Here is a 52,922-nt window from a genome sequence, read left to right on the forward strand (position 1 = left end):
GGTGAGGATCTGGGCCTCGTCGTTGATCACTTTCGTCGAGAACAGCGGCTCACCGTTGGCATCAACAGCCACCGCCCAGTGATGCCCTTTGCCCGCATCGATGCCGACCCATATACGCGGGTGAGACGTGTTCAAGCCCGTCACTCCGTTCCTCCGTGATCACCGTTTCACGGCCCGAGGAGCACTCCGCCGACAGGTCCCTAACCAGCGATGACCGCAGTTCTCAATCAGTGGTCGGAGCGTCCCGGAGGACCGGGCGGCCATTCTCCTGGAGCCATCAGCGGCAACAACCCATCAGCCACACCCGGTCCTCCCGGACCGGCCGACATTCTTAGGGAAGACCCATGTGCCTGGCAGTACCCGGCAAGGTGCTGGAGATCAAGGAGCGGGACGGCACCCGCATGGCCACGGTCGATTTCGGCGGTGTGGCGAAGGAAGTGTGCTGCGAATACCTGCCGGACCTGCAAGCCGGCGAGTACGCCATCGTCCACGTCGGCTTCGCGCTGCAGCGGCTGGACGAGGAGTCGGCGCGGCAGACGCTCGCACTGTTCGAGGAACTCGGGTTGCTGGAGGAGGAGTTCGGCGACCCCTGGGAGCTGGCTGCTCAGGAGGCGGCGAAGTGAAGTACATCGACGAATTCCAGAACCCGGAACTCGCCCGCAGACTGGTGGAGGACATCCACGCCACCGTCACCCGGCCCTGGGCGCTCATGGAGGTCTGCGGCGGCCAGACGCACTCCATCATCCGGCACGGCATCGACCAGCTGCTGCCCGACGAGGTGGAGTTGATCCACGGACCGGGCTGCCCGGTGTGCGTCACGCCGCTCGAAGTCATCGACAAGGCCCTGGCGATCGCCTCCAGGCCCGAGGTGATCTTCTGCAGCTACGGCGACATGCTGCGCGTGCCCGGAACAGGGCGTGACCTCTTCCGGGTACGCAGCGAGGGCGGAGACGTCCGTGTCGTCTACTCGCCGCTCGACGCCCTGCGCATCGCGCAGGAGAACCCCGAGCGGGAAGTCGTCTTCTTCGGAATCGGCTTCGAGACGACGGCGCCGCCCAACGCCATGACGATCCACCAGGCGCGCAAGCTGGGCATCCGCAACTTCAGCATGCTCGTCTCGCACGTCCGCGTGCCGCCGGCGATCGAGGCGATCATGCAGTCGGAGTCGTGCCGGGTGCAGGGGTTCCTCGCCGCCGGGCACGTGTGCAGCGTGATGGGCACCGGTGAATACCCGCAGCTTGCCGAGCGGTTCGGGGTGCCGATCGTCGTGACGGGCTTCGAACCGCTCGACGTGCTCGAGGGCGTGCGCCGGGCGGTGCGGCAGCTTGAGCGGGGCGAGCACACCGTCGACAACGCCTACGCGCGCGTGGTGCCGCCCGCGGGCAACCCGGCCGCGAAGGCGATGCTCGACGACATCTTCGAGGTCACCGACCGGTCCTGGCGGGGCATCGGCGTCATCCCCGGCAGCGGATGGCGACTGGCCGCCCGCCACCGGGAGTTCGACGCCGAGTACCGCTTCGCGGTGACGGACATCGACACCCGCGAACCAGAGGAGTGCCGCAGCGGCGAGGTGCTGCAGGGGCTGCTCAAGCCGCACGAGTGCGAGGCGTTCGGGACGACCTGCACGCCGCGCACCCCGCTCGGGGCGACGATGGTCTCCAGCGAGGGCGCCTGCGCTGCGTACTACCTCTACCGCCGGCTGGAGAGTTCGGGCAGCGGCGCGGAACAGCCCGCGTTGACGGCCGCCCCGGCTGCCGTCAACGCCCCCCGCACCCCGGACGGCACGAGCACCGCACCCGCGTCCGCACCGCTGGAGGGAAACCCCGTTGTCTGAGACCACCGGCCTCGCCGAGCCGAACACATCGACCGCCGCACCGGACTTCTCCGGCTGGACGTGCCCCGCTCCGCTGCGGGACCAGCCCCGCGTGGTCATGGGCCACGGCGGCGGCGGAACCCTCTCCTCCGAACTCGTCCAGCACATCTTCGCGCCCGCCTTCGGCGGTGAACTGCTCGCCGGGCTCGCCGACTCGGCGGCCGTGACGCTGGGAGGAACGCGGCTGGCCTTCTCCACCGACTCCTTCGTCGTACGGCCGCTGTTCTTCCCGGGCGGCAGCATCGGTGACCTCGCCGTCAACGGAACCGTCAACGACCTGGCGATGAGCGGCGCACGGGCGGCCTATCTCTCCTGCGGTTTCATCCTGGAGGAGGGGGTCGAGGTGCCGCTCGTCTCGCGGGTCGCCGAGGCCCTGGGGGCCGCGGCCCGCGCCGCAGGCGTCGAGGTCGCCACCGGCGACACGAAGGTCGTCGAGGCCGGGCGCGGCGACGGCGTCTACCTCAACACCGCGGGCATCGGGCTCATCCCCGAAGGCGTGGACATCCGCCCGCAGCGCGCCGTGCCGGGTGACGTCGTCATCGTCAGCGGCGCGATCGGCGTGCACGGAGTCGCCGTGATGAGCGTGCGCGACGGCCTGGAGTTCGGTGTCGAGGTCGAGAGTGACTGCGCCGCGCTCGGCGGCCTCGTCGAAGCGATGCTCGCCGTCACGCCCGATCTGCACGTGCTGCGCGACCCGACGCGCGGCGGCCTTGCCGCGGCGCTCAACGAGATCGCCGTGGCGGCGACGGTCGGCGTGGTCCTGCGGGAGAAGGCGGTGCCGGTGCCCCCGCCGGTGGCCAACGCGTGCGCCGTGCTGGGCCTGGACCCGATGTACGTGGCGAACGAGGGCAAGCTCGTCGCCTTCGTCCCCCGCGAGCACGCGGAGGCGGTGCTGGCGGCCATGCGGGAGCACCCGCTGGGCGCGGAAGCGGCGGTCATCGGCGAGTGCGTCGAGACGCATCCCGGGATGGTCGTCGCCCGCACCGGGCTTGGCGGCACACGCGTCGTGGACCTGCCGGTGGGCGAGCAGCTGCCGCGCATCTGCTGACACGGCGCCCGCAGGCGCGGCGCTCGGACCGGCGGATGGCCGGGGGAGCGGACGTCATGTGGTCCGCAGGTCGTGTTCGGCCAGCGGACCCACCGTCAGCCCCTCGGCCCGGCACCGCATCACCAGGTGCGGCAGCGCGTCCAGCGCCGAGTGCCAGGCCCCCGGGGCGCACGCGTGGTCGGAGTCGTGCAGCAGTACCGTCGCCCCGCCGCTCATCCGCTTCGCCAGCTCCGCGAGGACGCTGTCCGCGTCCGACATCGCCGTCCAGTCGCGGCCCCACGCCGTCCACAGCACCGGGCGCAGCCCGGCCCGCCGCGCCGCGGCCAGCCGCGTCGCGGTGAGGACGCCGTAGGGCGGGCGGTACCACAGCGGCCGCGAACCGGACGCGCGGTGCACCGAGTCCGCGGCGCGCGCCAGGTCGCGTGCGTCGCCGCGAGGCCTTGGATGCCAGAACCTCTCGTGACGCCAGCCGTGCACGGCCAGCTCGTGGCCCTCCGCCACGATGCGCCGTCCCAGCTGCGGATACCGCTCGAGTCGGCTGCCGAGGACGAAGAAGGTGGCCCGGGCCGAGAGCCGCCGCAGCTCCTCCAGGAAGTACGGGGTGCTGAGCGGGTCCGGACCGTCGTCGAAGGTGAGCGCCACGTGGCCGGGGTCGCCGCGGCCGTCCAGGCCCGGGCTGACCGCTCTGCGGACCCCGGGCAGCCAGCTCGCGGCGGGCCCCAGGTGCCAGCCCGCCAGGGCCAGGGCGGCCGCGCCCGTCCACAGGGCCGCTTCGCGGGCGGCTCGGGCGGTCGGGTGGCCGCGGCCCGGCGCTGCCGCGCTCACCAGATCTGTCCCTCGTGATCGCCCGAGACCTCAGGGGTTCTCGCCAGCTGGAAGCTGCCCAGGCCGACCAGCGCCAGAGCCCCCAGCTCCGGGAAGACGAGCACCCCGAGCCGCAGCTTCTCCTCGAAGAGCACCGCGCCCAGCACGAGGCTCATCATTGAGTCGCCCAGAGTGAGCGCGGGCTGCGAGGCCACCAGCGTCCCCGCGCGCAGGGTCATCTGAAGGAGCAGGAAGCTCGCCAGCCCGATCACGGCGACGCCGTAGGTCTGCCACGCCGTCAGCAGGGCCACGAGCCCGTCCGAGAGCCGGGCGACCGCGTCCTTCATCAGTGCCGCCGTGCTGGAGAAACCGAAAGCCGTCGCCGTACCGAGAACCGTCGCCCGGGGCGAGGACGGCAGCCGCGCGGCCAGCAGGATCAGCAGCAGTACGAGGGCCAGCAGCACCGCTCCGACCACCACCCATCGCCCGACGGGCACCCGCGTCGTCCCCGCCGAGGGGTCGATGAGTACGAGGAAGACCCCGAGCCCCGTCACCATCGACAGGAAAGCCCACCATGCGCGGGTGTCCGGGCGACGGTGGAAGAAGACGCTGCCCACGACCAGCGTGAAGAGCAGTTCGGTGGCCATGACCGGCTGCACCACCGCCAGCGGGCCCGCGGCCAGGGCTCCCGCCTGGAAGATCCCGGAGAAGACGAGCATCGCCGTGCCCCACATCCACACCGGCCGGTGAAGGAGATGGGTGAGCCAGGAGAAGCGCCTGCCGCTGGAGGCGATCCGTTCCGTCGCCGCCGCCCGCCGCTGCAGCACGGACGCCGCGGCGTTGGCCAGGGCGGCCAGCAGCGCGAGGACGACACTTACCACCGTCAGCCACACGTTGTTCCGACTCCTAGCCGAAGCGCTGTGCGAGGGACCGGAAGACGCCGGGCGCGGCGCCGTGCAGCCGGGCGGGCATGCCGAGCCACCCGGGCACGTACGCGTCGGGCCTTCCGTGGACCAGGGCTCTGCGCACGGCGTACGCCACCTGCGCGGGCGGCACCGGACGCGGCCGCGTCCGGTGGTACGGGGCGCCGCGGCGCCCGAAGAAGGGAGTGTCCACCGCCCCCGGCAGCACCATCGAGACGCGTACACCGGTGGCGGCCAGCTCGTAGCGCAGGCTGTCGGCGAACGCGATCAGGCCGCCTTTCGTCGCCGCGTACACGGCCTCGTTCCGCACGCCCACGGTGCCCGCCATGGAACCGATGAGCACGATGCGGCCCCTGCGCCGGGCGACCATGCCCGGCAGCAGCAGCCGTACCAGGTGCATGACGGCGGACAGGTTGACCGACAGCAGCCGGTCGATCGATTCCTCGGGCTGAGCGGTGAACGGCCCTGCCCAGCCGATGCCCGCCGCAGCGACCAGCGCGTCGACCCGCCCGCCGTGTGCCACCGCCTCGCGGGCCAGGGCGGCGCGCGACTGCGGATCGGTGACGTCGGCGGGCAGAGCGGTGCCCCGGGTCCGTACCGCCACGTCGCTCAGCCGCTCCTCGTCACGCCCGTTCAGCAGCAGGCGCCAGCTCCCTTCCGCAGCGAGCGTCTCGGCGACCGCCGTGCCGATGCCCGACGAGGCACCGGTGATGAGCGCCACCGGCCGTTGAGTGCCGCGCACCACGAGCCTCCCGGAACCCTCGAACATGACACCCTCCCGTGATCAGGAGCAGGACTCCCAGAATGCTGGCTGTACGCCGCAGCCGCCTGCGGGGATTCGATCGCACAGCAGCGCGAATCACCCGATCGGGCCCGGTTCGGCGCGGCCGTACCGCGGCACCCAAGCAGTCCGTACGGGCGACGGGCCGGGCGTCCGTCACCGATCACCGGATGTGGGGGAGCACTGTGCGGCAACGGTTTCTGCTGCTGAGCGCCAGCATGGGCGCGGGCCACGACGCGGTCGCGGGCGAACTCGCCGACCGGCTGAGCGCCCGTGGTCACTCGGCCCGGATCATGGATGTGCTGACACTGCTCCCGTCGGGGGTAGGGACGGCGCTCCGCTCGGGCTACCGGGGATCGGTCCGGCACGTTCCGCAGCTCTACGCGTGGATCTACGCAGCGTTCCTCGCGCCCCGTCCGGCCGGGCGGGGCGCCGCCGCAGTGCCGAGGCCGGGCAGCGCACCGCTGGCGGCGCTCGCCGAGCGGCCGCTGATGAATGCCGTCGAGAGCTGGCAGCCCGACGCGGTGGTCTCCACCTTCCATCTGTCGGCCCAGGTGACGGGACGTCTGCGCCGGCGCGGAACGCTGCGCATACCGAGCGTGGTGACGGTCGTCGACTTCGCCGTGCACCGCGGATGGCTCCATCCGGGCAACGACGTGTATCTGTGCGTCACCGGAGCCGCCGCACGCACCGCCGCCGCCGTCACGGGAAGCCGGGCGGAGGCGACGGGGCCTGTCGTGCCGGCCCGCTTCGCGGCAGGGGGCACCGGCGGGGAGAGGGGGGAGACGGGGGAGAGCGGGGAGACGGGCGCGGGTTCCGCGTACTGGCGGGGGGAGTTCGAACGGTTCGCTCCGGGCAGGCCGGTCGTCCTGCTCTCCGCGGGAGCGTGGGGTGTCGGGTCCGCGCTGACGGACACCGCAGGGGAACTGGAGGCCGCCGGTTTCTGCCCCGTACTGCTGTGCGGCGCCGACGAGAAGCTGCACCGGCGTGCCGCGTGGCTGCCCGGGACGCTCGCACTGGGCTGGGTCGAGGACATGGCCGGACTGATGGCCTCCGCGCACGCGCTCGTCGACAACGCGGCGGGGCAGACCGCCGCCCAGGCCCTTGCCGCCGGGCTTCCGCTGATCGGATACCGGCCGCTGCCGGGCCACGGCGCAGAAGGCATACGGGAGATGGCGGACGCGGGACTGACCGAACTCGCCGCCGGCCGGGAGGAGTTGGCCGCCGCGCTGGAGCGGGTCGTGCGGCCGGGCCCGGTGCGCGAGCAGCGCATACGCCGTGGCCGCGACCTCTTCCGTGCGGACGCAGCGCAGCGGATCACCGATCTCACCGTGGCGGGAGTGCGGGCGGCCTGACGGGCCGAAGGCCTTGACGGACCGACGGACCGACGGCCTGACGGGCCGACGGCTTGGGGCCCGGGGGCCCGGCCCCGCCCGGCCCGCCCTGGTCAGGACTTCGGCCGGAGGGGCGCCGTTGCAGGACGGGCCCCGGTCGGACCCATGGCGCCGCACCGGCGGCGGGCCGGAACAGCCCCGGCCCCGCCCGACGGCGGGGCAGCGCGCCCCCGCTGACCGCGAGCCTGACTGCCGCTCTCGACGAGGCCCGGGACCGGCCGTCAGACCGGCCGAGCAGCTGCGGGTGCCGGCCGTCGGACCATCGCACCGGGACGGGTGCGGAACGGTGCGGAACGGCGCGGCACGCGTGGCCCGCTCGGCCGTGTCGCCGGCGGCGAGTCCCACGGGGAGCTCGGCCGTCGGCCGGGCAGTCAGCCCGTCCCGGCGCCGTCCTGGTCGGCGATCAACGCGACCCACCCGTACGGCAGTTCCTCGCCGTCGAGGGTGATCGCTTCGACGGTACGGGTCCGGGGGTCGACGTCCGCCTCGACGCCTTCACCCGCGTAACGCGGATAGCCGCTCTCACCCTGCGCGCCCGTCGCCCGTACCGTGATCACCCGGAGCACGGGGCCGTGCTCCGGGTGGCCTTCGATGTCGGCCGTCTGCGGCTGCAGAAGGATGTCGTAACTGGCTTCACCAGGACGCATGTCACCGACGATAAGTCCGCGTGCCGCCGGGCGCCTCCCGCGAGGGCGAGCCGGGGGCCGGCCGGGGCGAGGCCGTGGCCGCTCCCGGCCGGGGCGGGCACGTCTACGGGCGGGCAGGGCGGTACTGCCCCGTCCGCGTCAGACGACGCCGTCGGCCCGCAGCGCCTCGACGGAGTCCGCGGAGTGGCCGAGCTCGCCGAGGATGTCCGCCGTGTGCTCACCGGGCGCCGGGACGGGGTCCATGCGGGCGCTCGTTCCGGCGAGGTCGACCGGCGGCAGCAGGGCACGCACCGATGCCCCGGGGACGCCCACTTCGCGCCAGCGGTCGCGGCCGGTGAGGACCGGGTGTGCCAGGAACTCGGCGACGGAGTTGACGCCCGCGCATGCGACGCCGATCCGGTCGAGAGCGGCGATGATCTCCTCGGCCCCGGAGCGGGCGAAACGGGCGGCGACGAGGGCGTTGAGCTCCTCCCTGTGCTCCACACGGTCGGAGGAGGTGGCGAAGCGCGGGTCCTCGGTCAGCGCCGGGTCCTCGAGGAACTCCGTGCACAGAGCGGCCCATTCGCGTTCGTTCTGGATGGAGAAGAGCACCTCCTTGCCGTCGGCCGCCGTGTAGGCGCCGTACGGGGCGATGGTGGGGTGCTGCGTGCCCAGACGCGGCGGCTGTGTTCCCGTGTGCGCGGTGTAGTAGGCGGGCTGGCCGAGCCACTCGGCCAGCGCCTCGAAGAGGGACACCTCGACGGGCCGGACGACGCCGGTGGTCGCGCGGGTGAACAGGGCCGTCAGGACCCCGCTGTAGGCGTACATGCCGGCAGCGATGTCCGCGACGGACACCCCCGCCCTCGCGGGCTCACCGCTGGTGCCCGTCAGGGAGACGAGGCCGGTTTGGCACTGCACGAGAAGGTCGTAGGCCTTGCGGTCCGCCCATGGGCCGCTCGTTCCGTATCCGGAGACGGTGCAGGGGATCAGTCGCGGGTGTGCGGCAGTGAGCTCCTCGGGAGAGAGGCCCAGTCTCGCGGCGGCCCCGGGAGCGAGATTGCTGACGAACACATCGGCGTCTGCGAGGAGTTGGTCCAGCACGGCGCGTCCGCGCTCGTCCTTCACGTCCAGGCTCAGGGACTCCTTGGAGCGGTTGAGCCAGACGAAATAGCTGGAGTGCCCGTGCACCGCCGTGTCGTAGCGGCGGGCGAAGTCACCGCCGCCGGGACGCTCGATCTTGATGACGCGGGCGCCGAGATCAGCGAGCTGACGGGTCGCGAACGGTGCCGCCACGGCCTGTTCGAGGCTGACGACGGTGATGCCGTCCAGCGGCCGTACGCTGCTCATGGGCTCTCCGTTCGTCTCCGTTCGCTCCGTCGGGCTGCCGCAAGCTCCGTCGGTGCCGCTCGATTTGTACGGCCAGTTCATTTGCGCTGTCAATGCGGTCGTGAAGTGCAGGAACTTCAGGTTTTCCTGACCCCGGGCCTGCTTGACCCCGGGCCTGCGCGCTCCACACAATTCCCCTGCTTCGTGCGTACCGGAGCCGCCGCACGCGGCCCCCGTGCGGAAGCGGGAGAGCGAGGAGATGCCGTGTCCGAGTCCCGGCCCGTGCCCGAGCACCAGCCCGGATCCGAGTCAGAGCCCCAGCCCGGGGCCGGGGCCGCGTCCGGGGCCGTGTCCGGCGGTTCCGGTGGCCGCGGCGGCGCGGACGTCCTCCGGGACATCGCACAAAGGTGGCGGCCCGGCCCCGAACACAGCACCGACGCCCTCGACCCGGGACCTTCGGCGGCACTGTCGGCGGTGCTCGGGCTGCCGGAGGCTGCCCCCGTGGCCGGGCAGCCGCTTCCCCCGCTGTGGCAGTGGCTGCACTTCCTGCACTGGCCGCGCCGGGACGAACTCGGCATGGACGGACACCCTCGCGACGGGCGCTTCCTGCCGCCGCTGACGAAGCGGCGGAGGATGTTCGCCGGCGGACGGCTCGAGGTGCACGCACCGCTGACGCTGGGAAGCCCGGCCGAAGTGACCAGCTCCGTCAGCGGAGTCGAGGTCAAGGAGGGCCGCAGCGGGGCGCTGTTGTTCGTGACGGTGCGCGGCGAGTACCGGCAGCAGGGCGCGCTGTGCCTGACGGAGGAGCAGGACTTCGTGTACCGCAGCGGCGGCGGAGCGCCCGTCCCGGAGGGCCTCGTCCCTGACACGGTGACGGCTCCGGGGGCCGGGGCGTCCTGGCAGGTGCCGTGGAACACCGACCCCGCGCTGCTGTTCCGTTTCAGCGCCCTCACGGCCAACGCCCACCGCATCCACTACGACGCCCCGTACACCACGGACACCGAGGGGTACCCGGGGCTCGTCGTGCACGGGCCGCTGCTGGCGCTGTCGATGCTGGAGCTCGTGCGGCGCGAGGCCCCGGACCGTGCGGTGCGTGCACTGTCGTACAGGCTGCGCAAGCCGGTCTTCTGCGGTGAACGGCTGTTGACGTGCGGGGAGCCCGGGACGGAAGGGGCGGCCCGGGAGGACCGGGCCGACGCCGACGCCGGTGGCAGTGGCAGTGGCAAAGTGCGTCTGTGGGTGGCCAGTTGCCGCGAGGCCGCACACGCCACCGCTGAGGTGACCCTCGCGTGACGGGGGCGGCACCCGCGGGCACGAGGGCCGGTGCCTGCCTTCAGGGTGTGGGCACGCCGGCCGGTCGCGCGGGGCGTGAGAACCGCACGGGCACGCCCGGCGAGTACAGCACGCTCAACGGGTCCCCGGCAGGCTGGGGCAGGCCCGCCGTCGTGATCAAGTCCTCGTCGCATTCGGTCAGTTCGGCACGGTGCAGCGGCCAGCGCGGATGGATGTTGGGCAGGTACACCGCCCGGTTGAAGAACGTGTTGTGCATGCCCCAGCGGGCCGTCAGAAAGTGTTCGAGTTCGGTGGGCTCCTCGACCGGCTCGCCGGTCCGTACGGTCATCCGGCAGTGCGCGCCCCGGGGGCCGGGCCAGCGGCGCCTGCTGGCGTAGGTGATGTTCCTGCCATCCCGCCGTACCGACATGCGCGCCCACCTGTAGGGCATGCGGAACGCGGTGAGGGCTACCGCCACGGGGATCAGACGCGAGGCGTCGAGGGAGCGGAAGACCACGCCGCGCCGCCCGTGCCCGTCCACCGAGTACAGGCGCACGTTCGTCTCGGGGAAGCTGCCCAGGTAGGGGACGCCCGGCAGCCGGAGCCAGCCCACCCGGTGCATGCGGAAGGCGACGAGACCGACGTAGGTCCTGCCGTGCAGCACGTCGGGGAAGGTGCCGGGCGGGAGCAGCGGCGCCACGTCCGCGGGGTCCGCCGCCCAGTGCACGAACGCCAGGTCGAGCCAGGACTGAGTGAGCAGCGGCCGCGAAGTGGAGCCCGGCGGCTCGGGCGTGACGGGCTGTGGGTCCCCGGCTGTGTGCGGCACGACTTCAGCATCGCAGACCACCGTCACCGGCGGCGCGCCGGCGCTGGAGCCCGCTGCCGGTCGAGAGAGGGGGGAAGAGGGCGGCGGAAGAGGGCGGAGGAAGCAGCACGGGAGAGAGAGGGAGCAGCCTGGGGGAGTGGAAGCGGCGAGGGGGACACGGCCGGGGAGCGCGACCCGGCGGCGTCCCCCGCGTCAGGTGCTGCCGCGTCAGGACAGCAGCCGCTTCCAGTCGGACTGTGTGAGCTTCCCGCCGGACGAAAGCTTGGCGCGGCGCCTGCGGCTGCGCTGGAGCGTGGCGATCGCGTCCTCGGTCTCCTCACCGCCTGTGGTGCGGGACGAGGAAGTGAGCAGCGGCCAGATGTCGGACCCCAGGTAGCCGGTCTCGTCGGTCCTGCAGTGGTACGCGGCCGAGCATGTGTGGCGCTCGACTCCGTTCCGGGCGGCCAGTTCGGCCACGGCACGCCGGGTTTCCGTACCGAAGACGCCGTCCGTGGGCACCTTGAACCCCACGCCGCGCAGCAGATGCTGGGCCGCCCGGACGTCCGCGCCGACGGCTCCGGGCTTCAGGAGCGGCCAGGCAAGCACGTCGTCGGAGGAGGGGCTGGAGACGCCGAGGACGCCGCCGACCGCGTCGCGCAGCTCCTGGAGGCGGCCGTAGAGGACGTCACCGGGGCACTCGGTGGAGTTGAAGTCCCGGTGGCCCTTGATGTTGGCCAGGTCGGTGCCGTACTGGGACGCGATCCACGCCACGAGCTGCACCAGGGAGCTCCACAGGGCGGCGGGGACGTCCACGTCCGTGTAGAGACCTTCGTTCTCGATCCCGATGACCTCGCTGTTGTGGCCCCCGACGTTGGCGCCCTGCACGTGCTGGGTGCCGCCGCGCACGACGGACAGGCTCTTGTGGCGGCCCTCGAGGCGGAACCCGCCGCGGGAGTTGGTGAACTGCTGGCCGCTGTCGGACCAGCCGTTGCCGTCCATGTGGTGGTTCTGGATGTCCCGGCAGATCTTCATCGCGTGCTCCAGCGAGTAGTCCTCGCTGTTGCCGGGCTCCGCGGTGTGGTGGACGACGATGAAGGTCGGCTTGTGGTCCTCCACGACGATCTCACCGGAGGCGGGCCGTGCGCCCCACTCCTCGGTGCTGTAGATGCGCGGCTCGGCGATCCGGGCGTGCGAGGTTCTCGTGCGGCCGGGCGATGCGGCGGCGTGGGCGGTCCCGGTGGTGGTCAGGCCGATCGCGCCGGCGGCCGTGGCCGCTGCTCCGCCGCGCAGCAGGGCACGTCGGTCGAAGCCTGGCAGTGCTGCCATCTCGGTCTCCTTCGGGAGTGGGAAGGAACGGGGACTCCCGCGCTCGGAGTTCGGGTCACCGATGCGTGGGGGAGACCCGTGGGGAAGCGGGCAGAGCGCTCCTTCCCCCACGGGCCGAAATCGGATTCCGCGCTTCGCCAGTAAAGGCAGTCCGACATGAACGCGACAACCCTGTGGGGGCAATGCGTTGCGGCTTTATCGGAGTTCTGAAAGAAACGCGGGCCACGAATCACCTGTAACAGAGCGAACCGGGCTCCGCCTCCTCTGGTCGGCCCGCTGGAGACGGCCGGCTGGCGTGCCGTCAGCTGACGCTCCTGCAGACGTCGTACACGGCCCGGGTGATGAGGCGAGGTGGTCCGGGCTCGCTCCCTCCTCAAATGGAAGGCCCTGACGCCCCCTTCATGAGACGGGCCGTGGCCGTGCGGTCCGCCGCCGTGAGCGGACGGTGTGTCAGCCGAAGTGGGGGTGCTCCGGCTGCGCCGTCCGTGTCCCCTGCCGTCGTCCGCCGGGAAGTCGGGACGCGCCGATTCCCACTGGTGGTCGGTTCTGGAGCGGCCCTGGACCCTCATCACCGATGCGGCGCGAGCCGGGAGCGACTGGCGCCTTTCCGGGACGACCCGCTGTGCACGGTCCAGGTGGCACCGGCGAGGGGCTGATCAGGCGCTGGGACGGGCCCGGCTGCGGCCAGGGCGGCGTCCGGCCCGGGCGCCGCAGCCAGGGAGCCGCAACGCGGCCGGGGTCGTCGCCCGCCGCTCAGGCCCCGCCGCTCACGCCCCGGCGTTCTCCGCGAAGGCGTCGACGCCTGTCAGCTCTGCCGACAGCGCCCACAGTCGGGACGCCTCCTTCCGGTCCGTCGCGTACTCCCGGACGCCCGACGCCGAGCCGGGCACCACGACACCGGCGCCCGCCGCCGTCAGAGCTCGCGTCGTCTCCAGACCGAGGTCCGAGCAGCCGCCGGTGACGACCGCGAGCTTCCCGGACGGGGTGATGCCGCGCAGGACTTCGGACGCGGTGGTGCCGGCCCCGAAGCCCGAGCCGATCCTCTGCTGAGGTGTGTGTGCTCATGGAGCGCACGGTCCGAATCGGAGTGCGCTCCAGGACAAGCCGCCGGGCCGGGAGGGCGCTCCGCCCGCCGACCGGCGCCACCTGACCACAGCGTCGGGAGTCTCCTGTCCGCGTCCTGCAGCGCCGTCACCCTCGTCGGCTCTGCCCGCTCAGCCGGTGAGGAAGTCGGCCTCACCGGCCTTGGCGCCCTCGATGAATGCCGTGATCTCCTCCGGGGTGTAGAGGAGGACGGGCCCCTCGGGGTCGGTGGACTGGCGAAGTGCCACGCGGCCGTCCGGGAGCTTCTTCGCCTCGACGCAGGCTCCGCCGTTCTGCCCGCTCCAGGGCTTGTGCCAGCCCTCGGTGCCCAGTTCACGTGCGGGCATCCCGTTGCGGACGCGGTCGGCGGGGCCGGTTGCAGCAGCAGGGTTCATCGTCCGAACTCCTTACGCGGGTCGATCGGGCACGTGCGCGGTCGGAGCACGTACCAGTGGTGCGGCCGGCAACGAGACACATGTGAGCGCTTCCAGAGGAACAGACACACCGGCCCGTCGATCCGGCGGACCGCGTGAAGTAGCTGTGTGAGCGTCAACACAAGCGTTTTCCTTGCGACTTCGTTGAAATTATCAGAACGATGCTTGCGGCTTGAAGCCCACAAGGACATAGTGTCAACGTGATGCTGAACACCGGGTGCCCGGAGTTCAGCCCCTCAACCTGCCGGGGCAGGGCCGGGCTTGGGGGGTGCGATGTCGTAATGCAGGGGAGCGCGATGTCGCCCAAGCGCCAACCGGCCCGCGAAGGGCGCTGCCCCCGGATCCGTTTCGCTGCGGCCTGCGAAGCAATCCGGGGGCGGCAGCCCGTCGTCATCGCGCGAACCGCGTCCGTACGACTGCGATGCGCCTCGTCTCGCCTCCTGGACAGGCCAGTTGGGCCTGCATCCGTCGGATGGCCGGCGGAGCCGGCGGCAGTCACTCCGAGCCGCTCCCGGCGGCCGGCCGCAACCGTCTTTCGCCGCCACGCCTCAGGGGCGGTGCGGGGCCTACGAGTTCACCGCGCGGACTGCCCGGCTGCCGCTGGGGCCCGTCCGCGCGGGCGAGTTCACCCCCGCTTCCGGATGTCCGCATCCGCCCACGGGCCCGGCCCCGTCCTCGGGGCCGACGGTGCAGGACGCTCCGGCGTCGCGTGGCCGAGCCGTCGCCGCGGCCACGCAGCAGGGGAAGCAGCAGATCAAGGGGCGCCCGCGCGGAGGCGGCGCCCGGACGCGGCAGCGGTCGGGGACGAAGTGCAGCTGCCGCCCCGTAGCTGGAGCGGGCGGATGCGGGCCCGGGGGATGCGCGTCCGGACGCCCGTCCGGTGGCGTGGCGCCCGGCCGGGGGTTCGGCCGGTGAACTCCCGTGCCCGGCGGCTCACTTCTGGGCTGCGAGCGCCTTTGCCTCCTTGTCCGAGAGGGCCTTCGGGAACGCCCGTACGTTCTTGATGGTCCCCTCGAAGCCGCGTATGAGCTGGTCGCCCAGCCTGGCCCGGCCGACGGCGAAAACCCCCTCCGAGCTGCGGTCCCCCTCCCTGCGGACGGTCTCCTGCAGCTTCCCGTCCACGTACAGACGGATGAGGCCCTCCGGCGCGTCGTAGACGCCGGCGAGGGAGGTCCAGCGGCCGGCCCGCGGTGCGGCGTCGGACTCCGCCTCATCCGCTCGGGAGGTCTGTGTGTCCTCCCGGTGCATCCGCATCTCCCACCGGTCTTCCACCGGGTCGAACTGGAGCTGGAAGGAGCTGACTTCGGTTCCGTCCTGGCTGGCGACGGTCTGGTATTCGTCCTTGTTCCGGAGTTTCACGCGGGCCGAGACCGAGAAGCTGCTGTCGGTGTCGAACACGGGGTCCTGCGTGGCCACCGACTGCTTCCCGAAGAACGCCACGCCGCCGTCCTTGCGGGGTTTCGGCTGCGGATCGCCGATGAGCGTCCCGTCCCGGTCGTTGCCGGTGCTGTCCGGGGCCACGTCGCCCTTGACGTCGTCGAAGAGCCACTCCAGGCTCGCGCCCCGCACCCGCGGTCCGGGCGTACGTCCGTCCTGCCCGCCGGGAGCCTGCGAAGAAGATCCGGGCGACGACGGCGAGCCGGTGGGCGAACCCGACGGGCCGGACCCGCCCGACTTCGACGGTTCCGGATCGGTGGGGGTCTCCTTCGCCGGAGGTGCACCGCTGCTCACAGGCAGCCGGGAGCCGAGCTCCGGAGCGTAGGCGAACGCTGCCACGAGTGAACACACGCTCAGGGCGCCGACGGCCAGCGTGAGCCGTCCGGACCGGACCCTGAACCCGCCGGTGTTCCGCTCGGCGAGTCCCGTTCTCCCCAGCATGTCCCATGTGGCCCTGCCGAGCGCACCCCGGTGGTCGCCGGGAGGCGGAACAGTCCCCTCAGCAGCGGCTCCCGGGGCGGGAGCCGCCCCTTCCCCTCCGGGGACGGCGACCGTCGCGGAGGTCGCTTCCGCCTGCCGGGCAGCGGCGTAGGCACTGCCTCCCCAGGGCAGCAGGGCTTCCACCAGGAGTTCGCCGAAGTCCGTGTACATGCGCCGGAGATCGGCGACCGCGCGGGAGCAGTAGTGACACTGCTGAAGGTGCGGCACCACGTCCGCCGTATTGCCGCCCCTCTGGTCCGCATAGGCCATGACCATCCGGTGGAAACGACGGCAGTCGTCCGTCATCCCGTCGAGGTGAATCTGCTCGTAGGCGTGGTAGAAGTCCCTGTACGCGCGCCTGAGCAGTGCCGAAATCTCCTGGGAATCGGGGGAGTCGGAGCCAAGGAGGCGCCCGATGAAGCCGTCGTCGGCGTGTTCCACCAGGTGATGCCACATCGCCGCCTGGAGGTTGGCCGGCAGCGCGTCGAACGCCTCGGTGACCGTCGATCCGCCGAGGGGCAGCGTGACTCCGCCCCCGTCCGCGAAGGCCGGATCCGGAACGGTCAGCGGCATGCCCAGCCACCCGGCCAAGTCCGCGTCGAGCACGTCGTTTCGACTCGTGCCGGCCGTTTCGGCAGCCGCCCGGAGCACCGAGGCCAATGCACGGGGGCGCAGCGCCCCGGTCCCGCCTGTGCCGTGCGGCCACATGGCGAGCTGCCAGGCACGCTCGGCCAGTTGGTCCCCTGCGGCTTCGTCGCTCACGCACAGGGCGGCGAGCTTGCGGACAGCACCGAAGTGGCGGCGCCTCAGTTCGGTCAGTGCCGCGGCGGCCGGCTCCCCGCCGCCGTGTACGAGTTCGGCCAGTTCGATGTCGGACAGCCACTCGGGTTCCATCCGTAACCCCCCATCGGTCAAGGCGTGGCGTCAGGAGCGGGAAGCCGACGGGCGGGCCGGCGAGTGGGGCAGCAGCGACGTCCACGCTCGTCGGCCCCCACGACCCACCCCGAGGTCGCGGGAACGGGCGGGTTGCCCGTTCCGCCGGGCGCGCCGGCCGTCCTCCGCGATTCAACCAGTCGTCCCTCATGGGGTGGTGTCAGGCCCGGACCGCGATACGCATGCCCTCACGCTCCCTGCCTACGGTATCGACCGCCGCGGACGGTACGGCTCCAGGCGCTGAATTTGGCACAGATCGACAAGGGTTCCGCAGGTTACCTCTCGGTTGCGCGGGTGGTCAGGCCCCTTGGCCGGCCCGGTGGCCCCCGCCGGGACTGTTTCCATTCCCGTCCGCGGGGCTACCCAGTACGCCGACATCGCTGAGAAGGGAGACGAGGATGGCCGGCATCTCCTCGCAGGAGCTGGAGGACCTGTGGAACGAGTTCCATGCGGTGGTGAACATGACGTCCTGCGAACTGGACGAGTGGCTCATGACGCGCTCCGCCGGTGAGGACAGCGAAGCGCTGCCGGATCAGGCGGGCACCCGGAACGGCCGCCACGTGCTGAGCATTCTCGGCAAGCGCCGGGCCGACCTCACCGATGACGACCTGCGCGTCATGCGCAAGGTCGTCGACACCGTCAGCTCCGAGCGTGGCGTCGACATGGAACCCACCGCAGGTCAGCCGAACTGGCGCCACCGTCTGATGACGCTCGGGCACGACCCGTTGAAGCCGCTCACCTCGGACGAGGGCGCCTCCCGTTCGCAGCGGTGATCGGCCTGTGCGTTGCGGGCGGGCCGCAGCAGCGCGGAACCCGCGGGCGGCCCGTATCTCCGGCGGCGGCCCCCGGTGCGGGATCCCGGTGCCGGCCCCCGGCGCGCACAGGACCGCGGGCCGGCGCGCGGCGCGCCCAACTGCTCGACTTCGCCGGGGCGTTGGGCGGTGCGGCCCCGTCGGCCGGTTCTCCGCCCGTCGCCCCGTCCCTGACGGAAAAGCTCAACACCACACCGTTCAGGACCCGTTGACCGGATCGCGGGACGACGGTCCGACGTGACCGCCCGTCCGGTGTGCGGCCGCCGTGCCCTTCCGAGCGCGAGGGTGGATTCCCCGCCGGGAGCGGGGGTACCCCGGCCAACGTTCTCTCTCCAACCCGACTGTTCGAAGGGATACCCCGGGACGATGGCCACACCTGACGGCGCCGCTTCCACGGCGAGTGCGGACGCAGCGGACGAGGCCCCCGGAAGCCGGGACGGGGAGACCCGCGGCACGGTCTTCGTGGCGATGGGCGCCAACCTCGTCATAGCCGGGGCGAAGGTCGCCGGCGGGATCGTGAGCGGCTCCTCGGCGCTGCTGTCGGAAGCCGCTCACTCGGTGGCCGACAGCCTCAACGAGGTCTTTCTGCTGGCCGCCCTCCGGCGCAGCAAGAAGCGGCCCGACAGCAGGCACCCCTTCGGCTACGGCAAGGAACGCTACTTCTGGTCCCTGCTCGCCGCTGTGGGCATCTTCGTCATGGGTGGCTGCTTCTCCTTCTACCAGGGCATTCACGCGCTCGGCAGCTCCGGCGGAGGTCCGTCGGGCGGCTACCTCGTCGCCGTCCTCATCCTTGTCGTCGCGGGCCTGATGGAGGGCACATCCCTCGCGAGGGCGCTCTGGCAGGTCCGCTGCGAGGCCAGGGGGAAGGGCAGAGGCTTCCTGAAGCAGCTGCGCAACGGTGACGACCCGGCCCTGCGTACGGTCATCGGCGAGGACGCCGGCGCCGTCACAGGCGTCCTGCTCGCCCTGGGCGGGATCTTTCTGCACCTGGCCACCGGCGACGGCAGGTGGGAAGGCGTCGCCTCCCTGGCCATCGCGCTGCTGCTGGTCTACATCGCCTACGGCCTCGGCAGGGACGCCCGCGGACAGCTCGTGGGGGAGGCGGTCAGCCACCGGGTCCGGCGGGAGGTCCATGCCTTCCTCGACCGTCAGCCGGAGATCGACGCGGTGACGGCTCTGCTCACCATGCGCCTCAGCCCGGACTCGGCGCTGCTGGCGGCACGGGTCGACCTCGTGCCCGGCGCGGACAGCGAGGAGGTCGAGGAGGTCGCCGTCCGCATCAAGAGCGAGATCGCCGAGCGCTGGAGCGAAGTCGACCACGTCTTCCTCGACATCACCGACGCAGGAGCCTCCGGCCGCCTGCACGCCCAGCAGCTGCGCCGCGATCTGAGCCCGCAGGCGGATTCGTGACGGCCGCACCAGGGGCTCGTCACCGTCCGGGGTGTCCGGGGTCTTCCGGAAAGTGGTGGACGTGCGCGTCCGGGCCCGGGAAGACGAGAGACACGCGTCCGGTGTCCGACCAGCGCACGTCGTAGGGCGGCTCGCCGTCCTCGCGGTGGAGACCGACGATCTCGCCGTCGCGGCGCGGTGTCCCGGCACTCGGACTCTCCACGATCAGGCGGTCACCGACGCTCGCCTTCATCGCAATGCCTCCTCATCGGCCGGTGGCGGCCCGTCAGGCGCCGTGTGTGACGAGGAAGTCGGCGCTGCTGGACAGAGTGGCCAGGTGGGGATAGTCGTCCTCGTCGATGCGCAGACCGGTGCGTTCGATGAGGACTTCGACGATGCCGAGGAAGTCCATGGAGTCGATGTCCAGCGTCTCGCGGAGGGGCTCGTCGGGCGAGAGCCGGGTGAAGTCGGCGTCCGGTACCACCCGCAGGATGGACTCCTTGACCTTCTCCAGCGCTTCGTCGTGGTCCACAACTCCTCCGGATTCTGCGGCAGGCGGCCCACCGGGGCGACTTGGGGCGGGTGGATGACCCCCCGAGAACGTGCGACGGTCATGGGGGGTGAGGTTCGGCGTGCGGGTGGCCGGGCCCGTTTCCGGATGGTTTGCCGGTCATGGCCTCAAGGATCGGTCACGTGAGCGCCCTCCGCGCGCTGAGTGCCGCATGGGCGGCCGCGCCCGGCAAGGGCACGGCACGGCCGTCCGCCGCAGGCTGCACCTGGCGTTGATCGCGGACTTCTGTACCGCAGCGCGGAGTTGGGCCGCCGTTCTGCACGGCCGCAGCTCTGCGGGGCCGCAGGACACGGGCCGCAGGGCGCCGACCGGTGCGGGGGCCCGGCGCCGGGCCGGTGCCGGGCCCGCCTGTGCCTGGCGGGCGCAGGGGCCGGCGCAGCCGCTTGGTCCGTCGCGGTCGCGCAGCGGGACGGCAGTGGCCCCCGGGGGCCGCCCGGCCCCGGGACCTTCGGCCCTGCTTTCGCGCGCCGGGGGCTACGAGCGCGGAAACCGGAAACCCCGGGCGGTGCAAGGTCACGCCCGTCTGCCGGCGGGCCGTGAACCGCTCACCGATCCGGCAGCGTACGGAGGTCCACATGAGCGAGTACCGCCCATACGGGACGGGCCCCCCGAAGACTCAGCAGGAAGAGCGGATCTCCCTGCTGGAGGCGCAGGTCTCGACGCTCGCGGACGCCGTCCGGGCGCTTGCCACGAGCCTGGAGAGCATCCCCACCAAGGACGTCTCCCACGTGGACGAGGCCGCTCGGGGCGCGCGGATGGCGCACGAGATCCTTCTCGCCCGGAACCTGTGACATGCCGCGTGCCGAGGAGGACAGAGCCGAGGAGGACAGAGACATGACGCAGATCGGCTACGCCATGAGCACGCCGCCGGCCAGTGTCGCCCCCAGCGCTTCCCTGGCGGAGGCGGCGCGGCACATGGCCGACGCGCGGGTCGGAGCCCTGCCCGTGGTCGAGGACGACCATGTCGTCGGCCTGCTCACCGACCGTGACCTGGTCGTACGTGCCATGGCCAGCGGACTGGCACCGGAGACGGACGTGCGTACGGTCATGTCCTCGGATCCGGTGACCGTCGACGTCGGCACGGCCGTTCCGGCGGCTCAGCACGCCATGCGGTCCATCGGCGCCCGCCACCTTCCCGTGACCGAGAACGGCAGGCTGGCCGGGATGGTCTCCTTCGACGACCTGTTCTGCTACCTCACCAGCCAGCAGGTGGAACTCGCGGACGTGGTCGACGCGGCCCGCGAGGCCCGCGACCCCCTCCGCGTCCGCCGGAATGAGACGGTCACGGACTGACGCCGGCAGGCGATCCGCCGCAGCGGTGGCGCCCGGCCCGCTGCGGCTCACTCTGCTCGGGGTCGGTGCGATGAACTCGCCGCGCTTCGCCCCCGCCGGTCTGCTCCTGCGCCACGGTGGCCACCGCGTCGTCTTCGACGGAGGTCCCGGGGCGGGGCCTCCGGTGCGTCCTGAAGCGTGGCTGGTCACCGACGAACACGCCGAGCTCCGTTCAGAGCTGCGCCGTATGGCCGCCGGAGACGGCCTCGTCGCCCACGCGGGAGACCTCGACCTGGACGGCGGGGGAGCGGGCGGCCCCGGGCGCGCCGGGCTGCCGGTGTCCGTGCGGGCCTGTCCCGTCGTGCACACCTCGCATTCCGCGTACGGCTACCGCATCGAATGCGGCGGTCTGCTGGCAGTGTGGGCGCCGGAGTTCAAGGACTTCCCGGAGTGGGCCGCGGGCGCGGACCTGCTGTTCGCCGACGCGTCGTCCTGGAACCGCCCGATCCGCTTCCGCGGAGGAGCCGGCGGTCACGCGAGCGTGCACCAGGTCGGGGCGGAGGCCGTCAGGCACGGGGTACGGAGAGTCGTGTACGCCCACATCGGGCGGCCCTGCATCCGTGCGATGGACGCGGGGCTGACGCCGGAGGTGGGTGAGTGGGGCCGGGAGGGGCGGACCTACACCCTCCGCCCACGTCCCGGGGAGGGGCCCGGGGACTGACCCGGTGAGTGACCCGAAGACTGAGAGGCCATCGGGCCGGCCGGGGCGGCTTCCAGGCAGGCGACGACCTCGTCGTCCTCGGTCTGGGCGAAGTCGGCGTAGAACTGTCCCACTCCGAAGAAGTCGCGCGGTGCGTGCAGGCTGATGAGTTCGTCCGCGTCGTCGCCCAGCCGGGTGGTCCAGTCGTACGGCGCCACCGGCACGGCCAGCGCGATCCGTGCGGCTCCCCGGGCGCGGGCGATCCGGCAGGCAGCGCGTGCCGTCGAGCCCGTGGCCACCCCGTCGTCCACCACCAGGACCGTCCGGTTCTCCAGCCGCAGCGGCTCCCGCCCGCCCCGGTACTGCCGGGCGCGGCTCTCCAGGATCTTCCGTTCCCGGGCCTCGGCACGGTCCAGCTGGTCAGGGGTGATGCGCGCCGTGCGCATCACCTCGTCGTTCGTCACGCGCACGCCGCCCTCGCCGATCGCGCCCATCGCCAACTCCGGCTGGGACGGCAGCCCGAGTTTCCGCACCAGGCACACATCCAGTGGTGCGTCCAGCGCCGAGGCGACTTCCGCGGCGACCGGCACCCCTCCGCGGGGCAGTCCCAGTACCACCACGCCGGTGCCCCGGAGGTGCTCCAGCCGGGCGGCGAGCCGGCGGCCGGCGGTACGACGGTCCTCGAAGAACACGATCCGGCTCCCTTCCGGGAGGAATGGGCAACCCCACGACGGCCGCTCGTCCGTCCCTGTGCCTCCATGTTCACTCCGGCAGGGAGCTGACGCCCGTCGCGCGCGAGGGCTCCGCCCCTCTGCGGGGTGCGGGTGCCGCCCTCGCGCGGGTGCGGGGCGGCACGACCCGCGTGAGGATGGAGCAAGGACTCGTCGCATCACGTCCGACTCGGTCACGTCGCCGGGGCAGCGCCCCCGCATTCGCGGGCCCGCCCCGCACCCACGTGGCCCTGCCGCTCGAGGAGGCATCCCATGGACCGAGGACAGGCCCTGGTCCTCACCGGGGGCCCGGACGGCTCCTCCGGAACGCTCGGCGCCCCGGGGCCGGTGGCCCGGGCCGGCTGCCCGTCGCGTCCCTGGGCGCCTCCCGTGGTCCTCGCTCATGGCTGACACGGGCGGCACAGGGACTCCGGCGCCGCTCTCGCACGCGGAGGCCCTGGAGAGCCACACTGCGGTGGTCTTCCTGGCCGGGGACCGCGCGTACAAGGTCAAGAAGCCGGTCGATCTGACGTTCCTGGACTACACCTCGGTGACGGCCCGCCGGGCCGTGTGCGAACGGGAAGTCGAGCTCAACCGCCGCTTCGCGCCCGACGTCTACCTGGGGGTCGGTGAATTCCGCGGTCCGGATGCGGACGTGGCCGAACCCGTCGTGGTGATGCGGCGCATGCCGGAGGAACGACGCCTTTCACGCCTCGCACGGGAGGGCGCGCCCGTCCGCGACGCCGTGCGGGACGTGGCCCGGCTGCTCGCAGCCCACCACGCGCGGGCACCCCGCGGCCCCGAGGTGAGCGAGGAGGGCACGCGCGACGCGCTCTCGTCGCGCTGGGAGGCGAGCTTCGCCCAGGTCCACGAGCTGTCCGGGCAGGGCCCCGTGCCCGACGGACTCCCGGAGGCCGAAGAGCTGGTGCGCCGCTACCTGGCGGGCCGCGAGCCCCTGTTCACCAAGCGGATCGAGCAGGGTCGGGTGGTCGACGGTCACGGGGACCTGCTCGCCGATGACGTCTTCTGCCTCGACGACGGCCCCCGGGTGCTGGACTGCCTGGAGTTCGACGACCGTCTCCGGTACGTCGACGGCCTCGACGACGCCGCCTTCCTGGCCATGGACCTGGAGCAACTCGGGGCGCCGGAGGAGGCCGAGTTCCTCCTCGCCGAGTACAGCGAGTTCTCGGGTGATCAGGCACCGGCCTCCCTGCGGCACCACTACGTCGCCTACCGCGCGTTCGTCCGCGCCAAGGTCTCCGTCATCCAGGCCCGTCAGGGCAGGCCGGGCGCGCAGGCCGCGGCACAGCGGCTGATGACGACCGCCCTGCGTCACCTGCGTGCCTCCGCCGTGGGCGTGACGCTCGTCGGAGGGCTCCCCGGCAGCGGCAAGTCCACGCTGTCCGGCGCGCTCGCCGACCGCCTGGGCGTCACGCTGCTCAGCAGCGACCGCGTCCGCAAGGAACTCGCCGGCCTTGCCCCGGAGCAGTCGGCCGCCGCCCCCTACGGCGAGGGGCTCTACGCTCCGGAGTGGACCCACAAGACGTACGCGGCTCTCCTCGACCGTGCGTCGGCGCTGCTCTCCCAGGGGGAGTCCGTGGTCCTGGACGCCACCTGGTCCGACGCGGATCAGCGCGAAGCCGCAGTGCGCATGGCAGAACGCACCCACGCGGACCTGGTGGCGCTCCACTGCCACGTCCCGCGCGGGACGGCGGCCGAGCGCCTGGCCGGCCGCACGGCCGGAGTCTCCGACGCGGGCCCGGACGTGGCCGACGCCATGGAGGCCAGGGAACCGCCGTGGCCGGAAGCCGTCGGTGTCGACACCGGCGGGGCACTGGAGGCGGCCGTCGCCCAGGCGCTGACAGCCGTCCGTCCGCACGCCCCCGGCCAGGCCCCGGTCTTCCGCCGTCCCTACATGGAGCCGGACTAGGCCCTGTCTGACAAATCCCGTCTGGGTTGCGGTGTCTGGCACGCACTCCCCCAGCCTTCGGCCGGGGGCGCCCCCACGCTGCGTTGTCGATCGTCGGCGCAGCCCGCTGCGCTCTCTCCCCCTGGGCCTGGCGGCCCGGGAGGTACCCCCACCCTCCGCCTTGCGACCGCACGCACCAGACACCGCAACCCACGTCCTGACGGACGTACGACGCTATTTGTCAGACAGGGCCCAGGGGCCTGTCGTCCGGATCTTCGTGGATCGGCCCCGCGGCGTCGGATGCATGGTGCCTCCCCCGCGAAAGCGAGGGGACGCACCGCAAGGCGGAGGTCGTCCTCGTACTGGGCCTACTGGGCGTACTGAGCGTACTGCCGTAGCCGTCGGCTCCCGGGGCCCGGCCCGCACGGGCAGGCCCCGCAGCCGGTGACGTGGCCTGCGGGGGTTCGCGGTGAGCCGGGGCGCTGCCGCTCGGCCCCGCCGGCCCAGGCCGGAGTCCGGCCTGGGCCGGTCGGCCCTACCGGCGGACGGCGGACCGTGGTGCCATGAAGCTGAGCCGAGGGCATGAGGCGCGGAGAAGCGGAGAAGAAGGTCCGCGCACCGCGCAATCCGGGTCCGCGAGAAGTGGACAGCCCTCGGCTCAGAATCTGCCCGCCCTCGTCCGGCGGTCTCCCTCGTCCGGTGGTCTCTCCCGTCCAGTGGCAGACGGAAATCCTCCTGGAAGCAAATCGGCGCGGACAACTCACGTACTGCGCACGCTCGCCGACGACTTTCCGCGCATGACGACCGCGCTCTGCGACCGGAGCATCGCGCTGTGCGACCGGGAAGCACGTCGGCGCACGCCGGCGGGCGTGACGGACCCGCCCCGCCCGGCGGACCTGCGGGCGCGGCACGGACGGCCTGCCGCCTCCCCCGGATGCGGAGGCCCGCCAACGGGTACCGTTCACCCGGGAGGCACGGTCCGCACGGCCATCGGCGGTGCCGGAGCGTCCCGTCCGCGACGAGACTCGTCGACGGGCCGCCCAGCCGGCGCACCGAACAGCGAATGAGGGCTTCGAAGATGCGGATCCTGATCATCGGTGGCGGCATCGCCGGAACCGCCGCGGCGCTGGCCCTCGACAAGGCCGGCTTCGAGGTCGCCGTCCACGAGGCGCATCCGGAAAGCGGTGCCGACATCGGTGCGTTCCTCACTCTCGCGAGCAACGGGATGCTCGCGCTGGCGCAGTTCGGCTCGGCGCGGGTGGTGGCCCGAGCTGGATTCGAACTGACGACGATGCGCCTCACCGGCGACAACGGTTCCGTGGTCTCGACCGTCCCGCTCGGCGAGACCGGTGATCCCCTCACGCGCTTCCGCTGCCTGCGCCGCGCCGAACTGTGCACCGTGCTGCGGGAGGAGGCGGTCCGGCGGGGGATCTCCGTCCGGCACGGCGAGCGCTTCGTCACGGCCACCGAGGACGATGCGGGCGTCACCGCAGAGTTCGCCGACGGCAGCACCGCACGGGGCGACTTGCTGCTCGGCGCCGACGGAATCCACTCCGTCGTCAGGCCGTTCACCGACCCTGCGGCCGCCCGGCCGCGCTACGCCGGCCAGCGGGTCTTCTACGGGTACACCACCGAGGCCGCGCCGCCGAGCGAACCCGGGCGCATCGACATGCTGCGGGGCAGCGGGGCCGCCATGGGCTACGCGGTCTCCCCGGGCGGGGAGACCTTCTGGTTCGCACGCGTGTCGGCGCCGGAGCTGAGTGACGCCGAGATCGCGGACACGACTCCCGCACAGTGGCGGGACGAGCTTCTGCCGCTGCTGCGGCCCGACGCGACCCCCGCCGCGGACATCGTCGAGGCGACCGGCACGAGGCTGATGGTGACCAACGCCAGTGACCTGTCGACGGTAACCCGGTGGCGCACCCCGAGGATGCTCCTCATCGGTGACGCCGCCCACGCGGCCTCACCGGCGACGGGTCAAGGGGCTTCGATGGCGCTGGAGGACGCGGTGGTGCTCGCCAAGTCGCTCCGGGACGCCCCCGATACGGGCACGGCGCTGGAGAGCTACGAGAGGCTGCGCAGACCGCGCGTCGAAAGCAACATCCTCAACAGCGCCCGCCTGACGGCCCGTCGGCCCGCTCCGGGTCGGCTGCAGAAGCGGCTCAGCGACTACCGCGCCAAGTGGAGCCGCCGCAACGGCGATTCGGCGTCCGCCTCCGAGCCGGCTGCCGAGGAGGAGCTGGCACGTCAGCTGGACTGGGACACGCCGCTGCCCCTCGACTCGCCCGCTGTGCAGGGCAGTTGACGTTCCGTTTCGCTCGTCCCCTCGTCCCCTCGTCCCATCCGTCTCTGCTGTCCCCGTCCCGGCCGCTCCCGCCGCCGGCGCCGCGAACGGCGGTCCGGGTCAGCCGCGTGCGGCCGCCGCCGGGGTCTGCGCCGCCTTGCGGCGCGTGAGGTGCAGCCGGAGGTCCCGCGGCATGAGGGTGAGCCGCTCGTCGACACGCAGCCGGTAGTCCGGATCGGCCCGGAAGTCGTAGCGGCGGAGCAGCAGCCCCAGCACGAGCGTCGCCTCGTGCAGCGCGAACTGCCGCCCGATGCACGCGCGGGCGCCCGTCCCGAACGGTTTGAAGACGTGCGCGGGCCGTGCGCGCACTGCCTTCGGCTCGAAGCGGTCCGGATCGAATTCCTCGGCGTTCGCGCCCCAGGCGGCCGGATCGCGGTGGAGCAGCGTGATCAGCACCAGGGCCCAGGCCCCTCGGCGCAGCGGATGGACACCGCCGAGTGTCGTGTCCTGGAGTGCCTCGCGGGAGAAGGCGGGGGCGGTGGGCCACAGCCGCAGCGACTCGTCCAGCACACGCCGCAGGTAACGCAGCCTCGCGACCTGCTCGTACGCCGGTTCTTCGGCGCCGCCCCAGACCTCGTCCACCTCGGCCTGCGCCCGTGCCAGCACGTCCGGATTGCGGGAGAGGTAGTGGAGGGCGAACGAGAGCGCTCCGGAGGTGGTCTCGTGTCCGGCGATGAGGAAGGTGACGACCTGGCGGCGGATGTTCTCCGGCGACAGCCGCTCTCCTGTCTCGGGGTGCGCCGTCTCCAGCATGCGGTCCAGCAGGTCGCCGTGGGCACCGCTGCCGCCGGACCGGCGACGGGCTCCGACGACCTGGTCGACCGTGTGGTCGAGGTACTCGCGGTCGGCGGCGTTGCGCTTCGCTGCGCCGCGCTGCAGGAGCCGGCCGATGAGCGGCGGTGCGGTGTTGCGGCGCTGCGCGTACGAGAGCGCACCGACCATGGCCGTCACGAACGGGTGCGGACGGGAGCGTTCGAAGGAGTCGAAGTCGTGTCCGAACCCGGTGCGCGCGATGGTCTCCAGGGTCAGCTTGGTCATGTCACCCGGTACGTCGACGGCGTCGCCCGCGTCGCTGCGTGCGTCCCAGTGAGAGGTGAGCTGCCGGGCGACGTCGAGCATCAGCGGGTGGTAGCCCTCCATGGCCGCACGGCTGAAGCCCGGCGCGAGAATGTCGTGCGCGAGCTGCCAGTTGGGCTCGTGGTTGTACGCGGTGAAGAGGCCGTCCCCGGCGAGGGGGCGGAGGTTGGCGACACCGAGGCCGACGTGCTTGGCGAAGCGGGACTCGTCGGCGAGTTCGGCTGCGAGACCCGCGCCCCAGACGAAGACGATCTCCCGGTTGAACGCCTTGCGCCGGAAGACGGGGCCGAGTTCGAGTCCGATGCGCATCGAGTCCTGTACGGGGGAGCGCGCGCTGCTGCCGAGCACGTCACCCAGCACGGGTATGCGGCGCGGCGGATGCGGGATGCGGTGCAGTTCGGGCCAGTCGAGCCGGGCACTTCGGAACCCCTTGTTCCGGGCAGCGGGCTGCGACGCCTGCGCCTGGGTCATCAACCTCAACTCCCCGTGCCGTACACCGCGATCGGGCTTGTTGTACATGAGTTCAATAGGGGCTCAGTCTGGGCGCGCCGTCCTGCGGGCGTCAAGTAAAGTGACGGGTCATGGGCGAGAAGCACGGGGAGCGTACGCGCCGCCGGCTCAGCACCGAGGAGCGTCGCGAGGAGCTTCTGGCCGTGGGCGCACGGCTGTTCGCCGCCAGGCCCCACGAGGACGTGTCGATCGAGCTGGTCGCCGAGATCGCGGGCGTCTCCCGCGGCCTCCTCTACCACTATTTCCCGACCAAGAACGAGTTCTTCGCCGCCGTCGTCGGGCGGGAGAGCCGCCGGATGCTCCGGCTGACCGCCGCGGTACCGGGAGTGCCGGTACGGGAGCAGCTCACCAGCGGCCTGGAGTGCTTCCTCGAGTACGTGGAGGAACATGCGCAGGGCTTCCGGGCCTTCCACCGGGCCGAGGCCGCCGGCGACCCGGCCGTGCGCAGGGTCTACAGGGAAGGCCTTGCGGCTCAGGAGCGGCAGATCCTGGACGCGCTCGCAGCGGACCCGGAGTCCAGCACCGCCGGAGACCTGCCCACGCTCCGCATCGCCGTACGCGGCTGGCTGTCCTTCATGGTGACGGTGTGCCTGGAGTGGCTCGAAGAGGAGCCCAGGATGCCGCGCGACCAGGTGCGCGACCTGTGCGCACGGGCGCTGCTGGGCGCGATCACGCCCCCGTGAGGCGGCTGCGCCCGTGCGGTCACCGCGACCTGCCGGCGGCAGCGGACACCAAGAGGAACGCGGGCCGTGCGAGCGGCCCGCCGGACACCGGAGGGGGAACCGCCCCGTGAGCGAACCGAAGGCGCTCGTACGCCCGCCCGCCGCGAGCCTCGCCGAGGGGCTGGTCACCCACGTGGAGCGGGTGCCCGTGGACCGTGAACGCGCCGTCGTCCAATGGGAGGGCTATGTACGGGCGTTGCGGGACAACGGCTGGCGCACCGTCGAAGTGCCGGCCGAAGAGGCCTGTCCCGACAGCGTGTTCGTGGAGGACGCCGTGGTCGTTCTGCGCGGGACCGCGCTGATCTGCCGCTCCGGAGCGCCGTCGAGACGCGCCGAGACCGCAGCGGTCGAGGCGTCGGTGCGTGGCCTGGGCTACGCGGTCCGCCGTGTCGGGGCCCCGGGGACGGTGGACGGCGGCGACGTGCTCAAGAGCGGAGAGACCGTGTACGTCGGGACCGGCGGGCGCACCAACGAGGAAGGCGTGCGCCAACTGCGGTCCGCCTTCGAGCCGTTGGGCGTACGCGTGGTGCCCGTTCCCGTCGCGGGGGTGCTGCACCTGAAGTCCGCCGTCACCGCGCTGCCCGACGGCACCGTCATCGGCCACCCGCCGCTCGTCGACGACCCGTCCCGGTTTCCCGCCTTCCGGCCCGTGCCGGAGGAATCCGGCGCCCACGTCGTACTCCTCGGCGGGAACCGGCTGCTCATGGCCGCGAGTGCGCCCCGGACGGCGGAAATGCTGTCCGGGGCGGGTTACGAGCCCGTCCTTGTGGACATCGGGGAGTTCGAGAAGCTGGAGGGCTGCGTGACCTGCCTCTCCGTTCGGCTGCGTGACCTGCCCGCAGCCGCGTAGGCGGCCAGGAGCCAGGCGGCCGGGAGCGCGGCGCCGGGAGCGCGCTGCGGAGCGGACCGGCGGCAGCGCCGTCTTCCGCTGACCGGAAACGCCTCTGTTCCGGGCCCGGCGGCCGGGCGCACGGTGGTGCCTCCCATACCTCCCCTGCGGCCCGTTACGGGCAGGAGGCGTCATGACATCCTTTGTCCTGAATCAGTGGTATGTGGCCGCCTACGGCACGGAGATCGGCCGCGCGCTCTTCTCCCGTACGGTCTGCGGTGAGCCGCTGCTGCTCTGGCGTACCCGGGCCGGCGCGGTGACGGCCATGGCGGACCGGTGCGTGCACCGCCGGTATCCGCTGTCCCAGGAGCCCAGCCGGCTGGACGGCGACCGCGTGCTGTGCGGGTACCACGGCTTCACGTACGGCACGGACGGTGTGTGCGTCTCGGTGCCGGGGCAGCAGCGGATTCCGCGTACGGCACGGTTGGCGACGTACCCGGTCGCCGAGCGGGACTCCTTCGTCTGGGTCTGGATCGGCGACCCCGCAGAGGCAGACGAGGGACGAATTCCGCGCGCACCATGGCTCGACCTTCCGGGCTGGAGCGTCGTGCGCGGGATGGAGCCGCTCGCGGCGCGCTACGGCCTGCTGGTGGACAACCTGCTGGACCTCTCCCACGAGACGTATCTGCACGGCGGCTACATCGGCACCCCCGAGGTCGCGGAGACCCCCATCACCACGGAGGTCGACGAGGCCGCCGGCATCGTGCGGGTCAGCCGTCACATGGAGGACGCCGCCTGCCCTCCCTTCTACGCCGAGTCCACCGGCATCGAAGGCCGCATCACGCGGTGGCAGGACATCGAATACCTCGCCCCCTGCCTGTACTTGCTGCACAGCCGCATCGCTCCGGTGGGCACGCCGCCGCCCGGTGCCGACGGCAGCGACCCCGGGGCCTTCCACGTGGAGGTCGTCTACGCCATCACCCCGGAGACCGAAGGCAGCACCCACGACTTCTGGGCCGTCGCACGGGACTTCGCGACCGGCGACGAGAAGGTCTCCGACTTCCTGGGGGAGAACAACCGCACGGTGGTCCTCCAGGACGTCGTCGCCCTCGACGCCCTGGAGAAGGCGCTGGCTTCGGAGCCTCCGGGCCGCCAGGAGCTGAGCATCAACATCGACACGGGGGGTCTCGCCGCCCGGCGCATCCTCGCCCGGCTGCGCGAGGAAGGCGAGCGCCGCCGCGAGCCGGCCGCGCGGTGACCGGGATGGACACGCACCCGGCGGCCTCCCCACCGGCGCCCGGAGTACGGCGCATCCGCTGGATCCCGGGAACCGATCTGCTCCTCGCACGCTGCTTCTGCGGCCGCGAGCGGGAGTTCGACGATCCGGTGCACCTGTGGGACTGGCTGCTCGCACATCCGGAAGAGGGCGGATCCTCCGCGCACGACGGTCCCGTGCCGCGACGAGACGAAGGAGAGCACGCGTGAACAGCAACGCTGCGAGCCCGGCCGGCCCTGCCAGCCCTGCCGGTCCGGCCAGTCCGGCCGGCGAGGCACATGGCGAAGCGACTGCAACCGGCGAGAGCGTCCTGACCCTGACCGTGATGCGCAAGGAGCACCTCGCCGATGCCGTCGTGCGCCTGACCCTCGCAAGGCCCGGCGGAGGGACGCTGCCGGCGTGGACACCCGGCGCACACCTCGACCTGCTGTTCGGGGAGGGGCTGGAGCGGCAGTACTCGCTGTGCGGCGACCCGGGGGACACCTCCTCGTACCAGGTGGCCGTCCTGCGCGTGGACGACGGGCGGGGCGGCTCGCGGTACGTGCACGACGAACTCGCCGAAGGGACGGCGGTCCGCGTACGCGGGCCGCGCAACAACTTCGCACTGGTCCCCGCCCCCGCCTACCTCTTCATCGCCGGCGGCATAGGCATCACCCCGATCGTCCCCATGCTCGCCGAGGCCGACCGCCGCGGCGCCGACTGGCACCTCCTCTACGGCGGCCGCACACGCTCCTCCATGGCGTTCGCCGGCAGGCTGGCACAGCGCTGGCCCGGACGGGTCCGGCTGTGCCCTCAGGACGAGGACGGAATGCTGGACCTGGACCCGGTGCTGCGGTCACCCAGCCCGCACACCGCCGTCTACTGCTGCGGTCCCGCACCGCTGCTCGACGCGGTCGAGCAGCGGTGCCGCCCATGGCCGCAGGGCGCGTTGCACATCGAACGGTTCACACCGCGCGTGCGGGAGGACGAGGGGAGCGGCACCACCTTCGTCGTGGAACTCGCGCGGTCCGGGAGGGAGTTGACGGTCCCGGCAGGACGCTCCGTGCTGGAGGCCGTCGAGGAGGCCGGGGTCGAGGTGCTCTCGTCGTGCCGGGAGGGCACCTGCGGCACGTGCGAGACCACGGTGCTCGGGGGCGAGCCCGAACACCGGGACTCACTGCTCACGCCGCACGAACGCGCAGCCGCGGACGTGATGTTCCTCTGCGTCTCCCGGTGCCGCGGCGACCGGCTCGTGCTGGATCTGTGAATCCCTGACCCTGTGCCGTGCACGGCCGCGGACGTGGTGGTGTGCGGCCCGCGCGGCCCGCACGTCGCTCACCGGCGTGCTCCTCGGGCACCGGCGCGGCACCGGCGTGCTCGTCCGGCAGCGGATCAGCGGCGCACGGAGCCACGGACCGCACGCACCGGCCGTGGCGCGGGGGAGCCGGGCGGCGTGGCGCCCAGTGCGCGCGAAATGCCGGAGGCGGCCACCTGCACAAGGGGCACGAGGGTGTGGCCCTGCACCGAGTCCACGTGTGCGACGACGGAGACGGCAGCGACGACCGCGCCGCCCGGACCGTGCACGGGAGCGGCCACGGAGACGCTGTCCATCGTCACCTGCCGCTCGCACACGGCGACTCCGGTGTGCCGTACCTCTGCGAGGGCCTGACGCAGCCGTGCCGGATCGCACTCGGTGCGTTCGGTGTAGCGGACGGGCCGCTGAGCGAGGGCGTCTTCCTGCACCTCCGGTGGTGCGTAGGCCAGCAGGACGCGTCCCACGCTGGTCGGCGTCAGCGCGAACCGTCCGCCGACCCGGGTGAGTACCGGAACGGAGTGGCGTCCCGCGAGCCGCTCCACGTACACGACCGACATCTCCTCACGCACGGCCAGTTGCACGTTCTCGGCGGTCACGCGCGCCAGGTCCGACAGGTGGGGGAGTGCGACCTCGCGCAGGCCCATCCCCCGCGGGGCGAGTGCCGCTATCTCCCACAGCCGCAGGCCGATGCGGTAGCCCCTCTCGGGGTCGCGCTCCAGGGCGCCCCACTCGGCGAGTTCGCTCACGAGACGGTGCGCCGTGGTCAGTGGCAGTCCGCTGCGGCGTGAGATCTCCGTGAGGGTGAGGACGGGGGCGGCGGGGGAGAAGGCCTCCAGAACGCGAAGGGCTCTGCCGGTCACGGAGCCGGTGCTCGCCACGGCCCGGTTCTCCTCGCGCATGTGGCTCTCCTTCGGACGAATCGGACCGGGCCGCCCCGGCGAAAAGCTAGACAGGCCCACGCCATCCGTCAACGTGAGCGGCGGGCCCGCCGCTGAGACAGGCGCCCCCGGCGCGGGCCGGACAGACCCGGGCGCGGGGCGTCCCACGACGGTGCTCACCACCGGGAACGGCGCCCGTGCCCGCTTGCGCCGGCGTGCCCGGTCCGTGTCCCGCTCCGCCCGGTTCCGCGTTCCTCCCCTGCCCGCGTCTTCCCCGCCCGGCTGCGTCCACCGCCGTCAGAGCCTTGCCGCCGGAGGAACCACCGCGCACGCTGCCCGCATGGCAACCCCACCGGAGCGCACACCCGCACACCTCGCCAACCTCGACCTGAACCTCCTGGTCACGTTGCGCGAGCTGTTCCGGGAGCGGAACGTCACGCGGGCGGCCCGGCAACTCGGGGTCTCCCAGCCGGCCGTCAGCGCCTCGCTGTCCCGGCTGCGCCGGCACTTCGGGGACGAACTGCTGCTGCGCACCGGGAACGCGTACGTCCTCACTCCGCTGGCCACGCAGCTGACCGACCAGGTGGAGACGGTGTGCGCGGCCACCGAACGGCTCTTCGCCACCGGCAGCGCCTTCGACCCCTCCGCCTCGCGGCGCGAGTTCACGCTGCTGATGTCCGACTATCCGGCGACCGTCCTCGGCGACCGGATCTCGCGGCTGCTGGAGCGAGAGGCGCCGCGTGCCGCCCTGCACATGCGGCTCGTACGGGAGACGATCGGCGGCGACATCGTCGAGGCCATCAGGCTCGTCGACGGCATGGTCTCCCCGCGTCTGGGCCACTTCCGCACCCCGGTCGGCTCGCAGCCGCTGTTCAAGGACCGCTGGATGTGCCTGCTCTCCGCGGACCATCCGCTGTACGAAGCGGACTCCTTCGGCCTGGAGGACCTCACGCCGCTGCCATGGGTGGTCCCGTACCACCGGGACGCCGGCTACCCCTCGGCCTCCCCGGCGACCCGGCAGCTGACGGCGCTCGGCATACGCCCGCGGGTCGCCGTACGCGTGGAGAGCTACCGGGCGGTCCCGGACTTCATCGCCGGCACGCGCCGGGTCGCCCTGTACCCCGCCCGGCTCGCTGCGCGGCTGCCCGCCGAGCGCGGGGTGCGGGCCCTGGAATGGCCGGTCCCGCTCGACGAGATCGACGAACTGCTGTGGTGGGACACCGTCTACGACAAGGATCCCGCGAACGTCTGGCTGCGCGGCCTGGTGGAGCGGGCGGCGTCCGAGGCCGCGCCGTGACCGGCGGCCCGGCGGCGGGATGGTCGGCGGGTGGTCCGCCGTGCGCGCCGGGCGGGTCCGTCCCTGACCCGTCCGGAACGGCTGTGACCTGCCGCTGAGTTGCCGGCCATAAAGACCGTTGATGACAGCCAGCCGAAGAGCCTATTGAACCGGACGTTCCTTTTCCGGATGTGACCTCCCTAATCTGCCCGCGACGCCGCGTCCACGCCGCACCCGACAGTGCCGCCGCAGCTCGCCAAGGGAGGCCCGATGCCCCACGCGCTGACCGAACTCACCCTGCACACCGTCACCAAAACGCCGGACCCGGTGGCTCACGCCCTGGACGCGGACGTGTGCATCGTGGGAGCCGGCGTCTCCGGAGTGTCCGCCGCGATCGAGTCGGCCCAGCTGGGACGGGATGTCGTGATGGTCGACAGCCTGCCGGTGCTGGGCGGCCAGATGGTCAACTCCCTCATCGGCCTCTTCTGCGGCGTCTTCGGCAACGCACCCGGCTACCGGCAGCTCACACACGGCATCTTCGACGACGTCTTCGCCGCTCTCGGGGCGAGCGACGACCTCCATTTCAACAAGGGGCACACCATCACCGTCAGTTATGACGAAGTGGTCCTCGGCCGGTGGGTGGAGCGCAGAATCCGCGAACTGGGCATCCGCGTCGTGCTCGGCGCCTCGATCACCGGCGTCGAGCGCGACGGCCGCCGCATCGCAGCCGTCACCTTCGCGACCCGCTTCGGCGACGTACGCGTCCAGGCAGACGGTTTCGTCGACGCCAGCGGGGACGCGGCCCTCGCCTGGGAGGCGGGACTGCCCTGCCGCGTCCCGGAGAGGACCATCTACGGGTCGCAGCAGATCGTGCTGGAGCACCTGGACGAGACGCACCAGCCCGGACGCGAGGAACTCGCCGAGCACGTCGCCCGCAAGGCCGGTGAGTACGGGCTGCTGCGCCGCGACGGCCTCGCCTTCTTCTTCCCCGGCAGGAACACGGCCGTGATGAACATGACCCACATCGAGGCGCCGCTCGATCCCGTTCGCGCCGCACGGGCCCAGCTCGAAGGACGCGAACAGGCCGACCTGGTCGTGGAGTTCCTGCGGGCGGAGTACCCCAAGGCGTTCGGGCGGGCGCGGGTGCGCTCCTACGGGCTGCCCGGCCGCCGCCAGACCCGCTGGATCAAGGGGGTTCACGCCCTCGGCCTCGACGAGGTCCGTGCCGGCACCCGCTTCCACGACGCCGTGGCCCGTACGGCGTGGCCGGTCGAACTGCACGACCGTCCCGAGGGCTACGTGTGGGAGATGTTCGACGCCGACCACGTGCACTACGTCCCGCTGCGCTCGATGCTCTCCCCGCAGGCCGACAACCTCGTCGCGGCGGGACGCTGCGCCGACGGGGACGCCGCGGCCCTCTCCAGCGTCCGCGTCATGGGCCCGTGCGCCGCCATGGGCGCCGGCGCCGCCCACGCCCTCGACCTCGCGGGGGGTGACGGCAGCGTGCACGACATCGACATCCCCGTGCTCCGCGAACGGCTCGCCGCCAACCTCGACGACTGACGTGGCCGGGTGCGAATTCGGCCGCCGCGGGCCCGCAGGCAGGAACGCGGCCGACGCGGGCGGCCGAGGAGCAGACAGGAAGCGGGAAGAGGAGGAGACCATGACGGAACTGCGCAGCAACTACCGGCCCGGCACATCTCCCTGGGCCGTACGCCGGGCGCAGTGGCGCGCCCTCGGCCTCACCGACGAGGACATGGCCAAGCCGAAGATCGCGATCGTCAACTCCTCGTCTTCACTGGCCACTTGCTACAGCCACCTGGACGGTGTGGCGCAGGCCGCAAGGGAGGCGGTCGCGGAGGCGGGCGGCCTCGGCTTCGAGATCCGCACCGTCGCACCCAGCGACTTCATCCACAGCGCGGGAGGCCGCGGCGGCTACATCCTCTCCGCACGCGACCTGATCAGCCACGACATCGAGGCCGCCGTGGAGGGGGCACAGCTGGACGGCATGATCTGCCTGGCCTCGTGCGACAAGACCGCGCCGGGCCAGCTGATGGCCGCCGCCCGCATCAACCTGCCCACGGTCATGGTCGGTTGCGGCTACCAGGCGTGCGGCACCTACCGCGGCAGGCACTGCGACATCGAGGACGTCTTCCTCGGCGCCGGGCATCACGCACAGGGTCGCCTCTCGCTGGAGGAGCTGACCGCCATGAGCGAGAACGCCGTGGCCGGCCCGGGCGTGTGCGCGGGCATGGGCACCGCCAACTCCATGCACATGGCGTGCGAAGCGCTCGGCATGGCACTGCCGGGATCCACTCCCGTCCTCGCCGGAAGCCGCAGGATGCGGGACGACGTGCGGGCCGCCGCACGCCGGGTGGTCTCGCTCGTCCAGGAGGACCTGCGCCCCCGCGATCTGCTCACGCGGCACGCGTTCGAGAACGCCGTGACGCTGATGCTCTCGCTCAGCGCCTCCGTCAACTCGGTCAAGCACCTCCAGGCGATCGCCGAGGAGGCCGAGTGCGGCGTCGACGTGTACGAACTCTACGAGCAACTCGCCGACGACGTACCGCTGCTGGCGGCCGTACGTCCCAACGGACCCGACTCCATCGAGGAGTTCGACGCCGCAGGCGGAGCCGCGACGGTGATGCGCGGACTCGGAACCCTGCTGCACACCGGCGCGTTGACGGTCACCGGCCGCACCCTCGGCGAGAACCTGGAGGCGGCGCAGCCCCCCGACGGGCGGGTGATACGCACGGCCGGCAGTCCGCTCGGGCGGCATCCCACGATCGTCCTCGTGCGCGGCAGTCTCGCCCCGGCGACCGGCATCGTCAAACTCTCCGTCGACGAGCAGCGCGAGACGTCGTTCACCGGCCCCGCCCGGGTCTACGAGGACCCGTACGCGGCGCTCGACGGCCTGCGCGAAGGTGCCGTCGAGGCCGGGGACGTGCTCGTACTGCGCGGACTGGGCCCCAAAGGCACGCCCGGCATGGGCATGGCCTCCCGGCCCGTCTTCGCCCTGGACGGCGCGGGACTGACCGGGCAGGTCGCCGTGGTCACCGACGGGCAGCTGTCCGGCCTCGTCAACAAGGGCGTCGTCGTCGGAGAGGTCTCACCGGAGGCCGCGGACGGCGGCCCGCTGGGGCTCGTACAGGACGGCGACACCATCTCGATCGACCTCACCTCGCGCCGCGCCGACCTCCTCGTGCCGGACGCCGAACTCGACCGGCGCAGAGCGGAGTCGGCCGGACCGCCGGAACCGGAGACGTCCCGGACCCCGGTCGGTCCCGCGTCCCGGGGCTGGCTCTCGGTCTACCGGCGCACCGTCCGCCCGCTCCAGGAAGGTGCGGTCCTCTCACCCCGCGCGCAAGGAGACCGCCGCTGATGCTGCTCACCGACTCCGACAAGGCGATGCTCGACGGCGCCGAGGGCCCCGCCACGGCCGCCGCCATGGACCTGCTCGTCCGCTACGGCAGCGCTCTCGACGCCGAGAGGCTGTGCGACGTCCGCAACGTCGCCGGCACGATGACGCAGCCCTCGCCCGTCAAGGCGCAACTGGTGCGCGAGGGCGGCTGGGACAAGGCGTACGCCGTGATCAACCTCGACAGCGACGAGGATCTGGAGATCCCGGCCATGCGCGTCCCGACCTGCCAGCTCCAGCAGTCCTTCGGCCCGGACTCCGAGGGCATCGCCCCGTACCCGAAGGAAATGATCGAGCTGCAGAGCGACGCCGAATCCTTCTACGGGCGCAAGGGCGTCAACATCCTCGCCACGTGCACGCCTTACCAGGTGGGCAACATCCCCGTCCGCGGAGAGCACGTCGCGTGGATGGAGTCCTCCGCCGTGGTGTACGCCAACTCCGTACTCGGCGCCCGTACGAACTGCGAGGGCACCGCATCCACGGGAGCCGCCTCACTGACCGGCCGCATCCCCTGCTGGGGCAACCACCACGACGCCAACCGCCGCGGCACCCACCTCGTCGAGGCACGCACACCGGTGGACGGACCGCTGGAGTGGGGCATGCTCGGGTACTTCGCCGGCGGCCTCGTCCAGGACGAACGTCCCGTCGTCACAGGCGAGTTGAGGCAACCCGACCTGCTCGACCTGAAGCACTTCGGGGCGGCCGCGGCCTCGTCCGGGGGCGTGGAGATCTACCACCTGCCCGGCATCACACCCGAAGCCCCCACCGTGCGGGCCGCGTTCGGCACCGACCCGCCCGGGGCGGTGCCGTACGGGCAGCGCGAACGCCGCGCCGTCTACGACGACCTCAACTCCCAGGGCGATTGCGCCGACGTCGACTTCGTCCTGCTCGGCTGCCCGCACGCCTCGCTGGACCAGGTACGCGAGACCGCGCACCTGCTCGAGGGACGCCGGCTGCACTCCGGGACGCAGCTGTGGCTGATGGTGCCCCGCGCGCTGCGCACCACCGCCGACCGCAACGGCTGGACCGGAACCATCGAACGAGCGGGAGGCAGAGTGCTCACCGACTCCTGCCCCGCCATGTCCCGCTCCGCACCGCCCGGCACCAGGGTCTTCGCCACCGACTCGGCGAAGCAGGCGCACTACCTGCCCGCGATCCTCGGCATCGAGGCGTGGTTCGGCACGCTCCAGGACTGCGTCTCGGCCGCGCTCACCGGACGCTGGAAGGGAGAACTGCGGTGAAACCCCGTCACTCCTGCGCCCTTCCGCCCTCCGCCGCGACCACTGCCGGCAGCCCCCTCACGGCCGGGGCCGGGCCCGGGTCCGCAAACGACTCCGCGGCGGACGGCGGGACCCGCGTCCCGCTGGAGCTGCGCGGCAGAACCGTCGTGCCCGGCACGGCGGAAGGAGAGGCACTCGTCTCGCCGGAGACGATCTCCGGCTGGGGCGGCATCGACCCGGCACGCGGCGTGATCATCGAACGCCGTCACCCGCTGCACGGAGTGTCCTTCGCGGGCAAGGTGCTGGTCTTCCCCGGCGCCAAGGGCTCCTCCGGCTGGGCCGGCTTCTTCCAGTCCACGCGGCTGCTCGGCACCGCGCCGCTCGCGATGATCTACGTCACCACCACAACCAAGGCCGCCCTCGGGGCGGTTGTCACCCGGGTCCCCACCGTCACCGGGCTGGACCAGGACCCGCTCACCGTGATCCGTACCGGTGACCGTGTCCGGGTCGACGCCGACAACGGCTTCATCCGCGTGTATCCCGCGCCCCCTCAATGACGAGGAGCTTCCCATGTCATCCGCACAGCCGTCCCCGGACGGACCCCCGGCACCGCCCGTCGTCGAACTGGCCCCGCTCATCGAGAAGCAGCAGGGCCGAAGGGCCTGGTACCGGGTCTTCGCCGTCTGCTGTCTGATCACCTTCCTCGACGGCTTCGACTTCCAGATCCTCTCCTTCACCGCCACCTACCTGAAGGACGACTTCGGCCTCAGTGACACCCAACTGGGCACGCTCGGCACGGTCGGTCTCTTCGGAACGCTCGTGGGCGGCCTGTGCATGGGCTACCTGGGCGACCGCCTGGGCCGCAAACCCTCGATCGTGGTGTGCGTCGCGGGCTTCGGCGTCTTCATGACGGCCTTCGCCCTCGCGGAAACCTACGAGCACCTGTTCGTGCTGCGCTTCGTCTCGGGCTTCTTCCTCGGCGGGGTGCTCCCGCTGTCCTGGGCGCTGACCGCGGAGTACGCGCCCAAGAGGGTCCGCGTCACCGCGATCTCCGTGATCATGGTCGGCTACACGCTGGGCGGCGCGGCCGGCGGGCCCGTATCCAACCTGCTGGTGCCGGACCACGGCTGGACCTCGGTCTTCGTCGCGGGCGGCGTCTGCTCGCTGCTCGCACTCGTCCCGGTGATGCTCCTCCTGCCTGAATCCGTGAAGTTCCTCGCCCAGCGGGGCGGCCCGGACGCGGACCGGCGCATAGCGGCGGTACTCACCCGGCTGTGGCCCGGCCACGGCGTCGCACCCGGTACGCACTTCGTCGCCGGCGACCCCCAACCGCACGCCGCCGAGAAGAAGTTCACGCCCCTCACGCTCTTCCGGGGCTCCCTCGCCCGCATCACTCCGCTGCTGTGGACCGTGTACGTGTGCTCGTCCGCGCTGATCTACTTCATGGTCTTCTGGACGCCTCTGATCAACGAGCGGATGGGATTCAGCGTCAGCAACGCCGCCCTCATCGCCGCCGCGGCGAGCGTCGCCGGCGCATGCGCGCAGCTCGCGATCAGCCGGTTCGTGGACCGCAGGGGCGTGGGCAGCATCCTGTGGATGCCGCTGACGGCGACGGCCGCGATGCTGATGCTCGGCCTCGGCGCACCGGGGCCCGTGCTGTACGTGTGCGTCGTCATCTCCGCGAAGATGTTCATCAACGGCGGCCACGGCGGCATCACGAGCATCGCCGGCACGTTCTACCCCACGGCGATCCGGGCCAACGGTGCAGCCTGGGCGTCCTCCGTCGCCAAGGTCGGTGCCATGGTCGGGCCCTGGCTCGGCGGTGTGCTGCTCGACGCGGGCCTGGGGACGTCCGGCGCGTTCACCGCCTTCGCGCTGTGCCCCGCCGTCATGGTCGTCGTCCTCTTCGTCATGGGGCGCGCGCAGAAGTCGCTCTCCCCGGACACGGAGGGTGCGCTGGCATCGGCTGCCGCGGAGGACGGCACGGACGCGACGGGTCCGTCGGCCGGCGCACCGGAGGCGGCCGCTCCTCCGGGCGTCCTGACGGGCGGGCCCGGCGAAGCGGTGCCCGGCGGCCCGGAACGGGAGCCGCAGCCCTGACCGTCCGGCCCGTCCGCCGGTTCCCGCCGCGCCCGCCTCACTCCCGGACCTGACCCGGGGGACGAGGCTGCTCTGGTCCCCGGCCGGACGGTGCCGGCACCCCCGGCACCCCCTGCTCACGCGGTGAGCGGGAGCGCCGCGCCACCTCGCGGATCCGCGCGTCGAGGGTTGCGGCCGGGTCGCCGGTGAAGCGGTGCAGGGCGACAGCGGCGGTCAGGATGACGTCGCACAGTTCGGCGGCCACGTCCTCGGAGGTATGGGTGCGGCCCTTGCGGGGGTTCTGGCCCCTCGCGCCGATGTAGGCCTGCATCACCTCGCCGGACTCCTCGGCGAGCTTCATCAGCCGCATCGCTGTCTCCTGCTCGCCTTCGCCGTTGACCGCGTCGAGCCACTCCACCAGGTCCCGGATCGCCGCCCACTGATCAGGCGTCATCGCTCGCTCCTTCCGCGGGCGGCGCCCGTGCCGCCCCCGTCGAGCCGCCCGCTCACTGTCTGCCCGCGTCCTCCAGCGCCTGCACATCGAGCTTCCTCATGCCCAGCATGGCCTTCATGACCCGCGCCGACCTGGCCGGATCGGGATCCCTCAGCAGCTCGGTCAGAACGCGGGGGACGATCTGCCACGACAGGCCGTACTTGTCCTTCAGCCAGCCGCACGGTCCTTCCTCGCCGCCCTCTGCGAGCTTGGCCCAGTACGTGTCGACCTCGGCCTGGTCGGCGCAGTCCACGTAGAGGGAGACGGCCTCGTTGAAGGTGAACTCCGGGCCGCCGTTGAGAGCGGTGAAACGCTGCCCGGCGAGCTCGAAAGCGATCGTCATGACGGTTCCCGGCTCGCCCGGCCCCGCCTCCCCGTAACGCTGCACGTCGATCACCCGGGAGTCGGGGAAGACCGACGTGTAGTGCTCCACGGCTTCTTCGGCCTGGTCGTCGAACCAGAGGAATGTGGTGATCTTCTGCATGGCTGTTCCGTCCTCCTCGGCCACGGTGGGCGCGGTTGCCGTTGCATGGACCGACCGCCGGCGGATGCCGTAGTCATCGCGCCGGGGCGGTCGCGTTCTGACGGGCGTGATGCGGAGAGCCGCGGGCGGCGGCGGTGGTCAGGGAGGTGCTTCAGGGCCGGCTGCGCTTCGGGCCGGCTGTGCTTCGGGGGCCGCGCCGCAGCACGCCGGTCCTGCTCGGCCTCGGCACGCCTTCGCCCCACGAAGATCCTCAGCCCCACTCGTCGGGGCCGCCTCCGCGCCACTCGATGAGGTTCGGGTCGTCGAGCTGGATCTCGTCCTCGCTCAGGCCCGCGTGGCGCAGGAACTCGCTGACGTCTTCCGGGCGGAAGGCGACACCCAGCTGCTCGGCGTGCGCGGTGACCCGGCGGCCGCCTCCGGCGGCGGGTGGATGTACGACGATCGGGGGCGTCATGAGGTCTTCTCCAGCCGGTCGAGGACGACTTCGCAGCAGCGCTGCGCAGCCGTGGGGAGCAGTGCGGTCGTGCGGCCGTTCCGGCCCTCACAGACGAACGGTAGGAACACTCCGATCCGGCCGGGTCGCGCCACTCGCCCCCTTCGGCCGAATGCGCCGCAGGTGTGCACCACCGGCCGCGCTCCTGCCCTGTTGACCGGCCGTGCGGGCGCCGACAAGACTGCCCGGCATGGTGATCACAGGACGTTCGGCCCGGCACTCGATCCGAAGAGCGGTCTCACGTACGGCTGCGTGGGCCACGCGGCCCGACGGGAACGGCCGCGGGGCGCTCGTCGCTTTCGGGGCGCTGGCCGCGGCGGACCTGGCCGCCGTCGCGGCCGACCGCACGCGGGGGCCGAGCCGCGCCGCCAAGCCGCTGCTGATGCCCGCCCTCGCCTCGTACGTCCTGCGCCGCCGCCCCGATGCGCGGACACCCGCACCCGCTCCGCTCGTCGCCGGCCTCGCCTGCTCCACCGCCGGGGACACCGCGCTCCTCCTCGACGAGCACGAACCCGCGTTCCTCCTGGGCATGGCCGCCTTCCTCGGCACACAGGTCAGCTACACCACGGGCTACGCCCGCATGGGCGCTCTTCGTTCGGTGCGGAAGAGGCCGTGGCAGGCAGCCGGGTGCCTCGCCGGCTGGGCCGCGGTGAACGCCGTCCTCGCACCCTCGCTGGAGAAGCGGCTGCGGCTGCCCGTGGCGGGCTACAGCCTCGCGCTGACGGTGATGGGCGTCGCCGGGCTCGGAGTCGGGGGCCGGGTGGGCGCCGGTGCCGTGGCGTTCGTCGGCTCGGACCTGCTGATCGGACTTCAGGCGGCGGGCCGCAAGGTGCCCTCGCAGGAGCTGCTGATCATGGCGGGCTACATCCTCGGGCAGTACCTGATCACCACCGGCTGGCTCGACCGCCTGGACGAGGACGGGGCAACCCGGCACGCCGCACTGCCCGCATGAGGCCCGGTCCGTCCGATTCCGGGCGTGCTTGACCCTTCAATGACCGAGCTGTCTCCTATGATATTTTCAACTCGACGGCATCGAGGTGAAGTTCACAAGGTCAACAACTGTGCGCCGTCCAACTGAGGTGTATCCGAACACAGTTCGCCCCAGTCAGGAGGTCCGGCGTGAGCAGCCCGCTGCCGAGCGGCCAGAGCGCGCCCACGGTGCTGCGCATCGTCCTGGGCCGGAGGCTGCGTGAACTGCGCGAGGAGCGCAGGCTCGGCCTGTCCGACGCGGCCCGCGTCCTCGACGTCAACCAGCTGACGGTGCGCCGACTGGAGAGCGGCCAGGTGGGCTTCAAACTGCCGTACGTCAGGGCGCTGCTGGATCTGTACGAGGTCTCCGCCGCGGAGACCGGCGAGTTCACGGCGCTGACCGAGCAGGCCAACCGGCCCGGGTGGTGGCACTCCTTCCGCGAGGCACTTCCTGACTGGTTCCGCGCATACGTCAGCCTGGAGACCTCCGCACAGGTGCTGCGCGTGTACGAACCGCACTACGTCACCGGGCTGTTGCAGACCCGCGAATACGCCCGCGCCGTCATCCGCGCCGGATTCCCCGACGCGCCGGAGGAGGCCCTCGAACAGCGCGTCGATCTCAGGCTGCGCCGCCAGAACCTTCTCGACTCCCCGGACGCCCCGGCCCTTTGGGTCGTGATGGAGGAGACGGCTCTGCTCCGCGAAGTCGGCGGTCACAGGGTGATGCGGGGCCAGATCGGCAGGCTCATCGAGGCGCTCGACCACCCGAGGATCACCCTGCGCGTTCTGCCGTTCGCCGCCGGCGCGCACTCCGGCGCCGGCAGCCACTTCACGTACTTCCGTTTCCAGGAGCCCGAGTTGCAGGACATCGTGTACACCGAAGTGGGGCTCACCAGCGCGCTCTACCACGACCAGCGGCGGGAGGTCGTACCGCACCTGGAGACCCACACCCGCGTCTCACAGCTCGCTGCGAAGTACATCCCCGACGTCCGCTCCTACCTGAGGGGCCTGCGCGAGGAGTACGGCGAATGAGGCCGTCCCGTTGCTCGTGCGAGGAAGGGCCCACGACCGCCGGACCGGCGCGGAGGCCTCAACGGGCCGGTGCGGCAGGGGTGTTGAGGCGGGAGCGGTGAAAGGGCCGGCAGGCGGGAACGTCAGCCGGCCGTTTCCGTGACCGGCCTCAGCCGCTCGTAGTACGCCGTCTCCAGGTGGGTGCGCATTGCCGCCTCGGCGGCGCCCGGGTCCGCGGCCAGGACGGCGTCCGTGATCGCGCGGTGCTCCTCCAGCGTCCGCTGCCCTATTCCGCGGTCGTAGTGGAGCCGGAAGATGTGCAGATGGCAGTGGGTGCGCTCGAACGCCAGCCGCACCTGCGCGCTTCCGGCGAGCTCCGCGACGAGCACATGGAAGCGGGTGTCGTGCGCCGCCAGCGCCTTGTACGCCTCGTACGTCGCCTCGCTGGGAGCCCGGCACGCGGCCATCTCGCTCCGCAGCCTCTCGCGCCCGCGCTCGTCCGCGTTCTCGGCGGCGCGTGCCGCCGCCCACGGCTCGATGAGCAACCGGAACCGGTAGAGGTCCGCCAGCTGTTCACGGTCGAGCAGGGGTGTGGTCCGGTAGCCCCGCAGGGGCTCCTTGACCACGAGTTCCGCCGTCTCCAGACGGGCCAGCGCCTCCCGCACCGGAGTCGGGGAGACGCCGAGCCGGCGGGCGAGACCGTCGATGGAGACCCGTGCACCCGGAGCGATGGCGTGATCCATGATCAGTGCCTTGATCGCTTCGTGAACGTCGTCGGTGAGCATCTGACGGCGCGGCAGCGGTGTCGCCGAATCGGTGCCTTGCGCCGTTCTCGCAGGTGGCCGGCCCATTGTGGCTCCCCCTGGGTTTCCTTGGACGGGTCGTGGGGTGACGGAAACGAGAGCGGTCCACTCCCTTGACGCCGTACCGACCCGTTCGAATAATCGTCGTCCAGTCAAACGTATCCTATAGGATATACGAAGCCGATCGTCTGGACTGACATGGCCACAGAAGAAATCGGTCGTCACGCAGACTCCACCCTGCGTATCCCGGAACCACCGACGGAGCTGCGACGGGGACGCTTCAGCGTCGCCACGGTCCTCAAGTTCTTCGGACCGGGCGCGATCATCGCCTCGCTCACCATCGGGAGCGGCGAATCCATCCTCGCCTCACGCGAGGGGGCGGTCTTCGGCTACACCGTGCTGTGGGCGGTGGTCGTCGGCACGGTGGCCAAGGGTGCTCTCGTCTACGCCTCCAACCGGCACATCACGCTCACCGGCGAACATCCCATGATGCGTCTGGCCAAGGTGCTGCCCGGGCCGCGCGGATGGTTCCCGGTCCTGCTGGCGCTGATCTGTCTGGCGTCGTTCCCGGGCTGGGCGAGCGGTGTGGCCGTGGCGCTCGGCGACTTCCTCGAATCGCAAGGGGCCGGCAACGCCACCGCCTACGCCGTCGGAGTCCTCCTGTTCGCCGGAGTCCTCTCGTGGGTCGGGGGATACACGCTGCTGGAGCGGGTGCAGGTCGCCATCGCGGGACTGATGGTCGTCCTCGTCCTCGTCGCCGTCTTCGTCGCACAGCCCGAATGGCTCGGCGTGCTGCGCGGGCTCGTCCCAGGAAGCTTCGAGTACGCACCCTTCGTCGCGGAGAAGTACCCCGAGATCACGGGCACTTCGGTCTGGGTCGAACTCGTGGTCTTCATGGGCGGCCTCGGCGGCGGCATGTACGACTACATCGGATACACGGGCATGCTGCGCGAGAAGAAGTGGGGAATGCTCGGGCACGAGGAGATCGACGCGATCGGCCGGCGGCTGGCCGTCATGAAGGCGCGTGAGACGGTCCCGCTGTCCACCGCCCCGGACGATGTGACCAAGGCCCGCGCGTGGAGCCGCGCCCCGCTCTTCGACATGATGGCGGCCTTCCTCGCCCTGGCGGTCATCGCCGCGGCATTCATGATCAACGGCGCGGCGATACTCGGTGAGAAGCACCTGGTGCCCGAGGGCAACGACGTGCTGACGTACCAGTCGCAGTTTCTCGCCTCGGTGGCCGGGATATTCGAGTCCTTCTACATCGTCGCCATCGTGACGGTGCTCTTCGGCACCGTCTACGCCGTGTGGGAGGCGTACTCGTGGACGACGTACGAGAGCCTGGCGGCCGTCTCGGAGAAGGTGCGGCTGCGGGGGCAGCGCGGGGTGAGGCCCTTCGTCTACGCGTGGACCGGCATCGGTGCCCTGCTGATGATCGCCACCGGGGCGAGCTTCCTGGCGCTGATCACACCCGCGTCGATCGTGGGCGGTGTCTTCGCTTGCGGCATCTACGGCGCGGGGCTCCTCTACGTCGACAAGGTCAACCTGCCCGCGGAGTACCGGATGAGCGCCCTGGTGCGCATGCTGGTGGCGCTCGGGTCGGCCTTCCTCACGGTGTGCGGCGTCGTGGCGATGCTCGCGTACGTGGAGGTCATCTGATGAACCGGCACCTGAAATGGCGCTACGTGGTGCTCGCTCTCGGCTTCGTGGGGCTCGCGGCTGTCAGGGCGTCCCAGGACGCCCCGGTGTGGGCCGCGGTGTTCGCCACGGCCGCGGCCGTGAACTTCTGGCTGGGAGTGCACGAAGGAAGGGCGCGGTCGGCCGCGACGGGCGCCCCTGCGAGCCGGGCGGCCGCCCCGTCCGGGCCCGGCCCCGACCGCGCCGAGGTGGAGCGTTCCCTGGAGGGGTACCGCACCTCGGCCCGGCAGTGGCAGGTTCTCGGTGCCGCGGGCGTGGTCGTCGGCGGTGCGCTGCTGATGGTCCAGCCCCCGCTCGCCCTGTTCGCCTGCGCCGCGGCGCTCTTCTCGCTGTACCGGGCACGCCGGGCGGGGCGTGCGGTCTCGACGCTGACGAGGGCGGGACTGGCGCAGCACTGACCCTTGGCGGGGTGACGCCCCGCCGTACGGGCGAATTCCCGGCTGCCCGGCGGGTCTTGTCTTCGTTCGTGGAGGAGCCGGCTTCCGGCTCCTCCACGAACGGGGACCGCCGGTCTCAGCCCTCGGGACGCAGGATTCCGCGCGCGTACGCCTTGGCGAGCCGCTGCGGCACGAGACGGACGGCCCCGTGGACGGTGACCGGCACGAGCTGAGGCGTGGAAGCCTTCCACTGAGCGCGCCGGTGACGGGTGTTGCTGCGGGACATCTTCCGCTTGGGGACAGCCATGAAGGTGCTCCTCGGGTGTTCGGGCCGGCTGGGCGGATTGCGGCAGCGCACGGGCTCATCGACGGGGGCTGTTCCGGTGTGTTCCGCTGCCGGTCGCGCTGCCGGCAGCCGGCGGTCGGATGCCCACCGAGCCGGGCGTCACCAGGAGGACTTGGTCACTCCCGGGAGGTGTCCGTTGTGCGCGAGCTGCCGGACGCGGACGCGCGAGAGCCCGAACTTCCGCAGATGCCCGCGCGGGCGTCCGTCGACGGCGTCGCGGTTGCGAACCCGCGTGGCACTGGCGTCGCGGGGCTGGCGGCGCAAATCACGCAGGGCGGCGTCTCTTTCAGCCTCCGTGGAGGCCGGACGGCGGAGGATGTCCTTCAGCTCGGCCCGGCGGGCCGCGTACCGCTGCACAACGGCCTTCCGCTTCTCGTTCTTGGCGATCTTGCTCTTCTTCGCCATCAGACCTTTCCTCCTCGGGCGCGGATTCGGGCGACTGCCGTCTCGATGCCGATTGCGTCGACCGTCTTGATCCCCTTCGTGCTGAGGGTGAGCCGCACATGGCGGCCTTCGCTCGGCAGCCAGTAGCGCTTGCGCTGGACGTTGGGGTCGAAGCGCCGCCGGGAGCGGCGGTGTGAGTGGGACACGGTGTTGCCGAAGCGAGGCTCGGCGCCTGTCAGTTGGCAGCGGGCGGACACGAGTGACCTGCCTCTCGGAGTGCGCGGAGCGTTTTGTTAATGGGAACCATTTTCATATAGTACCAGTCATGGCTCGCAACGAACTCCGACCGATCGTGAAGCTCCGCTCCACAGCCGGCACCGGCTACACCTACGTGACCCGCAAGAACCGCCGGAACGACCCCGACCGACTGACCCTGCGCAAGTACGACCCCGTGGCCCGCCGTCATGTCGACTTCCGCGAAACCCGCTGAGATCCCGCCCAGCTGAGACCCCATGCACAGGAGACCGCAATGAAGCACGGCATCCACCCCGCCTACGGCCCCGTCGTCTTCCGGGACAAGGCCGCGGGATTCGCCTTCCTGACCCGCTCGACCGCCACCAGCGACACGACGACCGACTGGGAGGACGGCAACAGCTACCCCGTCATCGACGTCGAGATCTCCTCCAGGAGCCACCCCTTCTACACCGGCACGGCCCGCGTCCTGGACACAGCCGGGCGGGTCGAGCGCTTCGAGCGCCGCTACGGCCGCCGTGAGGCCCGCTGATGGACAGGCAGTCGAAGCTTCCCGTCGTCGTCGTGTGCGGGCTGCACTCCGAGGCGCGGACCGGGGTCGTGCAGCGTCTGCTGCGGTCCGTGCCCGGCAGCGTCGCGCTGCACCACGATCACTCGACGGCCCCGCGGGGAACGGTGCGGCGCACCATACGCAGTGCGTCCGGCGAACTCGGCGCGGCAGACACACCGTTGGTCAACGGCTGCGCGTGCTGCGCCCTGCGCGAGGACCTGATCCCCGAACTGGAGAAGCTGGCCGCGGACTGCATGACCCGGCTCGCCGTCGTGGAACTGTGGGACTCGGTGGAGCCCCGGGCGATGGCCGAAGTCGTTGCCGCGCACGGCCAAGAGACCGTCCTCACCGGTGTGTTCACAGCAGTCGACCCGGCTCTGGTCCTGCCCTGCCTCGGCAACGGCGACGACCTGGCCGACGCCGGCCTCGCGGCGGCTCCCACCGACCAGCGGACCGTGGCCGACACCTTCGCCCGGCAGCTGGAGTACGCCTCCGTCCTCGCCCTGGTCGACAGCGAGGACGCGGACGAGCAGGACGCCGCGCTGCTGAATCAGCTGCACCCCACGGCGCACCGTGTTCACGCGGCTTCCGGCGAGCTGGCAGCCGCGGCCTTCGCCGGCTTCGACGTACGGGCGGCGGCCGCAGCGCAGGACGCCGCCTGCGCGCTGCTTCCGCAGGAAGCGGACGAGTGCGGAGTGAGCACCTGCGTCTGGCACCGCGACCGTCCGTTCCACCCGGAACGGCTCTACCGGGCGCTGGAGGACCTGACATGTGTCGCGGCCCGCAGCCGGGGACGCTTCTGGCTCGCCGACCGCCCCGACACCCTGCTGGCATGGGACGCTGCCGGCGGCGCACTCAGCGTGGAGAGCGCCGGTCCCTGGCTGGCCGCCCTCCCCGACGCCGCTTGGGAGTCGGTCATGCCTGAGCGCAGAGCCGCCGCTGCACTTGACTGGCATCCCGAACACGGCGACCGGTGCCAGCACCTGGTCTTCACCTCACCGGGCCTCGACCGCGACGGCATCGAGGAACTCCTCGAATCCTGCTTGCTGACCGACGCCGAGTACGCCCAAGGCCCTGACGCATGGCGGCAGTTGCCGTCCGGCTTCGCCCCGCTTCTCGACCGCGCGACCTGACGCCGCCGCACCCGCCCGGCGCCCGTACCGCCGCACACCCTTGGAGACCCCATGCCACGTCCCGACGCCTCCCGCAAGTCCGCCAGGCCCCGCCGGAATCCCCTGGACCGGGCCGGCATCACCTACATCGACTACAAGGACACCGATCTCCTGCGGAAGTTCATCTCCGACAGGGGCAAGATCCGCAGCCGCCGCGTCACGCGCGTGTCCGCCCAGCAACAGCGGCAGCTGGCACGGGCGATCAAGAACGCCCGCGAGATGGCGCTGCTGCCATACGGCACCCGCTGAACCCGCCGCCGGCGAGGGATGAGCGGGCCATGCTCCCCGCGGCCGCGTTTCCCCCGCCCCAAAGTTGATTCACAGGGAGATAGCCCCGTGCGCCGGGAGCTCCTGCCCCAGCGGAGGGAGCTGTTCCCGAACGCGCGGCCGGCGGCCTGTTCCGGCCCAGGCACTGTTGCCTCGCAGCGTTCCACTGCCGCACCGCTTCACGAACGGTCAGTTGGCGGGCGCGATCCCGTGCATCACCGTCGAGACCAGGTCGTCGACGAAGTCCGGGGGGATGACGAGGGGTTCCGAAGCGGTGGCGCCGGGGTGGAAGAAGCGCGGGAGGATGAGTTCGTGGCAACCACCCATGATCATGGTTGCGGCGGCGTCCGCCCTGGCCTCCGCCGAGATGCGGCCCAGTTGCGCTCGGCCCGCAGGTGGCCCGTCAGCATGGCACGCAGACCGCCTTCCTCGGTGCCCGGAGCGGGCATGGACGCGAAATGGGCGAGGCCCTTGTGCTGGGTGAGGACGCCGGCGAACACCGGAAGGATTCGTGTCGGCACGAGCCAGGACCGGTCCGCAGGAGGAGATGCTCTACTGCGGCACGGCCGGCCGGCTGCGCCCCGTCGACGGAGGTCGACGGCCGCCCGGCGCCCCGGGCCCGCTCTTCGAGGAACTTGCGAGACGGCTCCTCGTGCCGTCAGCCTCTGACGCCGAATCAACAATGCAACAGCTGCGGGTACTTGCTGTGTCATCGCGTTCGGCCGTGCCCGGTCTCCCCGTTGCGGCCACGAGGCGTGAGCAGATGGCCGAGGGGCGGGGGCGATCACGGGCTTTCCGGCGTCTGGGCAGCGATGAAGCCTCGCCCGCTCCGCACGGGCCGTCGCCGCAGGCGCCGCAAAGAGGGCGCCACGACGATGGCTGCTTCCAGCGCCGGGGACCAGGTTTCCAGCCGGGCCGAGCAAGATCAGCCCTGCTGGGCACGTGGTTGGCCACGCGATACGGAGACAAGGAGAAAGCCCCTGATCGACAGGGGCTCCAGTTGGTGTCGGGAGGGGGACTTGAACCCCCACGCCCTGTAAAGGGCACTAGCACCTCAAGCTAGCGCGTCTGCCATTCCGCCACCCCGACAAGGTGCGCCGCCCGCCATGGGCGTGCGGCCAGAGCCAACTTTAACACTGGATCCCGCGGCACCGATCACCCCCGGCTCCCGCTCCCCGCCCTTGGGAAGGCGCACCGTAAGCGGGAGTATGGGGGCGGACCCCGCGGCGATACGAGGAGGCAGCGTGAACCAGTCGACCCCTGCACCGGCCGGTGGCGGAGCGAGCGCCGAGAGTGAGGTCGTCGAACTCTGCCGTGACCTCATCAGGATCGACACCAGCAATTACGGCGGCAACGAGGGCCCGGGGGAGCGGGCCGCCGCGGAGTACGTCGCGGAGAAACTGGCCGAGGTCGGCCTGGAACCGGAGATCTTCGAGTCCCGGCCCGGCCGGGCCTCCACCGTCGCCCGCATCGCCGGGGAGGACTCCTCCCGCCCCGCGCTGCTCATCCACGGACACACGGACGTCGTGCCCGCCAACGCGGAGGACTGGACGCACGATCCCTTCTCGGGGGAGATCGCCGACGGCTGCGTGTGGGGGCGCGGCGCCGTCGACATGAAGGACATGGACGCGATGACCCTCGCCGTCGTACGGGACCGGCTGCGCGCCGGCCGCAGGCCTCCGCGCGACGTGGTGCTGGCGTTCCTCGCCGACGAGGAGGCCGGCGGCCTCTACGGGGCCCGGCACCTGGTCGACAACCACCGGGACCTCTTCGAGGGGGTGACCGAGGCCATCGGTGAGGTCGGCGGCTTCTCGTTCACGGTCAACGAGGACCTGCGCCTGTATCTGGTGGAGACGGCCCAGAAGGGCATGCACTGGATGCGGCTCACGGTCGACGGCACCGCCGGGCACGGGTCGATGACCAACAACGACAACGCCATCACCGAACTGTGCGAAGCCGTGGGCCGGTTGGGACGGCACAAGTTCCCCGTCCGCGTCACCAAGACCGTGCGTTCCTTCCTGGACGAGCTCTCCGACGCGCTCGGCACCGAACTCGACCCCGAGGACATGGAGGAGACGCTCGCCAAGCTCGGCGGCATCGCGAAGATCATCGGCGCCACCCTGCAGAACACCGCGGCACCCACCCAGCTCGGCGCGGGCTACAAGGTCAACGTCATCCCGGGTCAGGCCACCGCGCATGTCGACGGCCGCTTCCTGCCGGGACACGAGGAGGAGTTCCTCGCCGATCTGGACCGGGTCCTCGGGCCGCGCGTGCAGCGCGAGGACGTCCACGCCGACAAGGCGCTGGAGACGAGCTTCGACGGTGCGCTGGTGGACGCGATGCAGGCCTCCCTGAAGGCCGAGGACCCGGCCGCGCGGGCGGTGCCGTACATGCTCTCCGGCGGCACGGACGCCAAGTCCTTCGACGACCTGGGTATCCGGTGCTTCGGGTTCGCTCCGCTGAAGCTCCCGCCGGAGCTCGACTTCGCGGGAATGTTCCACGGCGTCGACGAGCGGGTGCCGGTCGACGGTCTGAAGTTCGGTGTCCGCGTGCTGGACCGCTTCCTCGACCAGTGCTGAGCTGAACCGTCCGTACGGGCGGGGGAGAAGGCGGTTCGCTCTGCTGCACTCCGCGCTCTCCCGCCCGCTGCCGTGGATTCGAGCTCTTGTGCGCAAGCACCCGGAAAGGGTGAATGCCCGCGTCGGCTCGTACCCCGATTCCTCCATCTTCGTTACAGGTGATGCGGTTCGAGGTTTGAACTGCACGCCAACGAGGAGGAATTCATGATCAAG

At 71.8% G+C, this 52,922-nt stretch carries 57 protein-coding genes, 1 tRNA gene and 2 pseudogenes (1 of these 60 running past the window's edge); 34 read left to right on the plus strand and 26 right to left on the minus strand.

The genetic code is table 11. The features are described from left to right. The coding region (locus H180DRAFT_RS29350) for an IS110 family transposase (RefSeq protein ID WP_139151436.1) at positions 1 to 135 on the minus strand (135 nt) is incomplete at its 3' end. Between the two features lie 209 nt (positions 136 to 344). Between H180DRAFT_RS29350 and H180DRAFT_RS24140 the strand changes: the two genes are divergently transcribed. From H180DRAFT_RS24140 to hypE, 3 genes are read left to right on the plus strand one after another with little or no spacing between them, the layout of a single operon-like run. Beyond that, a complete protein-coding gene (locus tag H180DRAFT_RS24140) occupies positions 345 to 623 on the plus strand; it encodes a HypC/HybG/HupF family hydrogenase formation chaperone (RefSeq protein WP_055488248.1) in 279 nt (92 codons plus the stop codon). Then, positions 620 to 1,834 (plus strand): hydrogenase formation protein HypD, encoded by a 1,215-nt coding sequence (gene hypD / locus H180DRAFT_RS24145; RefSeq protein WP_055488249.1) that lies wholly within the window; start codon positions 620 to 622, stop codon positions 1,832 to 1,834. Before H180DRAFT_RS24140 ends, hypD begins: the two co-directional genes overlap by 4 nt. Next, positions 1,827 to 2,921 carry a hydrogenase expression/formation protein HypE gene (gene hypE / locus H180DRAFT_RS24150; protein WP_055488250.1) on the plus strand — a complete coding sequence of 365 codons (1,095 nt, stop codon included), beginning with the start codon at positions 1,827 to 1,829 and terminating at the stop codon, positions 2,919 to 2,921. The genes hypD and hypE overlap by 8 nt, the downstream gene beginning before the upstream one ends. 54 nt (positions 2,922 to 2,975) lie before the next feature. Here hypE and H180DRAFT_RS24155 read toward each other — a convergent pair whose 3' ends face one another. Genes H180DRAFT_RS24155 through H180DRAFT_RS24165 form a run of 3 tightly spaced genes read right to left on the minus strand, consistent with a single transcriptional unit; the run spans position 2,976 to position 5,417 of the window. Further along, positions 2,976 to 3,686: a polysaccharide deacetylase family protein gene (locus tag H180DRAFT_RS24155; RefSeq protein ID WP_055488370.1), complete on the minus strand. Its 711-nt coding sequence runs from the start codon at positions 3,684 to 3,686 to the stop codon at positions 2,976 to 2,978. 56 nt (positions 3,687 to 3,742) lie between these two features. After that, positions 3,743 to 4,612, minus strand: a complete 870-nt coding sequence (locus tag H180DRAFT_RS24160) for a DMT family transporter (protein WP_055488371.1) — start codon at positions 4,610 to 4,612, stop codon at positions 3,743 to 3,745. Positions 4,613 to 4,631: 19 nt separating this feature from the next. Beyond that, entirely contained in the window at positions 4,632 to 5,417 is a 786-nt protein-coding gene (locus tag H180DRAFT_RS24165) for an SDR family NAD(P)-dependent oxidoreductase (protein ID WP_055488251.1), read from the minus strand. Positions 5,418 to 5,614: 197 nt separating this feature from the next. On the opposite strand from H180DRAFT_RS24165, the gene H180DRAFT_RS24170 reads away from it, so the two are divergent. After that, entirely contained in the window at positions 5,615 to 6,784 is a 1,170-nt protein-coding gene (locus tag H180DRAFT_RS24170) for an MGDG synthase family glycosyltransferase (protein WP_107097759.1), read from the plus strand. Positions 6,785 to 7,194: 410 nt separating this feature from the next. Here the strand turns inward: H180DRAFT_RS24170 and H180DRAFT_RS24175 are convergent, their stop codons facing one another. Then, positions 7,195 to 7,470, minus strand: a complete 276-nt coding sequence (locus H180DRAFT_RS24175) for a hypothetical protein (protein ID WP_055488253.1) — start codon at positions 7,468 to 7,470, stop codon at positions 7,195 to 7,197. A gap of 138 nt (positions 7,471 to 7,608) precedes the next feature. Then, a complete protein-coding gene (locus tag H180DRAFT_RS24180; protein ID WP_055488254.1) occupies positions 7,609 to 8,796 on the minus strand; it encodes a CaiB/BaiF CoA transferase family protein in 1,188 nt (395 codons plus the stop codon). 243 nt (positions 8,797 to 9,039) lie between these two features. Between H180DRAFT_RS24180 and H180DRAFT_RS24185 the strand changes: the two genes are divergently transcribed. Continuing rightward, positions 9,040 to 10,068: an HTD2 family dehydratase gene (locus H180DRAFT_RS24185; protein ID WP_254666168.1), complete on the plus strand. Its 1,029-nt coding sequence runs from the start codon at positions 9,040 to 9,042 to the stop codon at positions 10,066 to 10,068. Between the two features lie 40 nt (positions 10,069 to 10,108). Here H180DRAFT_RS24185 and H180DRAFT_RS24190 read toward each other — a convergent pair whose 3' ends face one another. From H180DRAFT_RS24190 to H180DRAFT_RS24205, 6 genes and pseudogenes are all read right to left on the minus strand, one after another. Next, positions 10,109 to 10,873, minus strand: coding sequence for a YqjF family protein (locus H180DRAFT_RS24190; protein ID WP_055488255.1), 765 nt, complete (start codon positions 10,871 to 10,873; stop codon positions 10,109 to 10,111). Between the two features lie 207 nt (positions 10,874 to 11,080). Beyond that, positions 11,081 to 12,178, minus strand: coding sequence for a peptidoglycan recognition protein family protein (locus tag H180DRAFT_RS24195; RefSeq protein WP_055488256.1), 1,098 nt, complete (start codon positions 12,176 to 12,178; stop codon positions 11,081 to 11,083). 767 nt (positions 12,179 to 12,945) lie between these two features. Continuing rightward, complete coding sequence (locus H180DRAFT_RS30845; protein WP_302622458.1) at positions 12,946 to 13,068, minus strand: hypothetical protein; 123 nt, start codon at positions 13,066 to 13,068, stop codon at positions 12,946 to 12,948. Beyond that, a pseudogene (locus tag H180DRAFT_RS29360) lies at positions 13,063 to 13,218 on the minus strand (oxidoreductase); the annotation flags it as partial. The gene H180DRAFT_RS30845 and the pseudogene H180DRAFT_RS29360, both read right to left, overlap by 6 nt. A gap of 174 nt (positions 13,219 to 13,392) precedes the next feature. Then, positions 13,393 to 13,656, minus strand: a complete 264-nt coding sequence (locus H180DRAFT_RS24200; RefSeq protein WP_055488257.1) for a DUF397 domain-containing protein — start codon at positions 13,654 to 13,656, stop codon at positions 13,393 to 13,395. Between the two features lie 972 nt (positions 13,657 to 14,628). Beyond that, positions 14,629 to 16,506, minus strand: coding sequence for a LamG domain-containing protein (locus H180DRAFT_RS24205; RefSeq protein WP_055488258.1), 1,878 nt, complete (start codon positions 16,504 to 16,506; stop codon positions 14,629 to 14,631). Between the two features lie 437 nt (positions 16,507 to 16,943). On the opposite strand from H180DRAFT_RS24205, the gene H180DRAFT_RS24210 reads away from it, so the two are divergent. Together H180DRAFT_RS24210 and H180DRAFT_RS24215 are read left to right on the plus strand one after the other, a co-directional pair. Continuing rightward, positions 16,944 to 17,318, plus strand: a complete 375-nt coding sequence (locus tag H180DRAFT_RS24210) for a DUF3140 domain-containing protein (RefSeq protein WP_055488259.1) — start codon at positions 16,944 to 16,946, stop codon at positions 17,316 to 17,318. A 405-nt stretch (positions 17,319 to 17,723) separates the two neighbouring features. Continuing rightward, a complete protein-coding gene (locus H180DRAFT_RS24215; protein WP_055488260.1) occupies positions 17,724 to 18,767 on the plus strand; it encodes a cation diffusion facilitator family transporter in 1,044 nt (347 codons plus the stop codon). A gap of 19 nt (positions 18,768 to 18,786) precedes the next feature. Here the strand turns inward: H180DRAFT_RS24215 and H180DRAFT_RS24220 are convergent, their stop codons facing one another. Further along, positions 18,787 to 18,999 carry a DUF1918 domain-containing protein gene (locus H180DRAFT_RS24220; RefSeq protein WP_079100376.1) on the minus strand — a complete coding sequence of 71 codons (213 nt, stop codon included), beginning with the start codon at positions 18,997 to 18,999 and terminating at the stop codon, positions 18,787 to 18,789. 33 nt (positions 19,000 to 19,032) lie between these two features. Then, on the minus strand, positions 19,033 to 19,278 hold the full coding sequence (locus H180DRAFT_RS24225; protein WP_055488262.1) for an acyl carrier protein: 246 nt from the start codon (positions 19,276 to 19,278) through the stop codon (positions 19,033 to 19,035). A gap of 614 nt (positions 19,279 to 19,892) precedes the next feature. On the opposite strand from H180DRAFT_RS24225, the gene H180DRAFT_RS24230 reads away from it, so the two are divergent. From H180DRAFT_RS24230 to H180DRAFT_RS24240, 3 genes are all read left to right on the plus strand, one after another. Continuing rightward, positions 19,893 to 20,108 carry a hypothetical protein gene (locus H180DRAFT_RS24230; RefSeq protein ID WP_055488263.1) on the plus strand — a complete coding sequence of 72 codons (216 nt, stop codon included), beginning with the start codon at positions 19,893 to 19,895 and terminating at the stop codon, positions 20,106 to 20,108. A 43-nt stretch (positions 20,109 to 20,151) separates the two neighbouring features. Continuing rightward, positions 20,152 to 20,610, plus strand: a complete 459-nt coding sequence (locus tag H180DRAFT_RS24235; protein WP_159033602.1) for a CBS domain-containing protein — start codon at positions 20,152 to 20,154, stop codon at positions 20,608 to 20,610. 70 nt (positions 20,611 to 20,680) lie between these two features. Beyond that, positions 20,681 to 21,310 carry an MBL fold metallo-hydrolase gene (locus tag H180DRAFT_RS24240; RefSeq protein ID WP_074466981.1) on the plus strand — a complete coding sequence of 210 codons (630 nt, stop codon included), beginning with the start codon at positions 20,681 to 20,683 and terminating at the stop codon, positions 21,308 to 21,310. Between the two features lie 53 nt (positions 21,311 to 21,363). Here H180DRAFT_RS24240 and H180DRAFT_RS24245 read toward each other — a convergent pair. Then, positions 21,364 to 21,981: pseudogene (locus H180DRAFT_RS24245) on the minus strand (phosphoribosyltransferase); the annotation flags it as partial. A 291-nt stretch (positions 21,982 to 22,272) separates the two neighbouring features. On the opposite strand from H180DRAFT_RS24245, the gene H180DRAFT_RS29970 reads away from it, so the two are divergent. The 3 genes from H180DRAFT_RS29970 to H180DRAFT_RS24255 all read left to right on the plus strand — a co-directional run bounded on the left by H180DRAFT_RS29970 (position 22,273) and on the right by H180DRAFT_RS24255 (position 26,213). Then, complete coding sequence (locus H180DRAFT_RS29970) at positions 22,273 to 22,410, plus strand: hypothetical protein (protein ID WP_159033603.1); 138 nt, start codon at positions 22,273 to 22,275, stop codon at positions 22,408 to 22,410. Beyond that, positions 22,403 to 23,929, plus strand: coding sequence for a bifunctional aminoglycoside phosphotransferase/ATP-binding protein (locus H180DRAFT_RS24250; protein ID WP_055488267.1), 1,527 nt, complete (start codon positions 22,403 to 22,405; stop codon positions 23,927 to 23,929). Before H180DRAFT_RS29970 ends, H180DRAFT_RS24250 begins: the two co-directional genes overlap by 8 nt. Positions 23,930 to 24,986: 1,057 nt before the next feature. Next, positions 24,987 to 26,213 (plus strand): FAD-dependent oxidoreductase, encoded by a 1,227-nt coding sequence (locus H180DRAFT_RS24255; RefSeq protein ID WP_055488268.1) that lies wholly within the window; start codon positions 24,987 to 24,989, stop codon positions 26,211 to 26,213. Between the two features lie 99 nt (positions 26,214 to 26,312). On the opposite strand, the gene H180DRAFT_RS24260 is transcribed toward H180DRAFT_RS24255, so the two are convergent. Beyond that, on the minus strand, positions 26,313 to 27,800 hold the full coding sequence (locus H180DRAFT_RS24260; protein ID WP_055488269.1) for a cytochrome P450: 1,488 nt from the start codon (positions 27,798 to 27,800) through the stop codon (positions 26,313 to 26,315). Positions 27,801 to 27,910: 110 nt separating this feature from the next. Between H180DRAFT_RS24260 and H180DRAFT_RS24265 the strand changes: the two genes are divergently transcribed. The 5 genes from H180DRAFT_RS24265 (at position 27,911) to H180DRAFT_RS24285 (ending at position 31,912) form a co-directional block, all read left to right on the plus strand. Next, complete coding sequence (locus H180DRAFT_RS24265; RefSeq protein WP_055488270.1) at positions 27,911 to 28,522, plus strand: TetR/AcrR family transcriptional regulator; 612 nt, start codon at positions 27,911 to 27,913, stop codon at positions 28,520 to 28,522. Between the two features lie 106 nt (positions 28,523 to 28,628). Next, complete coding sequence (gene ddaH / locus H180DRAFT_RS24270) at positions 28,629 to 29,411, plus strand: dimethylargininase (protein ID WP_055488271.1); 783 nt, start codon at positions 28,629 to 28,631, stop codon at positions 29,409 to 29,411. 172 nt (positions 29,412 to 29,583) lie between these two features. Beyond that, positions 29,584 to 30,648 carry an aromatic ring-hydroxylating oxygenase subunit alpha gene (locus H180DRAFT_RS24275; protein ID WP_055488272.1) on the plus strand — a complete coding sequence of 355 codons (1,065 nt, stop codon included), beginning with the start codon at positions 29,584 to 29,586 and terminating at the stop codon, positions 30,646 to 30,648. A gap of 5 nt (positions 30,649 to 30,653) precedes the next feature. Further along, positions 30,654 to 30,875 carry a hypothetical protein gene (locus H180DRAFT_RS24280; RefSeq protein WP_055488373.1) on the plus strand — a complete coding sequence of 74 codons (222 nt, stop codon included), beginning with the start codon at positions 30,654 to 30,656 and terminating at the stop codon, positions 30,873 to 30,875. Positions 30,876 to 30,991: 116 nt separating this feature from the next. Beyond that, complete coding sequence (locus H180DRAFT_RS24285; RefSeq protein WP_055488374.1) at positions 30,992 to 31,912, plus strand: PDR/VanB family oxidoreductase; 921 nt, start codon at positions 30,992 to 30,994, stop codon at positions 31,910 to 31,912. Positions 31,913 to 32,037: 125 nt separating this feature from the next. On the opposite strand, the gene H180DRAFT_RS24290 is transcribed toward H180DRAFT_RS24285, so the two are convergent. Further along, positions 32,038 to 32,859, minus strand: coding sequence for an IclR family transcriptional regulator (locus H180DRAFT_RS24290; RefSeq protein ID WP_055488273.1), 822 nt, complete (start codon positions 32,857 to 32,859; stop codon positions 32,038 to 32,040). 319 nt (positions 32,860 to 33,178) lie between these two features. On the opposite strand from H180DRAFT_RS24290, the gene H180DRAFT_RS24295 reads away from it, so the two are divergent. The 6 genes from H180DRAFT_RS24295 (at position 33,179) to H180DRAFT_RS24320 (ending at position 40,852) form a co-directional block, all read left to right on the plus strand. Beyond that, complete coding sequence (locus tag H180DRAFT_RS24295) at positions 33,179 to 34,135, plus strand: LysR family transcriptional regulator (RefSeq protein WP_055488274.1); 957 nt, start codon at positions 33,179 to 33,181, stop codon at positions 34,133 to 34,135. A gap of 249 nt (positions 34,136 to 34,384) precedes the next feature. After that, positions 34,385 to 35,677 (plus strand): FAD-dependent oxidoreductase, encoded by a 1,293-nt coding sequence (locus H180DRAFT_RS24300; protein WP_055488275.1) that lies wholly within the window; start codon positions 34,385 to 34,387, stop codon positions 35,675 to 35,677. Between the two features lie 100 nt (positions 35,678 to 35,777). Further along, on the plus strand, positions 35,778 to 37,496 hold the full coding sequence (locus H180DRAFT_RS24305; protein ID WP_055488276.1) for a dihydroxy-acid dehydratase: 1,719 nt from the start codon (positions 35,778 to 35,780) through the stop codon (positions 37,494 to 37,496). Next, entirely contained in the window at positions 37,496 to 38,773 is a 1,278-nt protein-coding gene (locus H180DRAFT_RS24310) for an aconitase X (protein ID WP_055488277.1), read from the plus strand. The genes H180DRAFT_RS24305 and H180DRAFT_RS24310 overlap by 1 nt, the downstream gene beginning before the upstream one ends. Further along, entirely contained in the window at positions 38,770 to 39,309 is a 540-nt protein-coding gene (locus H180DRAFT_RS24315; RefSeq protein ID WP_199822513.1) for an aconitase X swivel domain-containing protein, read from the plus strand. Before H180DRAFT_RS24310 ends, H180DRAFT_RS24315 begins: the two co-directional genes overlap by 4 nt. Positions 39,310 to 39,322: 13 nt before the next feature. Continuing rightward, positions 39,323 to 40,852 carry an MFS transporter gene (locus H180DRAFT_RS24320; RefSeq protein WP_055488278.1) on the plus strand — a complete coding sequence of 510 codons (1,530 nt, stop codon included), beginning with the start codon at positions 39,323 to 39,325 and terminating at the stop codon, positions 40,850 to 40,852. A gap of 37 nt (positions 40,853 to 40,889) precedes the next feature. On the opposite strand, the gene H180DRAFT_RS24325 is transcribed toward H180DRAFT_RS24320, so the two are convergent. From H180DRAFT_RS24325 to H180DRAFT_RS24335, 3 genes are all read right to left on the minus strand, one after another. Then, a complete protein-coding gene (locus H180DRAFT_RS24325) occupies positions 40,890 to 41,285 on the minus strand; it encodes a MazG-like family protein (RefSeq protein WP_074466972.1) in 396 nt (131 codons plus the stop codon). A 52-nt stretch (positions 41,286 to 41,337) separates the two neighbouring features. Further along, complete coding sequence (locus tag H180DRAFT_RS24330; protein ID WP_055488279.1) at positions 41,338 to 41,808, minus strand: VOC family protein; 471 nt, start codon at positions 41,806 to 41,808, stop codon at positions 41,338 to 41,340. 250 nt (positions 41,809 to 42,058) lie between these two features. Further along, positions 42,059 to 42,262, minus strand: a complete 204-nt coding sequence (locus tag H180DRAFT_RS24335; protein WP_055488280.1) for a hypothetical protein — start codon at positions 42,260 to 42,262, stop codon at positions 42,059 to 42,061. A gap of 229 nt (positions 42,263 to 42,491) precedes the next feature. Between H180DRAFT_RS24335 and H180DRAFT_RS24340 the strand changes: the two genes are divergently transcribed. Together H180DRAFT_RS24340 and H180DRAFT_RS24345 are read left to right on the plus strand one after the other, a co-directional pair. After that, positions 42,492 to 43,253, plus strand: a complete 762-nt coding sequence (locus H180DRAFT_RS24340; RefSeq protein ID WP_079100377.1) for a lysoplasmalogenase — start codon at positions 42,492 to 42,494, stop codon at positions 43,251 to 43,253. A 167-nt stretch (positions 43,254 to 43,420) separates the two neighbouring features. Continuing rightward, positions 43,421 to 44,302 (plus strand): DUF5753 domain-containing protein, encoded by an 882-nt coding sequence (locus H180DRAFT_RS24345; RefSeq protein ID WP_055488281.1) that lies wholly within the window; start codon positions 43,421 to 43,423, stop codon positions 44,300 to 44,302. A gap of 122 nt (positions 44,303 to 44,424) precedes the next feature. On the opposite strand, the gene H180DRAFT_RS24350 is transcribed toward H180DRAFT_RS24345, so the two are convergent. Beyond that, positions 44,425 to 45,132 carry a GntR family transcriptional regulator gene (locus H180DRAFT_RS24350; RefSeq protein ID WP_074466973.1) on the minus strand — a complete coding sequence of 236 codons (708 nt, stop codon included), beginning with the start codon at positions 45,130 to 45,132 and terminating at the stop codon, positions 44,425 to 44,427. 150 nt (positions 45,133 to 45,282) lie between these two features. Here H180DRAFT_RS24350 and H180DRAFT_RS24355 point away from each other — a divergent pair, with 150 nt between their 5' ends. Both H180DRAFT_RS24355 and H180DRAFT_RS24360 read left to right on the plus strand, forming a co-directional pair. Continuing rightward, positions 45,283 to 46,743 (plus strand): Nramp family divalent metal transporter, encoded by a 1,461-nt coding sequence (locus tag H180DRAFT_RS24355; RefSeq protein WP_055488283.1) that lies wholly within the window; start codon positions 45,283 to 45,285, stop codon positions 46,741 to 46,743. Continuing rightward, positions 46,743 to 47,180: a hypothetical protein gene (locus tag H180DRAFT_RS24360; protein WP_055488284.1), complete on the plus strand. Its 438-nt coding sequence runs from the start codon at positions 46,743 to 46,745 to the stop codon at positions 47,178 to 47,180. The genes H180DRAFT_RS24355 and H180DRAFT_RS24360 overlap by 1 nt, the downstream gene beginning before the upstream one ends. Before the next feature lie 115 nt (positions 47,181 to 47,295). Here the strand turns inward: H180DRAFT_RS24360 and rpmF are convergent, their stop codons facing one another. The 3 genes from rpmF to rpmB all read right to left on the minus strand — a co-directional run bounded on the left by rpmF (position 47,296) and on the right by rpmB (position 48,146). Further along, entirely contained in the window at positions 47,296 to 47,466 is a 171-nt protein-coding gene (gene rpmF, locus H180DRAFT_RS24365; protein ID WP_055488285.1) for a 50S ribosomal protein L32, read from the minus strand. A gap of 138 nt (positions 47,467 to 47,604) precedes the next feature. Beyond that, entirely contained in the window at positions 47,605 to 47,910 is a 306-nt protein-coding gene (gene rpsN / locus H180DRAFT_RS24370) for a 30S ribosomal protein S14 (protein ID WP_055488286.1), read from the minus strand. Beyond that, a complete protein-coding gene (gene rpmB, locus H180DRAFT_RS24375; protein ID WP_055488287.1) occupies positions 47,910 to 48,146 on the minus strand; it encodes a 50S ribosomal protein L28 in 237 nt (78 codons plus the stop codon). The genes rpsN and rpmB overlap by 1 nt, the downstream gene beginning before the upstream one ends. Before the next feature lie 68 nt (positions 48,147 to 48,214). Between rpmB and rpmG the strand changes: the two genes are divergently transcribed. From rpmG to rpsR, 4 genes are read left to right on the plus strand one after another with little or no spacing between them, the layout of a single operon-like run. Further along, positions 48,215 to 48,379, plus strand: a complete 165-nt coding sequence (rpmG, locus tag H180DRAFT_RS24380) for a 50S ribosomal protein L33 (protein WP_055488288.1) — start codon at positions 48,215 to 48,217, stop codon at positions 48,377 to 48,379. A 39-nt stretch (positions 48,380 to 48,418) separates the two neighbouring features. Continuing rightward, a complete protein-coding gene (locus tag H180DRAFT_RS24385) occupies positions 48,419 to 48,673 on the plus strand; it encodes a type B 50S ribosomal protein L31 (protein ID WP_055488289.1) in 255 nt (84 codons plus the stop codon). Continuing rightward, positions 48,673 to 49,824, plus strand: a complete 1,152-nt coding sequence (locus H180DRAFT_RS24390) for a CobW family GTP-binding protein (RefSeq protein ID WP_055488290.1) — start codon at positions 48,673 to 48,675, stop codon at positions 49,822 to 49,824. Before H180DRAFT_RS24385 ends, H180DRAFT_RS24390 begins: the two co-directional genes overlap by 1 nt. Before the next feature lie 51 nt (positions 49,825 to 49,875). Further along, positions 49,876 to 50,112: a 30S ribosomal protein S18 gene (gene rpsR / locus H180DRAFT_RS24395; protein WP_055488291.1), complete on the plus strand. Its 237-nt coding sequence runs from the start codon at positions 49,876 to 49,878 to the stop codon at positions 50,110 to 50,112. A gap of 207 nt (positions 50,113 to 50,319) precedes the next feature. On the opposite strand, the gene H180DRAFT_RS29975 is transcribed toward rpsR, so the two are convergent. Next, positions 50,320 to 50,457 (minus strand): hypothetical protein, encoded by a 138-nt coding sequence (locus H180DRAFT_RS29975; protein WP_159033604.1) that lies wholly within the window; start codon positions 50,455 to 50,457, stop codon positions 50,320 to 50,322. A gap of 674 nt (positions 50,458 to 51,131) precedes the next feature. Next, positions 51,132 to 51,219 (minus strand) — tRNA-Leu (locus H180DRAFT_RS24400). A 155-nt stretch (positions 51,220 to 51,374) separates the two neighbouring features. Here H180DRAFT_RS24400 and H180DRAFT_RS24405 point away from each other — a divergent pair. Beyond that, a complete protein-coding gene (locus H180DRAFT_RS24405) occupies positions 51,375 to 52,709 on the plus strand; it encodes a M20/M25/M40 family metallo-hydrolase (RefSeq protein ID WP_055488292.1) in 1,335 nt (444 codons plus the stop codon). 204 nt (positions 52,710 to 52,913) lie between these two features. Continuing rightward, positions 52,914 to 52,922, plus strand: the 5' portion of a protein-coding gene (locus H180DRAFT_RS24410; RefSeq protein WP_055488293.1) for a chaplin. Its footprint extends 225 nt past the window's final position; only the first 9 of its 234 coding nucleotides appear in the window; it begins with the start codon at positions 52,914 to 52,916; its stop codon lies beyond the right edge, outside the window.

Origin of the sequence: Streptomyces sp. WMMB 322 (assembly GCF_900090145.1) — a bacterium.
Classification (GTDB): Bacteria; Actinomycetota; Actinomycetes; order Streptomycetales; family Streptomycetaceae; genus Streptomyces.

Excerpts from the sequence above, each read along its gene's own strand:
- H180DRAFT_RS24300 (WP_055488275.1), top strand. The coding sequence starts at position 34,385 with ATGCCCCACGCGCTGACCGAACTCACCCTGCACACCGTCACCAAAACG.
- rpmG (WP_055488288.1), top strand. The coding sequence starts at position 48,215 with ATGGCTCGCAACGAACTCCGACCGATCGTGAAGCTCCGCTCCACAGCC.
- H180DRAFT_RS24355 (WP_055488283.1), top strand. The coding sequence starts at position 45,283 with ATGGCCACAGAAGAAATCGGTCGTCACGCAGACTCCACCCTGCGTATC.
- H180DRAFT_RS24250 (WP_055488267.1), top strand. The coding sequence starts at position 22,403 with ATGGCTGACACGGGCGGCACAGGGACTCCGGCGCCGCTCTCGCACGCG.
- H180DRAFT_RS24390 (WP_055488290.1), top strand. The coding sequence starts at position 48,673 with ATGGACAGGCAGTCGAAGCTTCCCGTCGTCGTCGTGTGCGGGCTGCAC.
- H180DRAFT_RS24215 (WP_055488260.1), top strand. The coding sequence starts at position 17,724 with ATGGCCACACCTGACGGCGCCGCTTCCACGGCGAGTGCGGACGCAGCG.
- H180DRAFT_RS24230 (WP_055488263.1), top strand. The coding sequence starts at position 19,893 with ATGAGCGAGTACCGCCCATACGGGACGGGCCCCCCGAAGACTCAGCAG.
- H180DRAFT_RS24320 (WP_055488278.1), top strand. The coding sequence starts at position 39,323 with ATGTCATCCGCACAGCCGTCCCCGGACGGACCCCCGGCACCGCCCGTC.
- H180DRAFT_RS24140 (WP_055488248.1), top strand. The coding sequence starts at position 345 with ATGTGCCTGGCAGTACCCGGCAAGGTGCTGGAGATCAAGGAGCGGGAC.
- H180DRAFT_RS24360 (WP_055488284.1), top strand. The coding sequence starts at position 46,743 with ATGAACCGGCACCTGAAATGGCGCTACGTGGTGCTCGCTCTCGGCTTC.
- H180DRAFT_RS24280 (WP_055488373.1), top strand. The coding sequence starts at position 30,654 with ATGGACACGCACCCGGCGGCCTCCCCACCGGCGCCCGGAGTACGGCGC.
- H180DRAFT_RS24335 (WP_055488280.1), bottom strand. The coding sequence starts at position 42,262 with ATGACGCCCCCGATCGTCGTACATCCACCCGCCGCCGGAGGCGGCCGC.
- rpsN (WP_055488286.1), bottom strand. The coding sequence starts at position 47,910 with ATGGCGAAGAAGAGCAAGATCGCCAAGAACGAGAAGCGGAAGGCCGTT.
- H180DRAFT_RS24165 (WP_055488251.1), bottom strand. The coding sequence starts at position 5,417 with ATGTTCGAGGGTTCCGGGAGGCTCGTGGTGCGCGGCACTCAACGGCCG.
- H180DRAFT_RS24265 (WP_055488270.1), top strand. The coding sequence starts at position 27,911 with ATGGGCGAGAAGCACGGGGAGCGTACGCGCCGCCGGCTCAGCACCGAG.
- rpsR (WP_055488291.1), top strand. The coding sequence starts at position 49,876 with ATGCCACGTCCCGACGCCTCCCGCAAGTCCGCCAGGCCCCGCCGGAAT.
- H180DRAFT_RS24350 (WP_074466973.1), bottom strand. The coding sequence starts at position 45,132 with ATGGGCCGGCCACCTGCGAGAACGGCGCAAGGCACCGATTCGGCGACA.
- H180DRAFT_RS24235 (WP_159033602.1), top strand. The coding sequence starts at position 20,152 with ATGACGCAGATCGGCTACGCCATGAGCACGCCGCCGGCCAGTGTCGCC.
- H180DRAFT_RS24260 (WP_055488269.1), bottom strand. The coding sequence starts at position 27,800 with ATGACCCAGGCGCAGGCGTCGCAGCCCGCTGCCCGGAACAAGGGGTTC.
- H180DRAFT_RS24195 (WP_055488256.1), bottom strand. The coding sequence starts at position 12,178 with ATGGCAGCACTGCCAGGCTTCGACCGACGTGCCCTGCTGCGCGGCGGA.
- H180DRAFT_RS24205 (WP_055488258.1), bottom strand. The coding sequence starts at position 16,506 with ATGGAACCCGAGTGGCTGTCCGACATCGAACTGGCCGAACTCGTACAC.
- H180DRAFT_RS24180 (WP_055488254.1), bottom strand. The coding sequence starts at position 8,796 with ATGAGCAGCGTACGGCCGCTGGACGGCATCACCGTCGTCAGCCTCGAA.
- H180DRAFT_RS24330 (WP_055488279.1), bottom strand. The coding sequence starts at position 41,808 with ATGCAGAAGATCACCACATTCCTCTGGTTCGACGACCAGGCCGAAGAA.
- H180DRAFT_RS24285 (WP_055488374.1), top strand. The coding sequence starts at position 30,992 with ATGCGCAAGGAGCACCTCGCCGATGCCGTCGTGCGCCTGACCCTCGCA.
- rpmF (WP_055488285.1), bottom strand. The coding sequence starts at position 47,466 with ATGGCTGTCCCCAAGCGGAAGATGTCCCGCAGCAACACCCGTCACCGG.
- H180DRAFT_RS24240 (WP_074466981.1), top strand. The coding sequence starts at position 20,681 with ATGAACTCGCCGCGCTTCGCCCCCGCCGGTCTGCTCCTGCGCCACGGT.
- H180DRAFT_RS29975 (WP_159033604.1), bottom strand. The coding sequence starts at position 50,457 with ATGGGTGGTTGCCACGAACTCATCCTCCCGCGCTTCTTCCACCCCGGC.
- H180DRAFT_RS29970 (WP_159033603.1), top strand. The coding sequence starts at position 22,273 with ATGGACCGAGGACAGGCCCTGGTCCTCACCGGGGGCCCGGACGGCTCC.
- H180DRAFT_RS24295 (WP_055488274.1), top strand. The coding sequence starts at position 33,179 with ATGGCAACCCCACCGGAGCGCACACCCGCACACCTCGCCAACCTCGAC.
- H180DRAFT_RS24385 (WP_055488289.1), top strand. The coding sequence starts at position 48,419 with ATGAAGCACGGCATCCACCCCGCCTACGGCCCCGTCGTCTTCCGGGAC.
- H180DRAFT_RS24220 (WP_079100376.1), bottom strand. The coding sequence starts at position 18,999 with ATGAAGGCGAGCGTCGGTGACCGCCTGATCGTGGAGAGTCCGAGTGCC.
- H180DRAFT_RS24290 (WP_055488273.1), bottom strand. The coding sequence starts at position 32,859 with ATGCGCGAGGAGAACCGGGCCGTGGCGAGCACCGGCTCCGTGACCGGC.
- H180DRAFT_RS24210 (WP_055488259.1), top strand. The coding sequence starts at position 16,944 with ATGGCCGGCATCTCCTCGCAGGAGCTGGAGGACCTGTGGAACGAGTTC.
- H180DRAFT_RS24200 (WP_055488257.1), bottom strand. The coding sequence starts at position 13,656 with ATGAACCCTGCTGCTGCAACCGGCCCCGCCGACCGCGTCCGCAACGGG.
- H180DRAFT_RS24255 (WP_055488268.1), top strand. The coding sequence starts at position 24,987 with ATGCGGATCCTGATCATCGGTGGCGGCATCGCCGGAACCGCCGCGGCG.
- H180DRAFT_RS24310 (WP_055488277.1), top strand. The coding sequence starts at position 37,496 with ATGCTGCTCACCGACTCCGACAAGGCGATGCTCGACGGCGCCGAGGGC.
- H180DRAFT_RS24340 (WP_079100377.1), top strand. The coding sequence starts at position 42,492 with ATGGTGATCACAGGACGTTCGGCCCGGCACTCGATCCGAAGAGCGGTC.
- H180DRAFT_RS24275 (WP_055488272.1), top strand. The coding sequence starts at position 29,584 with ATGACATCCTTTGTCCTGAATCAGTGGTATGTGGCCGCCTACGGCACG.
- H180DRAFT_RS24305 (WP_055488276.1), top strand. The coding sequence starts at position 35,778 with ATGACGGAACTGCGCAGCAACTACCGGCCCGGCACATCTCCCTGGGCC.
- H180DRAFT_RS24325 (WP_074466972.1), bottom strand. The coding sequence starts at position 41,285 with ATGACGCCTGATCAGTGGGCGGCGATCCGGGACCTGGTGGAGTGGCTC.
- H180DRAFT_RS24175 (WP_055488253.1), bottom strand. The coding sequence starts at position 7,470 with ATGCGTCCTGGTGAAGCCAGTTACGACATCCTTCTGCAGCCGCAGACG.